We start from the raw sequence: 57,325 nt of genomic DNA, 5'->3' as shown, positions 1-57,325 counted from the left end.
AAGAACGCGGTCTGGCTGAAGGCGGTGCTGATCGTCTGCAAGAGCGCGGTCTGGCTGAAGGCGGTGCTGATCGTCTGCAAGAACGCGGTCTGGCTGAAGGCGGTGCTGATCGTCTAAAAAAAAACTGTCTGGCTGAAGGCGGTGCTGATCGTCTGCAAGAACGCGGTCTGGCTGAAGGCGGTGCTGATCGTCTGCAAGAGCGCGGTCTGGCTGAAGGCGGTGCTGATCGTCTGCAAGAACGCGGTCTGGCTGAAGGCGGTGCTGATCGTCTACAAGGCAACAACGCTTAACCTCCCGCTGCTTGCGGGAACCCCAAACCGGCCTGATCAGCCGGTTTTTTTTCGCCCGCTATTAATGCAACTCACGGTCCACCCACAACACCGACTTGCCGACCTGAATTGGCGAAAGCCTGGCGCATAAGGCCCTGGCGTTGGGGGTCAACGTTGTGGCGCTGCGCCAAAGCCAGGCGCCATTCAGCGCGGGAGTGGAAGCCGCCAAGGATATACACGACCTGTTCGCCCGCGCCGATCACTTGATGGTGGCTGCGCCGCTGACCGAGGCCAAGCGCCATATCATCAACCGTGATGTGCTGGGCAGTGCTCAACATTGCACGGGGTGGGCTGCTGGATCAGGAAGCGCTGTTGGAGGCACTGGATAACCGGCAGGTCGGGCTCGCGTCAATGGGTGTGACCGAGCCGGAGCCGTTACCGGGTAAGCATTCGTTGTATACGCATCCGAGGGTGAGGTTATCGCCGCAGACTTCGGTGATTTCGACAAACAGCAAGCAGGAGATTGCCGGTACATTCCTGGCAGATCTGGACCGGCTTATTTCCGGTAGCGAACTGGCGAATCCAGCTAACGCCTGACACGGTAAACATGTGGGCGCTGGCTTGCCTGCTCCCACATTGATTGAGGTGTCTCTGAGCAATCATTTGATGCGGTAGTGGAAGGTGTTGCGCACTGCCGGCACGGGCACGGGTTTTCCATCGACAATCCTTGGCTGATAGCGGAAGGTATTTGCCGCCGCCAATGACGGTCGCATGAACAGAGGGTGGCAGCCCTCCAACACCTTGGGGTTTTCCACACGGCCCTGAATGTTGACGGTGTATTCCACCGAGCAGTCGCCTTCGACGTTCTTGTCCAGGGCACGCTCGGGGTAGTCCGGCGCTTCCTTGCTCAAGGGCTGGTATTGGCGGCTGTCAAACGCAGGCGCGGGCGCCGGGGGTGCGGGGCGTGCACGTTCAGCGGCGAGGCGCTCCTGGGTCAGGCGTTGTTGTTCCAGCTCGCGGTTGCGCTGCTCGGTGGCTAAACGTTCCTGTTGCTGCGCGACCTTCTTTTCCTCGACCCGTTTGCGCGCCAAGGCGGCTTTCTCAAGTTTCTGCGCCTGGATCTGAGGGTCAACCGTAGGCTTCACCGGCACAGGCACGACAACGGGCTCCGGCGTTGGTGGAGCTGCAACGACCACTGGTTCAGGCAAGGGAGCCGGTGCCGGCGGCATCATCACCAATTGCGTATGCATCACCCTCGGCGCCTCCACCACCGGCTTCTCGGCCGACCAACCCAGCATCAGCGCCGCCACCACGCCAACATGCAGGGCCACCGCCAGGCCTGCCGCGAAGCTGTTTCTCCAGAACCCGGAAGCCTCCCGGGGTGCCACCGTCAATGTTGGACTGTGCATGATCATCGCCGTCATTGCGGGGCCTCGGTCACCAGCCCCAGGTTGCTGACACCACCCTTCTGCAACACCGCCATGGCCGATACCACACGTCCGTAGCCGGCGTTATCGTCAGCGCGGATGTACACCTGAGTGTCGCTGCGCGCCGCCACCACCTGCGAGATCTTGGTGCCCATTTCATCCAGGCTCACGGCACTGTCGGTCTGGTGTTGGGTGTCGAGTTCGCCCCCGAGGTTCCAGTAGTAGCTGCCATCGGCCTTGACGGACAGCGTGAGGATTTGCTGGCGCGTGTCGGTGGCCAGTGCCTCGGCGGCGACCTTGGGCAGTTCAATCTTTACGCCCTGGGTGAGCATCGGCGCGGTGACCATGAAGATGACTAGCAGCACCAGCATCACGTCGATATAGGGCACCACGTTCATCTCGGCCTTGGGCCCGTGCTTGCGTTGCGGCCTGGTTAACATCGGCTTGCTCCTTGTTCAGGCGGCCACGGCCAGGTTGATCGGCGTACCGCGCAAGGTGCGGTGCAGGCGCACTTGCAGTTCATTGCCGAAGGCGTAGTAGCGGGTGAGCAAGGTCTGGCCACGCGCCGCGAAGCGGTTGTAGGCGATCACCGCCGGGATGGCCGCAAACAGACCAATGGCCGTGGCAATCAGCGCCTCGGCGATACCCGGCGCCACCGTCGACAATGTGGCCTGCTGCACCTGGGACAAGCCGATAAAGGAGTTCATGATGCCCCACACGGTGCCGAACAAGCCGATGTAGGGGCTCACCGAGCCCACGGTCGCCAGGAATTGCAGGCCTTTTTCAAGCTCGATTTCCTGCTCGGTGATCGCCACCTGCAAGGCGCGTTCGACACCTTCCAGCACGGCCGGATCATGAGCGTGCAGATGCTGGTATTCCTGTACCCCAGCGATGAAAATCGGCGCAATACCACCCTCGCCCGCCTGCACAGTTTCGCGGTACAGCGGTTGCAGGTCAGGCGCAGCACGAAAGCGCGGCACAAAGCCTTTCAACTGGCGCTCCAGGCGCCGCAGCACACTGGCGCGCTGAATAATCAAGTACCAACTGAGTAAGGACGCCAGCAGCAAAGTGACCATCACCGCCTTGACCAGCAGGCTGGCGTCGCTGATCAAACCCCATATCGTCATATGTTCCATCGTCGCGTGCATTGGTGAACTCCTATTCGATTAAAAAGTGATGACGGGTGGATGACGCTTCACGGCAATTTCAGCGCGCGAGTGACATCGGCCCACGGCACAAACTTGAAGTTCTGGGTCTGCTCGGGCATGCGCTTGCGCCCGTCCTGCACCACCAGCATGCCTTTGCTCCACGGCCCGCCGAGGTTGATGGCGGTGACTTCCAGGCCATCGGTTTCCGAGGCGCCGTCGATCCCGGCAGCCGCATTCAGGCCGACGCGGAATGCACCGTGCATGGCAAACGGCGGTTCGGCATCCACCACCAGGTAGCTGTCATTGCCCTGACTGGAAATCACCAGGTAGTCACGCTCATTACTCTGGTACAGCGCCAGCCCCTCGACATCCGCATGCAGTTGCGGGCCGACCTTGATCACGCTGGTGAGCGTGGCGGGTTGGTCGCCGCGGGCATCCACCGCCCACACACCCACGTCTTCCTCTCCCAGGAAAAGACGCTGGCGCTGGTCGTCAGCCACGCAGCCTTCGGGTTGACTGTCGACTTTGAACTGGCGCACCAGCTTGCCCTGCACCCGACCGTCCGGCGCGCTCAGGCGGTATTGCAGGAAGGTGCCGTCCTTGCCGTTGGCGATCGCGTAGATCTCACCGCTGGCGGGCTGGAACAGGCAGATGCCGTAGATTTCCTTGAGCGGCGTGGGCACTTCACCGGCTTCGCGCAGCTCGCCGGTTGTGCGGTCGATGCTGAACAGGCTCAGGCTGTTGTGATCGCGGTTGCTCGCCACGGCGAGGTCGACCGTTTGAGCGCCGAGCTTGAAGTTGGGACGGACATCGACGTTGTTCAGCCGACCGACCGCCAGTTCCTGCAACAGCTTGCCGTCGAGGTCATAGGCCAGCAGGCCCTGCTTCTTGTTGGTGCCGAGCACGCGGCTTCTCTCGGGTTGCTCGGGGTGAATCCAGATTGCCGGGTCATCCGCCGCATCGCCCTGGCGGCCGACCGGGTCGGTTTGGCGCACAGCAGCGACTTCAGGTAGCACTGGCTCCACCGTCACCGGCTTGGCCTGCCAGTTGACTGTGCCTTGGTAAAGCTTGCCAGTGTCGTCATCACGCACCAGCACTTGCTGGCCATTGATGGTCAGTTGCTCCGGTTCTTTGAGGCCCGGCAGCGTCAGGCTGGCGTGTTCGATCCAACGCTCACCGTTGTGTTGGAACAGGTGCAGTTGGGCGGTCTTCGGATCAAGCGCGACCACTGCGCCCGACACCAACGCCATAGCGCCGGCTTCGCGCTTGGGATTGTCGAACAGCGCCACGGGCGTGCGTTTTACCTCAGCCTCAGGGTGCGCCGGGTAAGCCCACCAGCCGACGTTTTCTTCATTGACGACCAATTGTTGGGTGGCATCATCCACCTGGCAGAACTGCGCCGAGGGCGGCAGCGGCACACCGCGTACGCGTTGTGGCTCGCTCACCAGCGTCGAACCGTTACCCACCAGCCATTGCTCGCCCTTGCCCTCCTCGCCTACCAGGAACACATACAGGTTGGCCGCCGCGTCGCGGTACAGGCACAGGCCGTTCACCGCGTAGTCGCGGGTGGGCAGGTACAGCGGCTTACCAAAGCTTTTGCGCGAAGGATCAAGGCTGACCAGCAGCGCTTGCTGGCGGTCGTTGTCGAGGCTGGCCACCAACACCTGGGCGCCGGCGGCGCGGGTGTCAAGGCCGGTGAAATTGCCTTTGAAGCGAGCCAGTTCCACGCCTTTGCTATCGAGCAATTGCAGGCCGTCGCGGGGGCTGGCAGCGAGGCGTTCGGTGGCGTTGGGCAGGAAGGCAATCGCTTCGGCGTTGAGCCTTGGTGCCCAAGGGGCCAGGGCCAGATCGGCGGCGACTACGTGGCCACAGGAGGCCAGGGCCATCAGCAAATACAGCTTGGAAATTCTCATGAACAAACAAATCCTTCGAACACAGTGAAGATCAACGGTGGGAGCTGGCTTGCCTGCGATGCAGACACCTTGTTGTGTCAGGCAGACACCGTCGATGAAATCGCAGGCAAGCCAGCGCCCACATTTTGAAATGCAGTACTTATTAGAAATGGGTAAAGGTCAGGCCCACTTTGTAGGTGGGGCCGTACTCCTCGTACTGGCCGTTGTAGCTGCGGTGGCCGGTGTAGACGAAGTACGACTCATCGGTGAGGTTCTGGGCCTCGAAGCTGACTTGCAGGTTCTTGGTCAGCGAGTAGCGCGCGCTGAAGTCGACAAAGGTCTGCGCATCAACGTGCAGGTCATGGGCCTTGTCGTTGATCGAGGCCAGCTCGTAGAGGTAAGCCGATTTGTAGTTGGCCGACAGGCGCAGGCTGAGCGTGTCGTCCTCCCAGCCGAGCATCAGGTTGCCCACGGTGTCGGACTGGTTGGGCAGGCTGATGTCGCGTTTGCGGCTGGAACCGCTGGCGGCATCAAAGCCTTCGATATTCGCACTGGAGCGGCTGAAGGTGCTGTTGGCGCCGATCAGCAGGCCATTCCAGGGCGCGGCCAGCCAGTCGAACTTCTGTGAGTAGGCCAGTTCCAGGCCGTACAGCTTGGCGCTGTCGCCATTGGCGTAGGTGTGCGCCTCGGCGAAGTTGGTCCAGGCGCCGGTGCCCGCTACGTCGGTGTTATAGACGAAATTCTTGATGTCTTTGTAGAACACGAACGCCGAGACGGTGCCCGCGCGCCCCATGAAGTGCTCAATGCCCAGGTCCAGGTTGCTCGACTCCAGGGGCTTGAGGTCCGGGTTGCCAAAGGTGGCTTCGTCATCGTCGATCACAAAACCCGGAGCCAATTGGCCAAAGGTTGGGCGCACCACGGATTTGGTCCAGGCCGCACGTACTTGCGTGTTCTTGTCGATCCGGTAACGCGCATGCAGGCCCGGCAGCCAGTGGTGATAGCGCCGCTTGGTTTCGGTGGCAGTGAACGCGCCGTCGGTGGCACCGGTGCCCTTGGCTTCGAACTCGGTACCCTCGTAGCGCAGGCCGGCGATGAAGCGCCAGTCATCAATGTCGACGGTATTCATCAAGTAGCCGGCGTTGATGTCTTCGCTGATGGTGTAGTCGTTGACCCGCGATTCGGTCTCGTCATAGAAATCCGCAGCGTTGAGGCTGCCGATCAGTTGCTTGATGCCGCTGGCGCTGATGCCGGGGCCGTAGTTGCCGAGGCGGTAGTCGACGTTGCCCTTCTGGAACTGGGAGAGGTTGAGCGAGTCGGCCGTAAAGCCGAAGGTATCGAAGTCTTGGTAGACCCAGGCCTCCAGGTCGTTGTCCTTATTGCGGCGGCTGACCTTGCCGCCGAATTTGACCTGGGACGCATAGCCGCTCAGGTCGTAGTCGCGGGCCAGGTCCAGGCGCAGGTTTTTCTCGGTGTCCTTGGTGTTCTGTTTTTCCCAATCGACTTTGTCGAGGGTGAAGTTTCTGGCGTCGTAGAAGCCGCTGCCGATGATCGGGCGTGGCTTGTCCTTGTCGTAGAAGCCGCTGTTGGCAACGTCGCCGCCGTCGAACGTAGCGCCAGCGATGTGCGCCGGGCTGTCTTCGCTGGACTGGCTGTAGCCGGCCTGGCCGCTCAGGGTCCACAGGCCAAGCATGCGTTCGCCGCCGAACACGTAGGACTGGATTTCCTGGGTTTCTTCACGGTTTTTCAGCTTGCGCTTGGCCTCGGCATCGCCCAGCTCGCCGGGCGCTTGGGGGTCGGCAAATTCGAGGCTGGTGGAGTTGCGGGTCTCGGTGTCTTTGTAGCGGCTGTACAGGGTGCGCAGGTAGTAGCTGCTGAGGTCATCGGGTTTGTAGTCGAAGTTCAGGCCGCCGCCCGCGCGTTCGCGGCTGATGTCGTAGTCGCGTTGTTCGAATTCATTGAGCTTGGCGCCGTTGGTGAAGTCCCAGGCGCCGCCGGTTTCGACGTTGTCCGAGCCGAAGTCACGCTTCTGCCAGCTCAGCGCTGCGGCCACGCCGAAGTTGTCGATGCCGTCGCCAAGGCTGAAACGGTTGCTGGCGGCGCCGGAGAATTTCGGGCTGGTCTGGCTTGTATTCTTGTCGTAGCTGGCTTCGGTGCTGCCGGTGTAGAACAGGCCTTTGTGATCGAAGGCCGAGAGGCTTTGCACGTCAACGGTTCCGCCAAGGGAGTTGGCGTCCATGTCCGGGGTGAGTGTCTTGATCACCGACAGCGACTGCACCAACTCCGACGGCAACACATCCAGGGCCACGGCACGGCGGGCACTTTCCGGGGCGGGCACCAGGGTGCCGTTGATGGTGACGCTATTGAGGTCCGGGCCCAGGCCACGCACGCTGACGAAGCGCCCTTCGCCCTGGTCGCGCTCGACGCTGATACCGGGCAGACGCTGCGCCGCTTCGGCGACGTTTTCATCCGGCAACTGTGCCACGCCGTCAGCATGCACCACGCTCTTGATGCTGTCGGCACTGCGCTGTTCCTTGAGCGCCTGGTCAATGGCAGCAGCCTGGCCGATCACTTCGACGTGCTCGGTGTTGGTGGCCTCGGCTGCGTTCAGCCGCTCGCTGGCCATCGCCAGGGTCAAGGCAGTAAGCGTGAAGCTGACGAGCCCGGTGCGCTTGTACATGCAATCCTCCCCAAGAATCCGTTGGCGCCAGGCAAGAGGCCCGGCAACTGGGAGGGCACGCTAGGGGTGGGGGATGACGATTCTGTGACAGGTCTGACGTGTGAAGCCCTTAAACCGGGGTTTAGCGCGAGTTCGAGCATACAAATGAGCTGAAATGACCTCGGTCAAACTGTGCGGGCTTGCTCGCTCCCACATTTGAACGGTGTTTGCCTGTGGATTGTGTTTATGCCGTGAGCTGATTCGACCCCTCCCCACCGTCACGCAACCGTCACATCCATCTGCTGTGCTGGCGCCCACGACTGAATCATCAGAGGACTCGCGGCCATGTTTTCCGTGCTCAAACCCCACCGCTGGAAACTCTCGCTGCTGCTGATCGCCGCCAACCTCGGGCTGATCCTGCACCTGGCCTGCGGCGAGTTGAAAAGCTTCAGCGAGTGGGTGTGGCTGGACATCTTCGGCGAAGGCGGATCCGCGCTGTTGGCATTGGTCTGGCTGGGCCTGGTGCTGAAGAGCCGCCCGGCCGGGCGCGTCACCAACTACCTGGCGCTGGGCCTGTCGTGCATCTTCTTCTCGTGGTGGATCGACAGCCTCGACGAATTCATCCGCCTGCCTGACAGCATCACCTGGGACCACTGGCTCGAATCCGGGCCGATGCCGGTGGGCATGATCCTGCTGACCATCGGCATCTACCACTGGCATCGCGAACAACTGGCGATCAGCGCGCAGATGGAAAAGCGCGAGCGGCTGTTCCGCGAGCATCGGTTGTTCGACAAACTCACGCCGCTGGCCGGCGCCGACTATCTCAAGCGCCAGTTGGCCGACAGCCTGCAAGATAGCCTCGACCAGCAACAACCGCTGTCCTTGCTGGCTCTGGACCTGGACAACTTCGCCGCGATCAACCAGGCCTACGGGCATGCCGAGGGTGATGCAGTGTTGCAGGCCCTCAGCCATTTGCTGTTGCTCAACCTGCGTCGCCAGGACCTGCTGTGCCGCCTGGCCGGCGATCGTTTTGTGGTACTGCTGCCCAATACCGGCGAGCGCCAGGCCAAGGAGCTTGCGCTGGAGTTGCAGCAAGCAGTGCGCGGCCTGGCGCACAAGACCCGGCAACAAGGCGAACGCCTGCAACTGGCGGCGACCACCGCGGTGGTGATGGCACTGAACGAGCCGCCCCACGATTTGCTCAAGCGCCTTAACCTGGCGCTGGCCCATGCCAAGCAGCCCCTGGCGAAAAGTGCCTGAGATGGCCGTTAAGACCAACTGGTATGAAGCCGACAGCCGCTTCATACCCGGGCACTATCAACCCGCCACGCTGATCGACCTGGCGTTGTCCCGGGACATCGACAGCCATCGCCTGCTGCGCGGCACCGGGCTGTTCCACGAGGATATCCTGGCCGGCAACGCGCGACTGAGCCCACAACAGTTTCTCGGTTTGATCGGCAACAGCCGCAAGTTGCTGGACGCCGACGACAGCAGCTTCCTGTTCGGCCAACGCTTGCTGCCCGGCTATTACGGCGCGGCCAGCCATGCCCTGGGCCATGCGCAGAACTTGCATCAGGCCCTGGAAATCCTGATCCAGCAACAGGTGCTGCTCAGCCCGTTGGTCACGCTGCAACTGGAACTGGATGAGCACCATGCCTACCTGTACTGGCTGGACAGTTGCGGCGCCGGCGAGCACTGGCGCTTTTTGCTCGAAGCCAGCACGACCTCGCTGGTTGCCATGAGCCAATGGCTGAGCGGCGAGCGTCTGCCGTGGGCGTGCAGTTTCAGCCATGCCGAGCCGCGTTATGTTGAGCAGTATTGGGTGCATCTGGGCGAAGAAACGCGCTTCGAACGGCCGCTGGACATGATGAGCATCCCCCGCGAATACCTCACCCGCACGTGGCCCGGCGCCTCGGCCACGGCCGGCCAGGTGGCCCGCCGACAAGCCCGCGAGCAGATCGAACAGTTGGGCTTTGCCGGCAGTTTTCTCGACTGCCTCAACGACTACCTGCGCGAGCAGGTGCGCCAGCCTCCCAGCCTGGAACAGGCCGCGCACGCCTTCGCCATGAGCCCGGCGACCCTCAAGCGCAAGCTGCACAAACACGACACCGGCTTTCAGCAGCAGGTGGACCGCGTGCGCAAGCAGGTGGCGCTGCACCTGTACCAGGTCAAGGGTTACAGCAATGATGAAGTGGCGGCGTACCTGAACTTCAACGATGCGGCGAACTTCCGCCGCTCATTCAAGCGCTGGACCGGCAGTACGCCAAACTTGATCCGGCAGTTGTTCAACAGCCGCTAGCCAGGCATTCACGCAGGAACTCCACCAGCGCCTGCACCGGTCGCGAGCTCTGCCGGTGTTGCGGGTAAACGGCCGAAAGCGTCAGGGCTTCGGGGGCGAAGTCATCCAATACGCTGACCAGGCGGCCGTCCTTTAACGCATCGCCGACGATAAACGTCGGCAGGTACGTCACGCCCAGCCCGGCGATGGCGGTATCGCGCAGCAGGTCGCCGTTATTGACGCGCATGCGCCCGCTGACATTCAGCGCCTGCACCTTGCCTTTGAAGCGCCATTGCACCTGGCGGCCATGGCCATAAGGCAGGCAATCGTGCTGGGCCAGGTCCTCGGGCTGCAACGGCGTACCGCGCAGGGCCAGGTACCCGGGGCTGGCGCAGTACACCCGTGGGATGCTGGCAATACGGCGGGCGATCAGGGTGGAATCTTCCAGGGTGCCAATGCGCAGCACCAGATCGTAGCCCTCGCCGATCAGGTCCACGGGGCGATCGCTTAAGTCGACTTCCACCGACACCTGCGGATGGCGCTGCAAAAACTGCGGCAACAGGCAGCCCAAATGGGCCATGGCAAACGACAACGGCGCGCTGAGGCGAAGGGTGCCGCGTGGCTCGCTGTTCTGCCCGGCAATGCCCTGCTCCACTTGCTCGACGTCACTGAGCAGGCGCAACGCGGATTCGTAATAAGTCTGGCCGAGTGGCGTGACATCCAGGCGGCGTGTGGAACGGTTGAGCAGGCGCACGCCCAGGCGATCTTCCAGCTGGATCAGGCGGCGGCTGACGAACTGCTTGGACAGGCCCAACTGTTCGGCGGCGGCGGTAAAACTGCCGGACTCCATGACCTGGCAGAACAGGCGCATGTCTTCGAAGGGGTTCATTGTCGCTTCTCGGTGGACATTTGTGGTTTTTATAACGGGTATGTCGCCACACCACAAATCAAGTGTGGGAGCTGGCTTGCCTGCGATAGCGGTGTGTCAGCCAACATTGCTGTCAGCTGACACACCGCCATCGCGGGCAAGCCCGGCTCCCACAGGGTTCAGCGGTGTTCTGTGGCGCAGCTTACTTGGCCGTAAACGCCGAGTAGCTGTTCATCAGGTTGCGGTAGTTAGGGATGCGCGGCGACAGCAGGTTGGCCAGGCCTTCCATGTCGTTGCGCCAGTCAACTTGCAGCTCGCAAGCCACGGAGAACCAGTTCACCAGTTGGGCACCGGCGGCGGTCATGCGCGCCCAGGCCGCTTGTTGCACGGTTTCGTTGAAGGTGCCCGAAGCGTCGGTGACCACGAACACGTCGAAGCCTTCATCCAGGGCGCACAGGGTTGGGAACGCCACGCAGACGTCAGTCACTACGCCGGCGATGATGATCTGCTTGCGGCCGGTCGCCTTGACGGCCTTGACGAAATCTTCGTTGTCCCAGGCGTTGATCTGGCCAGGGCGCGGGATGTAAGGCGCGTCCGGGAACAGGGCTTTGAGCTCTGGGACCAGTGGACCGTTAGGGCCGCTTTCAAAACTGGTGGTGAGGATGGTCGGCAGATTGAAGAACTTAGCGACGTCGGCCAGGGCCAGTACGTTGTTCTTGAATTCGTTCGGAGAGAAGTCCTGTACCAGCGAGATCAGGCCGGTCTGGTGATCGACCAACAGGACAACGGCGTCATCTTTGTTCAAGCGCTTGTAAGTCATGGGGTAACTCCTGTGGGATGTAGGGGATTCAGAAAGCAAAGCACGAGCAGCCAAACGCACCCCAGAAACCCTGGAAGTCGCTGACCGGCACGCTGGAAAGACGCGCCTTTTCATGGCTGTGGGCATGCACGCCGCACGGGCCGCTGCATTGGTGAACTTGAGCTTGCAAAGGCGAACTTGGACGCCAGTGACCCGGCACCTTGACCACCGGCGACCAGTCCGGCAGCACCGGAACCCGTGGCGGTGCGTAATCTTCGAAATCGCCGGCGCCGTAGACCACCTTGCCGCCGACCACGGTCAGTACCGATTCGATCCACTTGATGGCTTCTTCATCGACACTGAAAAAGTCCGCCGACAGTGCCGCCACATCCGCCAATTGCCCAACCTTGATCTGGCCCTTCTTGCCCTGTTCAGACGAGAACCAGGCGCTGCCATGGGTGAACAGTTCCAGCGCGGTGAGGCGCGGCAGGCCTTCGGCGTGTAGCTCCAGGCCGCCGACGGTGCGGCCGCTGACCATCCAGTACAACGAGGTCCATGGGTTGTAGCTCGACACCCGCGTGGCGTCAGTGCCGGCCCCTACCGGTACGCCTTCGGCCAACATGCGCTTTATCGGCGGCGTGGCTTCGGCAGCTTTGGCCCCGTAACGCTCGACGAAGTACTCGCCCTGGAACGCCATGCGGTCCTGGATCGCAATCCCGCCGCCGAGGGCACGCACGCGCTCGATGTTTTTCGGGGTGATGGTTTCGGCGTGATCGAAGAACCACGGCAAACCGTTGAACGGGATATCGCGGTTGACCTTCTCGAACACGTCGAGCATGCGCGAGATGGATTCGTCATAAGTTGCGTGCAGACGGAACGGCCAGCGCTGCTCCACCAGATGGCGCACCACCGGCTCCAGCTCCTGTTCCATGGTCAGCGGCAAGTCGGGGCGCGGCTCAAGGAAGTCTTCGAAGTCCGCCGCCGAAAACACCAGCATCTCGCCCGCGCCGTTGTGGCGCAGGTAGTCATCGCCCTGGTGCAGGGTGACGCTGCCAGTCCAGTTTTTGAAGTCGCTGAGTTCTTCCTTGGGCTTTTGGGTGAACAGGTTGTAGGCGATGCGCACCGTCAACTGTTCGTCCTTGGCCAGTTGCTCGATCACCGCGTAGTCATCGGGGTAGTTCTGGAAACCACCGCCGGCATCAATGGCGCTGGTGAGCCCCAGGCGATTGAGCTCGCGCATGAACTGGCGGGTCGAGTTGACCTGGTATTCCAGCGGCAGTTTCGGGCCCTTGGCCAGGGTCGAATACAGGATCATCGCGTTAGGCCGCGCTACCAGCATGCCGGTGGGATTGCCGTTGCTGTCACGCACGATCTCGCCACCCGGCGGGTTTGGCGTGTCCTTGGTGTAGCCGGCCACACGCAGCGCGGCACGGTTGAGCAAGGCGCGGTCGTAGAGGTGCAGCACGAACACCGGAGTATCCGGCGCGGCCTGGTTGAGTTCTTCCAGGGTTGGCATGCGCTTTTCAGCGAACTGGAATTCGTTCCAGCCACCGACCACACGCACCCATTGCGGCGTAGGGGTTCGATCAGCCTGGTCTTTGAGCATGCGCAAGGCATCGGCCAGGGACGGCACACCTTCCCAGCGCAGTTCAAGGTTGTAGTTCAGGCCCCCACGGATAAGGTGCAGGTGCGAGTCATTGAGGCCAGGGATGACGGTGCGGCCCTTGAGGTCGATGACCTTCGTGCCGCTGCCACGTAGCGCCATGGCTTCACCGTCGGCGCCTACGGCAACAAATCGCCCCTGGCTGATGGCGACAGCGGTTGCACGTGGGTTCTCACGGTCCACGGTGTGGAACTGGCCATTGAACAGAATCAGATCGGCGTTCATAGGGTTTCCTTAACAGAGGTTTCAAGCCAGGGAGCGAACAGGCGGGTAGCCGCCGGCATCAGCAGGTACACCACAAGCACAACGATCGTCACGGTGACCAGGAAGGTGGCGACTACATAATTGGAGAGGAACGGGTGCAGGCGCAGTACCGGTCCCCAGATGATCGGCACCAGCAGGGTCAGCGGCAGGATTACAAACAGCGTGACCACTGCCTGCTTCCAGCGGGGCGGCTTGGGGGTGTTTTCAGTTTCGGGGTTGAACCAAAATTCGTTGACCGTGCCGATTTCGGTGTTGTCGCCGTCGGCGAGCATCGGGGCGGCTTCGGCAATCAGGGTTTTGCGCTCGGACGAGTGGAGCCAGGTTTCCAGGTCGTCGGTGGAGCGGTAGCGCAATATGCAGGTGAACATCGCCAGCTTGCCTTGCTTGCCGCGGACCACATCGACGCCCAGATGGCCAGGACGGTCGCCGGCGATGCGCACGATGCGGCGTAGCCAGGCTTCGTAATCGGCTTCACGGCCTTGTTTGATCAGGTGTTTGACCACCAGGGTGACGACTTCATCGGAGCCTGGTTTTGGTGCTGGGTCCATGGGGTGCCCCTCTGCCTTGATGTTTCAGCGGTGAGGCTAGTTTGCAGGGGTGTGGGGTGGGGAAAATTGGATGTACGTGCTGTTTGGGGGGGGTTGGGTTGGGTTGGGTTGGGTTGGGTTGGGTTGGGTACACATATCCGTTATTTAGGTCACGGCCACCTATGGTTCCGCTCTTACAGCGGGTCACTTTCGAAAAGCGCGAAAGTAACCAAAGCGCTCTTGCCCCAACACTCGGCACCTCGCTTAGGCTCGGTGTGCCCGTAATCCATGTCGAATTCCGGCCAGCGTGTTTGACGGGGCGCCTAAGATCAAGATCACAAGCCAGATCAAGAGCAGATCAAGAGAAGGTTGATATCTGCCTGATGAATGGAGATCCAAATTGTGTGAGCTGGCTTGCCTGCGATGCAGGCAACTCGGCAGGACGCCGGGTTACCCACGGATTCAAGCCTTCGTTCGGGCACACCGAGCCTAGGCGAGGTGCCGAGTGTCGGGGCAAAGCGTTTTTGGTTACTTTTTGCGCTCTTCAAAAAGTGACCCGCTGTAAGAGCGGAACCGTAGGTGGCCGTGACCTAAATAACGGATATGTTTACAAAAAACAGCGCTTCACCCCGGCAACGGAATCACCCGCAACGCCCGCACCGACTTATAAGAAAAACTGGAGTAAATCTCCTTAACACAAGGCAACGTCTGCAACACCTCCCGCGCAAACTCGCCAAACGACTCTAGATCCTTCGCCACCACTTCAAGCAAAAAATCATACCGCCCCGACACGTTGTGACACGCCACAATCTCCGGAATCTCCAACAACCTTTGCTCAAACGCCCGGGCAATTTCCTGGGTATGACTCTCCATCATGATGCTGACAAATGCCGTCACCCCATACCCCAGCGCCTTGGGCGAAAGAATCGCCTGATACCCGCTGATCACCCCGCTCTCTTCCAGGTTTCGCACCCGCCGCCAGCACGGCGAGGTGGTCAGGGATACGCGGTCGGCCAATTCGGCCACTGTGAGCCGGGCGTTGCCTTGCAACGCGTTTAAAAGAGCCTTGTCGGTACGATCCAGACTGACGGGCATAACGTGCCTCTGTTCGTTATTTTTATAGGACTTTCATCCAAAAATGCAGGAATTAGCAGCAAATAATGCAACGTTCATCTCTGGTTATGAGCATAGCATTGTAGGAAATAGGGAGCGCCCGACATGAACAATAAACACAATGCACTCGGCTTTTCTACCCGCGCCATCCACCATGGCTATGACCCCAAGGACCACCACGGCGCGCTCGTGCCACCGATTTACCTGTCAGCCACCTTCGCTTTCCCTACCGCCGAATATGGCGCCGCCTGTTTTGCCGGTGAAGCCAGTGGCCACTTCTACACACGCATTTCCAACCCGACCCTGGCGTTGTTGGAATCGCGCATGGCGACCCTGGAAAACGGTGAGGCGGCGGTGGCATTCAGCTCCGGCATGGGCGCGATTGCGGCGACGTTCTGGACCCTGCTGCGGCCCGGCGATGAAGTGATCGTCAGCCAGACCCTCTACGGCTGCACCTTCGCCCTGCTGCACCATGGCATCGGCGAATTCGGGATCAAGGTGCGGCACGTCGACCTGACTGACCTGGCCGCCCTGCAAGCCGCACTCTGCCCCGCCACCCGCATGATCTACTGCGAAACCCCGGCCAACCCCAACCTGCAACTGGTGGATATCGCCGCCGTGGCGGCTCTCGCCCACCAGCAGCCCAACGTGACCGTAGTGGTCGACAACACCTACTGCACGCCCTACCTGCAGCGCCCCCTCGACCTGGGTGCCGATGTAGTGGTGCATTCGGCGACCAAATACCTCAGCGGCCACGGCGATATCACCGCGGGCATTGCGGTGAGCAACCAGACCCTGGCTCAGCGTATTCGCCTGCAAGGTCTCAAGGATCTGACCGGCGCAGTGATGTCGCCCCAGGACGCCTCGCTGTTGATGCGCGGCCTCAAGACCCTGGCCCTGCGCATGGAGCGCCATTGCAGCAACGCTCAGGCGGTGGCCGAAGCCCTGCAGGCGCACCCGGCCGTGGAGCGGGTGACGTATCCAGGGCTGCGCGCCTTCCCACAATACGAACTGGCGACGCGCCAGATGAAAATGCCCGGGGGCATGATTGCCTTTGAACTCAAGGGCGGCCTCGAGACGGGACGTCGTTTCATGAATGCACTCAAGCTGTTTACCCGCGCGGTCAGCCTGGGCGACGCAGAGTCACTCGCGCAGCACCCGGCGAGCATGACCCATTCCACCTACACTCCGGAGGAACGCGCCCGGCACGGGATCAGCGAAGGGCTGGTGCGTCTGTCGGTGGGGCTTGAGGACGTTGCGGACTTGCTGGCGGATGTGCAGCAGGCACTGGCCAAGTGCGCGCGCGCCGCGCCGCGTCGTACTCAATTTGTGAGTGTTTGAGCCGATCTTTTCAGATTGGATCCCCTTCCCGCCGCCACGCTGTACTAGCATAGGTCCCGGCGGGAAGGACTATCACGGCAGGTTGTTCGCATTGGCTAGCCTCTCAATCCCCGCCGCTATAAAGCCGAGTACCTGCACGCCTCATGGACGAATTGATGAACGCACACTTGTTCCCTCATATTGGCAAGGTCATCGCCAGCACCGGCAGTCGCCATTTCCCACGCATGCTGCATGACCTCATCCTCACCCAACTGGCAGTGGACGCCACCCATATCACCCAATTGCAGGTCAGCACCGACGGGCACCCCCGCCGCAAGATCAGCCCGGTCTATACCGACTCGGTGGCAACCCTGAACGGGGAACGGCACGCCGCGCAATTGCACCTCACCCGCCACAAGGACGACGTACGCTACGTGCTGTCGGTGTATCGCTCACACCCGTCAGACAATTTCTCGCCGCAGGAACGCAGCCTGCTGCAGGACTTCTCCACACTGCTGTTGCCCTTGGTGGAAAAGCACATCGCGGCAATCCACCCGTGCCGTCAAGACCGCGACCCGGTGATGCCGCAAAACCAGGCTATCGAAACCCTGCGCCGGCGCATTGAAGAGCGGTTGGTACAGTCGGGGTTAACGTTGTCCAACCGTGAGCTTGAGGTGTGCCTGGGGCTGCTGGCCGGGCGCACGGCGCCGGAGCTGGCAGAGCAGTTGGCATTGAAAGTCAATACCATTGAGAGTTACTTGAAACGCGCAGCGATCAAGCTGGGGATCAGTGGGCGGCATTCGTTGTTGCGGTGGCTGTATTCGACGGAGGATGACGCGGCTGCACATCCATGAAGCACCGCTGCCCCTAGGGCGCTGGCTTGTCGGGGCGCAGCCGGGCACTCAAACCTCGCGCGGCTTCAGCTTCAGATGCCGCGCATACCAGGGCCGCTTTGGCACTCGCTTGAATAGCCCCTGCAACATGCCGTCGTCTTCGCCAAAGGTGATCCGCAGCGCCAGCTTCATGGTCTCCGGGTCCATTTCCATCGACCGCCCCCTCTGCAACCCCGGCGTCGTACTGCAGCCATGCGTGTCCGGACCCAGCCACGGGTCTCCCACCTCGACCCAGCGGCCCGGCGCGAACCAGGCCACGCCGTTGACTTGCATGCGGCGGACTTCACCCGGATTGAAGCGCTCATGGGCGCGAAACCAGTCTTCGATACGGTCGTCGATCCAGCCGTGAAAGTGCCAGAACACCGGGTTCACGTGGGAGGAAAATGGGTCGCCGAGAAAGTCGTTCTGCGCCGTGTACCAGCGTGGGGCGAAGTCGGACGGGGCACGGGCGAACGGCACCGGCGCACCGTTGGAGGGGTCACGCGGCACCGAGGCCCAGCGCATGTGCAGCCAGTCGTGCAGGCCCAGTTCCATCTCTGAACCCAACTGCCCGAGTGTCAGTTTGGACAAATAGCGGGGGTCGCGGTACTGCGACTCCCACACCTGAAAGTTGCTGTGATAGGTCTCAGCGGCCTTGATGTCGCTGACCCACTGGGTGTAGGCGCTGTCATCCGGCGCCGACCACGTGGGCGGCAGCGCGAAGCCGTCGTGGTTGTCGAAGTAACGCAGGAAGCCCAGTCGATCACGCTCCAGCGCCGGCTGCGGTTCGGGGAATTGCGGCCACGAGGGCAAATCCTGCAGGGCGCGCGCGGTGCCGAGCATGTGCCGGTGCATGAAGAAGAAGTCGATGCCCGAGCCGTTGCGGTCTTTGCGCGTGCCCCGGGCGTCGCGCTCCTGGCCCCGCGGGCCGGGTTGCCAGCCGATGCCGCGCAGAGCGTCGCGTTTTTCTTCGGAGAGTTTGTGCCATTGGTCGCGGGTGGCGTGCCACAGTTGGTGGAACAAGCGGTGCTCGGGAGCAATCAGCCAGGCCAACAAGGCCGGGTTGAGGCCGATGCGTTCGCGCGCTTCAGGAAACGCTTGCTTGTGGGCGATAAAACGATTGTCGCGCTCAACCAGCGCGAGCGGCCGGTCCAGCTCAAGAATCTGCCCGCTGAGGGTGCCGCTGCCGGCATTGGCGAAGTGGGCCCAGACCTCATCAAGGGTCATCTTGAATTCGTAGGCGGGTATGCCATCGGCCGAGTCGCGGTCGATCAACCGCCAATACAGCACGGCACCCTCACCCGTCAGCAGGTCCCCGAGCACCCGGTAACGAGGCTCACCCTCAGCGCGCAGGTTGGCGGCAGTGTCCAGGTAGCCGCGCAGGCCGCGCCCCCGGGGGGCAATGTCGAGCAGCAACATCAGGCCTTGCAACGGTAAGCGCTTGAGGCCCGCGTCGCGACCTTCCAGTCGTAGGTTCCAGACCCCTCGCAGGGTGTTCGCCAGGTGCTGGCCGGCGGTGTCGGCCAGGTCCACCGTGGCTTCGCCGGGGGTGATGGGGAATTCTTCTTCGCGCGTCAGCTCGCGATGGGCATAGAAGGCTGCTGGCACCGCAGCGCCTGTCAGCGCCAGGCCTGCGATGAACCCACGTCGAGAGATGGTCATTGTCTACCTTAGGAAACGGCTTTATCAGAGCTAGAACGTTTGCACGCCGGGGAAATTTACCGGCGCGCCCTCGCCGCCTAAATTTCCCCGCCCATCACTCGTTCTTCCCTGATAGCAAAGGCCTCAACTGACTGAGATGGCAATGACAAAACCACGTTCGAAAAAGGCGTTGTATATCGGCTTGCCGCTGGCACTCGCCATTGGCGCCGGGGCCGGCTTCCTGGCCTGGGATCACTGGTTCAGGGGCAATGCCGGCTACCCGCTGGAGGTGATCAAGCAGGCCAATGAAATGCAGGATCGCCTGTTGTCATTCGACAGCCATATCACCGTGCCCCTGGATTTCGGCGGCATCGACAACGAGGCAGACAAAGATGGCAACGGCCAGTTCGACCTGGCCAAGGCGGCGCGCGGGCGCTTGTCCGGCGCGGCCCTGACGATTTTTGGCTGGCCGGAAATCTGGAACGGCCCCAACGCCCCGCACAAGCCCACCGACGGTTTTGTCGAAGAGGCACGCCATGAGCAAGAGGTGCGCTTCAAGATCATCTCCGGCATGGTCCGCGACTTTCCCAACCAAGTGGGCATTGCCTACACCCCGGACGACTTCCGGCGCCTGCATGGCGAGGGCAAGTTCGCGATCTTTATCAGCATGCTCAATGCCTACCCCTTGGGCAACGACTTGAACCAGCTGGACCTGTGGGCCGCACGCGGCATGCGCATGTTCGGGTTCAGCTATATCGGCAATAACACCTGGTCCGATTCTTCGCGCCCACTGCCGTTTTTCAATGACTCCGCCGACGCACTCGAAGGTTTGTCGCCGATTGGCCAACAAGCCGTGCACCGCCTCAACGACCTGGGCGTGATCATCGATGTGTCGCAGATGTCGACCAAGGCCCTCGAGCAAGTGGCGCAGCTGAGCCGCACGCCGATGGTGGCCTCCCATTCAGCGCCACGCGCGTCGGTGGATATCCCGCGCAACCTCAGTGACAAGGAACTGCAACTGATCAAGAACAGCGGCGGCGTGGTTCAGGTCGTGGGGTTCCCGGCGTATCTACGCCCCTTGAGCCAGCCGACCCAAGACAAACTCAATGCCCTGCGCGCACGTTTCGACCTGCCTCCCCTGCCCAACCTGGCCATGGCCTTGATGCCGGGCGACGCGATCATTGCCGCCTGGCCCGAGCAGAAGTTCGGCCAATATGCCCAAGGCCTGTACGGCATTCTTGAAGAGGAGCCCAAGGCCACGCTCAAGGATTGGGGCGACGCCGTCGACTACACGGTGCGCAAGATCGGGATTGATCATGTCGGCATCGCCTCGGACTTCAACGACGGCGGCGGCATCCAGGGCTGGGACAACGTCGGCGAGATACGCAACGTGACCGCCGAACTGATCCAGCGCGGCTACTCCGAAGCCGATATCGCCAAACTGTGGGGAGGCAACTTCCTGCGCGTGTGGGACCAGGTACAAAAAGCCGCCAAGCCATTGGCCAACCGCTAATCACTTAGAAGCACGTCCATGACCGACCGCCGTACGTTCCTCAAGCAGGCGGGTGTATTTGCCGCCAGCCTGCCACTGGGCGCCGCGCTGCTCCCGCAAGCAATCGCCGCCAACACCACAGATGCCCCATGGACGGGCCTCAAGCAGCTGTTCAACCAAGACCCGGATTACCTGCACTTCTCCAACTTCCTGGTGGCTTCGCACCCCAAGCCAGTACGCGAGGCCATCGAGCGTTACCGGGTGCAGATCGACCGCAACCCAGGGCTGGCGATGGACTGGGACCTGCAGGAAACCTGGAAGCGCGAAGGCCAGGTGCGTGAGTGGGCCGGCCGCTATTTGCAGGCCACCCCCGCACAGATCGCCCTCACCGGCAGCACTTCGGAAGGGTTGGCGATGATCTACGGCGGGATCAAGGTACGGCCCGACCAGGAAATCCTTACGACCGTCCACGAGCACTACGCCACCCAACATGTGCTGGACTATCGCGTACTCAAAGAAGGCACCCAGGTGCGCCGGATCACGTTATTCGAGAGCGCCCACCGCGTGTCCGCTGACGAGGTGCTGGGCAATATCCAGCGCAGTATCCGCCCCAACACCCGCGTGCTCGGCATGACCTGGGTGCAGTCCGGCAGCGGCGTAAAACTGCCCATCGGCGAGATCGGCACGCTGGTGGATGAACACAACCGCAACCGCGACGACCAGGACCGCATCCTCTATGTGGTGGATGGCGTGCATGGTTTCGGCGTGGAAAACCTCGACTTTCCGGACATGCATTGCGACTTTTTCATCGCCGGCACCCACAAGTGGATGTTCGGCCCGCGCGGCACCGGGCTGGTCTGCGCCCGCGACCCCGAAAACAAATACGTGACACCGATGGTGCCGACCTTCTCCGAAGAGAAGGACTTCGCCACCATCATGACCCCGGGCGGCTACCACGCCTTCGAGCATCGCTGGGCGGCGGATGAGGCGTTCAAGCTGCACTTGCAACTGGGCAAGGCGCAGGTGCAGGCACGCATTCGTGGGTTGAATACCGAACTCAAGGAGCAGCTGTTGGCACAGCCGCAGATCGAACTGGTCACGCCGTGCAGCCCCGAACTGTCGGCCAGCTTCACCTTCTTCCGCGTCAAGGGAAGGGACTGTGATGCCGTCGCGGCCAACATGATGAAACACCGTGTGGTGATCGACGCGGTGAACCGTGATGTCGGCCCGGTAATCCGCACCGCCCCTGGCCTGCTCAATTCCTCCGATGAAATCCAGCGTTTCATGACCTTGCTTCGCCAGCAGGTGTGACGCTCACCCTTTTTTCTTTGAACGAGATGCCCATATGAATCCATCCCGACTCAAACCCCTCACGGCACTGGCACTGACCGCCCTGTGCGGCGCACTCCTGCCCAACCTGGCCCAAGCCGCCGCGCCGCAACCCGGCAAAGTGTTCAAGGACTGCAAGGACTGCCCGGAGATGGTGGTACTCCCCGCCGGCACCTTCACCATGGGCACCTCCGAGGGCGAAGTCGGCCGCGAGCCGGACGAAGGCCCGTTGCATGAAGTGACCTTCGCCAAGCCGTTCGCCATGAGCCGCTTTCATATCACCGCCGGTGAGTGGGACAGCTACATCCGCCAGACCGGCGTGAACATCGCCGATGGCGACACCCGCCCCGGTCGCGAATGCATCGCCAGCAAGCCGCGTTACCCCCAGGGCCCACGCCAACCGGCGGTGTGCATGGACATGGATGACATCAAAGGCTATGTGGCCTGGCTGTCGAAAAAGACCGGGCAGCAGTACCACATGGTCAGCGAATCGCAGCGTGAATATGCCGCGCGCGCGGGCTCGACCGGGCCGCTCCCCTTCCCGTTCGATGAGGGCAAGGGCTACAGCATCGCCAAGCATGCGAACACCTATGGCCCGGCCGATGGCTACAGCTATTCCTCACCCGTGGGTAGCTACCCGCCGAATGCCTTCGGCATGTACGACATGCATGGCAACGTCTATGAGCGAGTGGCTGACTGCGAACATCCCAACTACATCGGCGCGCCTACCGATGGCAGTGCGTGGGTGGAGCCGAACTGCGAGGGCTACATGATTCGCGGCAATGACTGGGGCGAGGCGCCGGTGTTTTCGCGCTCGGGCAACCGCAACACCATCTACCCGCAGACGCGGGGGGATTGGATTGGGTTTCGGGTAGTGCGCGACCTGTAACACGGACACCCTTCAATGTGGGAGCTGGCTTGCCTGCGATGGCGGCAGGTCAGCTAACATCAATGTGTCTGACCCACCGCAATCGCAGGCAAGCCAGCTCCCACATTTGGACCGCATGCCTCAGGAAAATTGCGGTCAGCCCTTCTGCGCCAACAGCGCCAACCCTTCATGCAACGCCGGGAACAGGCTGTTGTTGAAGTTGTTCCAGCGCAGCTCGAGGATGGTGTCGTCCGGCGCGACCTCGGTCTTGAGCACGTCGTGGAACACTTCGCCCGAGTCAATACCGTTGTCCACGTAGTGGAACGAGGCACCGGTGAGGTACAGCGGCTCGGAGGGCGTGGTGGTTTTGGTCGCCCAATCCGTGACCGTCAGCCCCCGCGCACCGTACAGGGCGTTCCAGGTGGCATAGGCGCCACGGCGCTCGTACGGCGATTCGATGCGGGTAATGCCGGGGTGGATGTTCATGATGCGACGGGCAAACGGCGCGCCCGGACGCACCAGTTCATCGAGAATCACCAGCAGGCCGTCGAGCACCACGATGTCCGCTTTCAATTCCACCAGCGTGTCGTGCAGGCGGCGCTCGAAGTCCTGCTTGCCGGCGATGTGTTCTGCGCTGCCCCGTGGCAAGCGCCGGTAGGTGGACGGCACGCTCAGCAGCAAGTCATTGACCAGCCGGCCCTGCACGCGCAGGTCGGCCGGGTACAGCCATTGGCGGCCCGGCTGGTAGGCAAAGCCGTAATCGTGGACCAACTGCTGGTCCCGTGGGTTTTGCTCGTCGTCGTCATACACCACGCCCACCAGGTTATAGGCCTCGCCCAGCGGTGTGTCGTTCAGCGCCCCCACCAGGGATTCCAGCACCGACATCATGTAGCGCTCGCGGTCCTTGTAGGCCACCGGCTGCCCGGCCTTGTCAGCCGCGGCATTGCGCAGGGACCACACGTACACCAGATTCTTTTTGGTCATTGTTTCACTCTCGCTGGATAGATCAGGCACGCGCCAATGCGCGTGCGCCTACACCACAAGAACGAACCAGCCCCCACGCAATTTATCCGCCACCGCCACCACCGAGCGCACCGAGCTAAATAGTCGCGCCAATCCTTCGTTTGTCATGGGTAAGGGTCTGTGTGCCCAGCCCCCTCTTGTTCACTTTCCGGGAAGTATTTATGACCGACCCCAAGCGCGGCGCCTTCAACGGTTTGCTCGCATTGCTCAGGCCCTTTCGCGCCATCGTGACCGTCTCCGTCGCCCTGGGCATGGCCGGCGGCCTGGCCATCACGCTGTTGCTGGCGACCATCAATAATGCCCTGCACTCGTCCACCGGGATGACGCAGGGGGTGATTCTGACGTTTGCGGCGTTGTGTGTGCTGGCGCTCACCAGTTCGATCGTCTCCGATATCGGTACCAACTATGTGGGCCAGCGGATCATCGCCGCCCTGCGCAAGGACCTGGGTGAAAAGGTGCTGTCGGCGCCCATCGAGCAGATCGAACAGTATCGCTCCCACCGTCTGATCCCGGTGCTGACCCACGATGTCGACACCATCAGCGACTTCTCCTTCGCGTTCACGCCCTTGGCCATTGCCGCCACGGTGACGCTGGGCTGCCTGGGCTACCTGGCGTACCTGTCGGTGCCGATGTTCCTGATGATGGTCGTCGCCATCGTGATTGGCAGCGCCGTGCAGTTCATCGCCGGCGGCAAAGGTATCCAAGGCTTCGACCTTGCACGCAGCCATGAAGACGAATTGCAGCGTTATTACAACGCCATCGCGTCCGGCGCCAAGGAACTGCGCATGCATCGGCCACGGCGCTTTCGCATGAACACCCACCGTATCCAGGAAACGGCGGATCGCATCAGCGATATCCAGGTGCGTTCGGTCAACATCTACATCCTCGCCAAGACCTTCGGCTCGATGCTGTTCTTCGTGGTCATCGGCCTGGCCCTGGCGATGCAGGCCTATAACCCGAACCCGGACCCGGCCGTGATCACCGGCTTCGTGCTGGTGCTGTTGTACATGAAAGGCCCGCTGGAACACCTGCTGGGTTACCTGCCCGTGGTGGGCAAGGCGAAGATTGCCTTCGGGCGTATCAGCGAGTTGTCGGAGCGCTTCTCCTCTCCTGAACCGCACCTGCTGATGGATGACAGCGAGGCGCCGACACCGATCGTCAACAGCCTTGAACTGCGAAACGTGAGCTACAGCCCTCCGGCCGTGGAAGGCAGCGAACCGTTTCACCTGGGGCCGATCAACCTGAGCATTGCCCAAGGCGACATCGTATTTATCGTCGGCGAAAACGGCAGTGGCAAGACCACGCTGATCAAATTGCTGCTGGGGCTCTACCCGCCGCAGTCCGGTGAAATCCTGCTCAACGGCAAGGCCGTGACCGACCCCGAGCGCGATGACTATCGCCAATTGTTCACCACGGTATTCGCCGACTACTACCTGTTCGACGACCTGGTCCAGGGCAGCGCCACCCAGTCACTGGACAGCGCCACTAAATACCTGGAACGCCTGGAGATCGCGCACAAGGTCAGCGTCAAGGACGGTGTGTTCAGCACCACAGACCTGTCCACCGGCCAGCGCAAGCGTCTGGCACTGGTCAACGCCTGGCTGGAAGAACGCCCAGTGCTGGTGTTCGACGAATGGGCCGCCGACCAGGACCCGGCCTTCCGCCGGATTTTCTATACCGAGCTGCTGCCGGACCTCAAGCGCCTGGGCAAAACCATCATTGTGATCAGCCATGACGACCGCTACTTCGACATCGCCGATCAGCTGGTACGGCTGCGCGCCGGCCAGGTAGTGCATGAAATGGAGCCTGCATGAAATTTTCTTTTCCGGTTTTCCGAAGTAGGAACGTCTCACTAGTGGTAATGAGAACTAACCTCAATAAACATTAAAATCTGCCCACTTAAAATATAGAAGAGAAACCATCCATGTCAGCACGACTCGGTCTCAGCCCACTGAGCAAAGCGCTAACCAGGGCCCTGAACATCAACCTCCTGCCGAGCGCGCTTGCCCTAGCGGTATCGCTGCCGGTTGCCGGCTATGTGCAGGCACAGGAGATCGAGTTGGATATTCCAGCACAGGCACTGGGGAGTGCACTGCAGGAATTCGGCCGCCAGGCCAACCTGCAGGTGCTGTACAGCCCGACCGACGTGGCGGGAAAAAACAGCACGGCGATCAAAGGCAAATTGGATCCGCAGCAGGCGATCAACACCATGCTGGCAGGCACTTCGACCACCCATAGCCTCAGTGGCAACGCGCTGACCGTTACCGCCGCCGGCGCGTCCGCCGGGCTGGAATTGAGTCCGACCCAAGTGACCGGCAACGTGCTGGGCAACATCACCGAGGGCTCCGGCTCCTACACGCCGGGCACCATTGCCACGGCCACGCGGCTGACCCTGACCCCGCGGGAAACCCCGCAGTCGATCACGGTGATTACCCGCCAACATATCGAGGACTTCGGTCTCAACAACGTCGATGACGTCATGCGCCACACGCCTGGCATCACCGTATCGGCCTATGACACCGACCGTACCAACTATTACTCGCGTGGGTTCCCGGTCAACAGTTTCCAGTACGACGGTATTCCGTCCACCGTGCGCAACGTCGGCTACTCGGCGGGGAACACCCTCAGCGACATGGCGATCTACGACCGCGTCGAAGTGCTCAAGGGTGCCACCGGCCTGCTCAACGGCGCCGGCTCCCTGGGCGCGACCATCAACTTGATCCGCAAGAAGCCGACGTCGGAATTCAAGGGCCATGTGCAATTGGGCGCCGGCTCCTGGGACAACTATCGCAGCGAAGTGGATGTGAGCGGTCCGTTGACCGATAGCGGCAATGTCCGGGGCCGTGCAGTGGCGGCGTACCAGGACAAAAAGTCCTTCATGGACCATTACTCGCGCAAGACCGAAACCTACTACGGCATTACCGAGTTTGACCTGTCCCCCGACACCATGTTGACCGTCGGATTCGACTATCAGGACAACATTCCGAAAGGCTCCAGCTGGTCCGGTTCGTTCCCGTTGGTCAACTCCAACGGCAGCATCAACAAGATGCCACGCTCCTACAACAACGGCGCCACCTGGAGCTCCTGGGAACAGAACACCCGCACCGCCTTTGCCATGCTTGAGCATGATATGGGTGACGGCTGGGTCACCAAATTCCAGCTCGACCACAAGATCAACAGCTACCATGCTGACCTTGGTTCGATCCAGTTTGTCCAGCCGGCAGCCGATGGCACCGCCGAGGTCAACGGTCAGAAATACACCGGCGAAACCAAAAGCACCTCCGCCGACCTCTACGCCACCGGGCCTTTCAGCCTGTTTGGCCGCGAACATGAACTGGTGGTGGGCGGCTCGATCGGCACGTCGCGCTGGCAAGGCAAGGGGTACTGGTCGCCGGATTGGCCAGGCGGCAACAAAGTCGATTTCTACAACTGGAATGGCCATATCGCCAAGCCGATCTACGGCCCTGTCCAGCAATACATTGACGATACCATCCGGCAGACCGGCTACTACATGACCACACGCTTGAACGTGATGGATGACCTGCACGTGATTCTCGGTGGTCGCGTCGCCAACTACCACGTCACCGGTATCAACCCTTCCTACAAGGAAACCGGCCGGTTCGTGCCGTATGCCGGCGTGATCTACGACCTGAACGACAATTTCTCGGTGTACACCAGCTACACCGATATCTTCCAACCCCAGGAAAGCACGTACAAAGACCGCAACCAGACGTTGCTGGAACCGGACGAAGGCCAAAACTACGAGCTGGGCCTGAAGGGCGAGTTTCTCGACGGTCGCTTGAACACCAGCATTGCCTACTTCGAAGTGCATGAAGACAACCGTGCCATCCCGGACGATGCCTATAACAACCAGACTCCTTCCCCGCAAAACTATGCGTTCAAGAGCTCCAAGGCCGTCACCAAGGGTTACGAAGCAGAAATCTCAGGTGAGCTGGCGCCCGGCTGGCAAGTACAAGGCGGTTACACCCACAAGATCGTGCGGGATGCAGACGACAAGAAAATCTCCACCTTCGAACCTGAGCACCAGGTCAACCTGAACACCACTTACAAACTCAAGGGCGATCTCGACAAGTTCACCATCGGTGGCGGCCTGCGCTGGCAGAGCAAGGGTTGGAATGAAATCTACAACTCGCAGCTCAACACCAACCAGGACATCACCCAGGAGTCCTATTGGCTGGTGGACTTGATGACCCGCTACCAGGTCACCAAGAACCTCTCGGCGACTGTCAACTTCAACAACATCTTCGACAAGTCCTACTACACCAACGTGGGCTTCTATAACTCGGCCGCTTACGGCGAGCCGCGCAACGTGATGTTCAGCACCCGCTGGGACTTCTGATGTGATGCCTTGATTGCCCTGGCGGCGATCAACCAAAAGCCCGATGGAAGCGCTGCTTTCATCGGGCTTTTTTGTATCCCTCCCTCCCCTGTGGCGAGTGAGCTAGCCCCTCGCCACAGGTTCAGTGTTCATCACTTGAGGTGTTATTCCATGGCGGCCACCAGGCTACGGATGAACTCGGCACTGTCGATGATCCCATCGTGATCAGTCTCGATCACCACTGAACGCTCGACCCGCCCCTGAACAAGGGTGCTTGCCATGTGCTGCTCGATCAGTTCCTTGAACTGCCCGGCGCGGCTCATGGACGCCCACCAGCAACTGACCGGGGCCTTGATCGGCTTGAAGTCCGCCGCCGACAGACGCTCACTGAGCGCGCGGTCGACCTCCCAGGAAATCTGCGCCTCATTGCCACGCAGCAACTCGTCCTTGATACCGGTAAAGGCCTCGCCCAGGGTCTGCTCGGCCCAGGCGATAAACCCTTGCCATTGCCCCGCTTCGTCTTGGGCATCGCGCTGACATTGCTGCCAGGCCGCCTGAATCCGCTCGGCAAACGCCGGGAACATCACGCCTAACAAGGCCGCACGCCGCTCGTTCGCCGAGACTTCACGGTCATCCTCGGTGACGACCGCCTGCCAATAAGGCGTGAGCCACTGCGGCGGCGCGGAGTCGATCCAGCCGACAAACTCGACGTCGCGTCCCGCTTGCTCCAGCACGTAGGCGACTTCCATCGCTAGGTTGCCACCCAGCGACCAGCCTGCCAGGCGGAAGGCGCCTTGGGGCTGGGCCAACAGGAGTTGCTCGGCATAATCCTCGACCATGGCTTGCCATTCGGGTACTGCTGCACCGTCTTCGGCCAATGCACGGCAAATCACCCCGAACACCGGACGCTGCTCCCGGAGCGCGAGGGCAATCGCGGTGTAGCAATGCACCGAACCGAAGCTTGGGTGGAACATGAACAACGGTGTGCCTTCTGTCTGGCTGTTGAGCTTGACGATCAACGAGCTGCGCGCGTCGCCCTGCAGGCAGTTGACCTGGCCGCGTACGGTCGGGTTAAGCATCAACTGGCTGACGGACAAGCCGACACCGCTGACTTTACGGATACGCTCCTTGAGCATCAGCACCAGCAAGGAGTGACCGCCCAACTCGAAGAAGTTGTCGTTCAGCCCTACGCGCTCGACACCGAGGACATCACGCCAGATCGCCGCGACTTGCTGCTCGATGGCGCTTTGCGGGGCCTGATAAGCGTCCGTGCCTTGCGCCTCCGGTTTAGGCAACGCCTTGCGATCCAGCTTGCCATTGGGGCTCAGCGGCATCTGTGTCAACACCACCCACTGCGCCGGCACCATGTAGTCCGGCAACTGCGCCGCCAGGTGCATCGCCACCTGTGCTTTCCAATCCTCGCTCGGCGCCTGCAGCACCAGGTAGCCCACCAGGTGCGTGCCGTCCACGGCGAGCACCGCCGCTTCACGCACACACGCATGCTCCAGCAGGCGGGCCTCGATTTCACCCAACTCGATGCGCAAGCCACGCAGCTTGACCTGGTGATCGATGCGCCCGGCGTACTCGATCACCCCATCGTCGCGATAACGCGCCAGGTCCCCGGTGCGATACAAACGGGTGCCACTGCCGAACGGATCGGTCACAAAGCGTTCGGCGGTCAGCCCCGGCCGACGGTGATAACCACGCGCCAGGCCGACGCCGCCGAGATAGAGTTCACCCAACGCGCCAACGGGTGCCGGTTCCAGGTTGCCGTCCAACACGTAGCAGCCCAGGTTGGCAATCGGCCGACCAATCGGCACGGCGTCACCCCCTTCGTCGACGCAGGTCCAGCGGGTCACGTCGATTGCCGCTTCGGTCGGCCCATACAGGTTGTACAAACCGGCACGTGGCAGCTTGGCGAACACCTGTTGCTGGGCATCCACCGGCAACGCTTCACCGCTGCACACAATGCGCTGCAGGCTTTGACACGCGCCGACGCCAGCATCCTGCAAGAAGGCCTGGAGCATGGACGGCACAAAGTGCAACGTAGTGACTTGCTCGGCGTTGATCAGACTCACCAGCCTGGCCGGATCACGATGGTCGCCCGGCGCTGCCACTACCAGGCGCGCACCGGTCATCAGCGGCCAGAAGAACTCCCACACCGACACGTCGAAACTGAACGGCGTCTTCTGCAAGACCGTATCACTGCCGTCCAGGCCATACGCCTGCTGCATCCAGCACAGCCGGTTGGTCAGCGCCGAATGGCGGTTACCCGCACCTTTGGGTTGGCCGGTGGAGCCCGAGGTGTAGATCACATAGGCGAGGTTTTCGCCATCGACGACGACCTGCGGATTCCGCTCGGCGTAGGCCTGCAACCCCTCATCGCCCTGCTTCAGCACCAGGCTGTGCAAGCCCGTTGGAATCGGCAGTTGCTCCAGCAAATGCGCCTGGGTCAACAACAGCTTCACGTCGCTGTCTTGCAGCATGTAGGCCAATCGATCGCGGGGGTATTCCGGGTCCAGCGGCACATAAGCGCCACCTGCCTTAAGTACAGCCAGCAGGCCAACGACCATTTCAATCGAACGCTCAACCGCCAGCCCCACGAGGACATCCGGCCCCACGCCGGCCGCCATCAGGCGATGCGCCAGGCGGTTTGCCCGGCGGTTAAGCGCGGAGTAACTCAACACCTGCCCGGCAAATACCAGCGCCGGTGCGTCCGGCGTGCGCACCACCTGGGCTTCGATCAACTGATGCACCGCGAGGTGCAGCGGGTAGTCCGTGGCCGTGTCGTTCCAGGCATACAGGACCGTTTCGCGCTCGGAACTGGCCAGCGAAGGCAACGTTGCCAGACGCTGGTCGCCGTCCACTGCCAATGCCTGCAACACCTGCTGGAAGTGCTCGGCCAACCGTTGGATATGCGCCGCGCTGAATGCCTGGCGGTCGTAATTGAACTCCAGGCCAAGGGTTTCACCGATGCCCAGCAGGACGGTCAACGGGTAATGAGTTTGCTCCAGGCTGTGGACGGCGCCAAACGTGAGCCCCGAAGGTGCGCCCTGCTCCAGCGCTTCGGACACTGGGTAGTTCTCAAACACCAGAATGCTGTCGAACAGCGCCTCGCCACCCAGCCCGGCCCAACGCTGGATCTCGAACAGCGGCGTATGCTCCTGCTCACGCAAGCGCACGTTCTGAGCCTGGATCTGCTGCAGCCACTGGCTGACCGTCATCTGTGCATCCGGCGTGGCCACCACGGGCAAGGTGTTGATGAACAGACCGACCTGTTGTTCGATACCGCGCAATTGCGCCGGACGGCCTGCCACAGTGGCGCCGAACGCCACGGTGGACTGCCCGGTGTGATGCTGCAAAAGCAGCAGCCAGGCGCTTTGCACCAACGTATTGAGGGTGACTTTACTGCGCTGGGCGAAGGCCTTGAGCTGAGCGGTCTGGCTGGCGTCCAGGTTCAGACGATGCTCGCCGTTGACCGCCAGCGCCTCGCTTTGCGCAGCTTGTAGGCCACGGGCCAGGCGGGTTGGCTCTTGCAGGTTGAGCAGTTGCTCTTTCCAGAATGCCTCGCTGACCGACTTGTCCTGTGCCTGCAGCCAGGCAATGTAATCGCGGTAACGCCCGATGGGCACACGCAGCGGTTCACCGGCATAATGTTGCAACACCTCGCCAAACAACTGCGAACCACTCCAGCCGTCCATCAAGATGTGGTGGTTGGTGTAGATCAAGTGATAACGGGACGCCCCCGTACGGACCACCGTCAGGCTCAGCAACGGCGCCTGTTCCAGCACAAACCCCTGGGCCCGCGCCGACTCGGCCAGGCTATCGAGTGCCACACTGCTGTCAGGACGACCTTGCCAGTCCTGCTCGGCGAACGGCATGTGCATCTGCTTGTAGACCACCTGCAAAGGCTGCTCAAGCTCGGTCTGCCAGAGAAAACCGCTGCGCAGGATCTCATGGCGGTCGACCGCCGCCTGCCAGGCCTGGCGGAAGCGCGGTACATCCAGGCCCTCGACATCGATGCGCATCTGGTTGATGTAGTCACCCGAGCCTTCGCCGTAAAGCGATTGGAACAACATGCCTTGCTGCATCGGCGACAGCGGGTAGACGTCTTCGATATCAGCCACCGTCACCGGCAAGCTGTCCAGTTGCGCCTGGGACAAGCGCGCCAACGGGAAGTCCGAGGGCGTGACACCCCGGTTGACACCACAGTGCTCGATCAACGCCTTGAGTTCCGCCGCGTAGTCATCCGCCAGGCGCTGTACGGTCGCTTCATCGAACATCTGCTGGCTGAAGCTCCAGTTCAACTTCAATTCGCCGGCGTAGACCTGGCCGTTGATTTCCAACCAGTTACCCAGCGGTGCCCCGGCACTCTGCTCGGAACCACTGCCATCACCGGAGGGGACGAACAAGCCTTCTTGTTCGCCGCCGTCAAAACTGCCGTCGAATTGCCCCAGGTAGTTGAAGGTGATGCGTGGGCACGGCAGTTCACTCAGGGCCTGTTGAGCCTCGGCATTCCCCAGGTAACGCAGGGCACCAAAGCCCAGGCCCTTGTCGGGAATCGCGCGCAGTTGCTCCTTGATCTGCTTGAGGGAGCCGGCCAACGAATCGGTCGGCATCAGCTTCACCGGGTAGAGGCTGGTGAACCAGCCGACGGTACGGGTCAGGTCGATCTCGTCGAACAGGTCTTCACGGCCATGGCCTTCCAGGCGAATCAACATCGACGCGTCACCGGTCCAGCGCACAACGACGCGCGCCAGCGCGGTCAGCAACAGGTCATTGATCTGGGTGCGGTAAGCACTGGGGGCGTCCTGCAACAGACGCCGCGTGAAGGCCTGATCCAGATGGGTGGTCACACTCAGCGCATACCGGTTGCTCAAGCTGGCCTTTGGATCGGCCCCCGGCAGGCCGGTGGGGCTGCCTTGCAACTGCGTCTGCCACCAGGCCAGTTCCTGCGCCAGTGCGGCGCTGCGTGCATAGGTTTGCAGACGCTCGGCCCAGGCACGGGTCGCGCTGGTCTTGGCGGGCAACACGACCGTGGCACCTTGGGCAAGCTGACGGTAAGCCGTTTGCAGGTCTTCCAGCAGGATGCGCCAGGACACACCGTCCACCACCAAGTGATGAATCACCAGCAGCAAGCGCTGGGAGCCGTCGGCCAGGTCGACGAGCACTGCACGCAGCAGCGGCCCTTCGCTCAGGTCGAGGCTGCGCTGGGCTTCCTCACCCAGGGCCTCCAACTCTTCGACCGCATTCAAGGTGGTCTGCCACAGGACCTGCTCGGCCTGATGCTGCTGCGGCCCGCGATACGCCGCGCTCCAGCCTGCCGCGCCCTGGACGAATCCGATGCGCAGGGCGTCGTGATGCACGATCAAGGCCTGCAGCGCCGTCACCAGCAGCGGCGCCTGCAACGCCTGGTGTGGCTTTAGCACCACCGACTGGTTCCAGTGGTGACGCTGGGGGATGTCATCGCCAAAAAACGCCTGCTGGACGGGTAGCAACAACAACTCGCCGGTCAATGCCGACTGATCCATCACCACCGCGCCCTCGCCTTCCCGGGCCACGGCCGCCAGGCTCTGGACCGTCTGGTGCTGGAACAGATCCTTGGGCGTGAAGCGCACACCGGCCTGGCGGGCACGGCTGACCACCTGGATCGAGATGATCGAGTCACCACCCAATTCGAAAAAGTTATCGTGCAAACCGACACGTGGCAGACGCAGCACGTCGGACCAGATCGCCGCGATCTTCTGCTCCAGCTCACTCTGTGGCGCCACGTACACCTGCTGCATCTGGCTGACATCCGGGCGCGGCAGCCCCTTGCGGTCGAGCTTGCCATTCGGCGTCAGCGGCATGCGCTCAAGGAACATCAGGTGCGAGGGCGCCATATAGTCCGGCAAACGGGTTTTCAGGGCGCGACGCAAGGCTTCGCGGCAGGTCGACTGCGCCACTGCGTCGTTGACGAGCAAGGGGTCCAGCGGCACCACATAGGCGACCAGTTGCTTGCCGCTCGGCCCTTCCTGGGCCACCACCACGGTTTCGCCGACACTGTCCTGCTCGCGCAGGCGCGCTTCGATCTCGCCCAGTTCAATACGGAAGCCACGGATTTTCACCTGATGGTCGACGCGGCCGAGGTAATCCACCACGCCATCCGGGCGGCCACGGGTCAGGTCGCCGCTGCGATACACACGGCTGCCGGGCTTGCCGAACGGGTCCGGTACGAAGCGCTCGGCGGTCAGGGCCGGACGCTCCAGATAACCCCGCGCTACGCCCTCGCCGCCCAGGTACAACTCACCGGCCACGCCGATAGGTTGCAGGTTGAGTTGTACGTCCAGCACATAGCCGCTGCGATTGCCCAGCAATGTACCGATCGGTGCGTAGACGGCACCGCAGGGATCGCCCTGGCGCGCTTTCCACAGCAAGGGCGTGACCACGGTTTCCGTCGGGCCGTAGCCGTTGAACAGGTAAGTGGGTTTGAGCGCGCGCCAGGCCAGGTCGTAGCTGGCCTGGGCCACGGCATCACCGCCAAAGCAGTACACGCGCACCTTCGGTGGGTTGCCGTCACGCTCGGCATGCTCGGCCAACTGTTGCAGGTACACCGGCGGGAACACCGCCATGGTCACGTTGTGACGGTGCATTTGCTGGTAGGTGTATTCCGGCAGCCACAGGCTGTCATCGCGGATCAACACACTGGCGCCGTTGATCAGCGGGTGCATCCAGCCTTCGTGGGAGCCGTCGAAGGCGAACGACATGAAGTGCAGTTCGCAATCGGCGGGCGAGGTTTCATAACGCTCGCCGGTGGCAATGATATGGGCTACCAGTGGACCGTGGGACACCGCCACGCCTTTGGGCATACCGGTGGAGCCGGAGGTGTAGATCACGTAGGCCAGGTTGTCGCCATCCAGCGCCACCTCGGGTGCGGTGTCGTCGTCAGTGGACCAGGCTTGCGTCTGGTCCACGGCAAGGGCTTCCAGGCCGTCTGGAATCGGTAAGCGCTGTTGCACTGCCGAATGGGTCAACAGCAATCGGGCGCGACTGTCCTGCATCATGTACAGCAGGCGGTCACGCGGGTATTCGATGTCCAGTGGCACGTAGACACCACCGGCTTTCATCACCGCGAGGAACGCCACCATGATCTCGGCGCTGCGCGGCATGGCAATCGCCACGCGCACTTCGGGACCGACACCACGGGCGATCAAGGCATGGGCCAGGCGGTTGGCCTGGCGGTCCAGCTCGCCGTAAGTCAGCTGTTGCTCGCCAAATTTCACCGCCACCGCCTCAGGGGTTTCCCCGGCACGGTCGGCCACCAACTCGTGGACCAGGCGCTTGGCCGAGAAGCCGGCGTCGCTCTGGTTCCACAGTTGAAGAATCTGTTGCCGTTCGGCGTTGTCCAGCAGGTTTAATTGGCTGATATTCTGCCGTGGGTCGGCAACCATGCCTTGCAACAGGTTCTGCCAGTGTCGCGCCATGCGTTGCACGGTACTGGCCTCAAACAGGTCCTGGGCATAGCCGAGCGTCGCCCAGATACCTTCGGTGGATTCCTGGATATCCAGGTCCAAGTCGAAATGCGCCGTCTTGCTTTCCCATTCCAGCCCTTCTACCGAAAGATTCGGCAGTTGCTGCTGAACCTGAGCCTGGCCCACGTCGGTCTGGTGGTTGAACATCACTTGGAACAACGGGTTGTGGCTCAGGCTGCGCTCGGGTTGCAGCGCTTCCACCAGTTGCTCGAAGGGCAGGTCCTGGTGGGCCTGGGCGTCCAGTGCCCGTTGCCGGGCCTGTTGCAACAGTTGCTCGACGCTCATCTGGCCGTGGAGATCGGCCTTGAGCACCTGGGTGTTGACGAAGAAGCCGATCAGACGCTCGGTCTCGCTGCGATTACGGTTGGCGATCGGCACCCCGACACGGATCTCTTCCTGGCCACTGTAGCGATGCAGCAACGTCTGGAACGAGGCCAATAGCAGCATGAACAAGGTCACGTCCTGCTGCTTGGCCAGGGCCTTGAGGCTTTGGGTCAACGCGCCGGGCAGTTCGAATGCCAGGCGCGCGCCACGATGGCTTTGCACAGCCGGACGTGGGTGGTCGAACGGCAACGCCAACACGCTCTGCTCACCGCCTAGCATGTCGCGCCAATACGCCAGTTGACGGGCCTTCTCGCCCGCCTCCATCCAGTTGCGCTGCCATACGGCGTAGTCGGCGTACTGAATCGGCAGCGCCGGCCATTGCAACACCTGTCCCTGGCTGTAGGCCGCATACAGTTGCACCAGCTCTTCAACCATCAGTTGCATCGACCAGCCATCGGACACGATGTGATGCTGCACCAATACCAATACATGTTCATCAGCGGCGATGCGCAGCAACGAAACCCGCAGCAAAGGCCCTTGTTCCAGATTGAAGGGTTGGGCTATTTCGGCCTCGACCCGCGCCTTGAGCTGTGCTTCCTGCACCTCGGCGTGCGCTATCTGCAACGACAGCTGCGGTGAAATGATTTGAACCGCGCGGTCGCGCTCCTGGCGCAAATGAGTGCGCAGGCTTTCATGCCGGGCCAGCAAGGTATCGAAACTGCGTTGCAGTGCACCCAGGTCAAGCTGCCCTTTCAAACGCAAGGCGCTGGGGATGTGGTACGCGGCGCTTTGCGGCTCCAGTTGCCATAAAAACCACTGGCGCTCCTGAGCGTAGGACAGCGGTAACGGCTGGTCCCGCCCTACCGGCAACAGCGCGGGCGCGGTCGGCGCGCCTGGGGCCTGGGTGGTCAGTGCGGCGACAAACCCCTCCAGGCGCGGCTGCTCGAACAGCAATTTGAGCGGCACTTCGCGCTGCAATGCCTGGCGAACGCGCGAGACCACCTGCATGGCCAGCAGCGAATGCCCGCCGAGCTCGAAGAAGTGGTGGGTCAGGCCCACACGCTCGACGCCAAGAATATCGGCCCAGATCGCCGCAACCTGCTGTTGCAGTGGCGTAATCGGTGCCTGCCAGGCCTGTTGCACCGCACTGCCATCGGGTTTGGGCAGCGCCTGGCGGTCAAGCTTGCCGTTGGGGTTCAACGGCATGCGGTCGAGGAAGATCAGGTGCGCAGGCACCATGTAATCGGGCAGTTGCTCACGCAAGGTGGCCTTGAGCGTTTCGCCCGCCGCCGCATGCTCGGCGGCGGACAACGGCTGGGCTGGCACAAGGTAAGCCACCAACTGGTTGTCGGCCGCCAGCAGGAAGGCTTCGCGCACGGCCTTCTGGGCCAACAGCAGCGCTTCGATCTCACCCAACTCGATTCGGAAACCGCGGATTTTGACCTGATGGTCGACGCGACCGACGTATTCGATCACCCCGTCGGCGCGATAACGCGCCAGGTCACCGGTGCGGTAAAGACGCTCGCCCAGGGTGCTGAACGGGTCGGCGACAAAACGCTCAGCGGTCAGGCTCGGGCGTTGCAGGTAATCACGGGCCAAGCCACTGGCACTGGCAATGTACAGCTCACCCACGGCGCCAACCGGCAACAGGTTAAGGTCACGGTCCAACACATACAGGCCACGCCCCGGCAACGCGCGGCCAATCGGGCTGGCAGTGGCGCCAATCACGGCGTTGTCATCGCTGCAATCGAGCACGCTGGACACCACCGTGGCCTCGGTCGGCCCGTACGTATTGAGCAGCCGTACATGCCCCAGCCCCGCGCGCCGCCACAGCACCGGGCCATCCAGCGGCATCGCTTCGCCGCCGATATGCACCTGGCGCAATGCGCCATAGGGCCGTGGCCCCGCTGCCAGGCAATCCTGCAGGAACAGTTTCCAATAGGCGGTGGGCAAGTCGGCCAGGGTGATGCCTTGGTCGATAATCTGCCGGTACAGGTCAGCGCCGTCCCACAACTGCGGCCCGCGCAACACGACCGTCGCGCCCAGGGTCAGGGCCGGGTACAGCTGCTCGACAAAACCATCGAAGTTCAGGGTCGCGAACTGCAGTACGCGGTCGTCCGCGACCAGGCGCGAATACTCGGCCGCGATACCGGCGAATTCGCTCAATGCCGCATGGCTGATGGCAACGCCTTTTGGCTTGCCGGTGGAGCCGGAGGTGTAGATGACATACGCCAGGCTGCGGGGCTCGAACACAGCAGGCGGGTTGTGCTCGGCACACTGCGCCAACTGCGCGTCGGCCACGTCGATGTCCAGCGCCGTCAGATCGGGCAGCAATGGCAAGCGGTCGCGCAGGTGGGATTGGGTCAACACCAGTCGCACACCACTGTCATTGAGCATATGCACCAGGCGTTCACGCGGGTATTCAGGGTCAAGCGGCACGTAGGCACCACCCGCCTTGAGCACGGCCAACAGGCTGACCACCATGGCAAAGGAGCGCTCGACCGCGATCCCCACCAGAACTTCCGGGCCTACGCCCTGGGCGATCAGGTAGTGCGCCAGGCGATTGGCCTGGCGGTTCAGTTCACCGTAGCTGAGCGTTTGCTCATCCAAGGCCAGTGCCTGGCGCGCCGGATGTTCGCGGGCCTGCGCCTCGAACAACTGGTGCACGGCATGCGGTGCGGCGACGGTGGCGGGGGCATTCCAGTCCTTGAGCATCCGCTGTTGTTCGGGTGCATCGAGCATCGACAGCGCGCAAAGACGGCTGCGTGGTGCACTCACTGCCGCCTGGAGCAGGTTCTGCCAATGCTGCGCCAAGCGTTCGATGGTTGCGCTTTCGAACAGGTCGGTGGCGTAGGTCAACGCCGCCCAGAGGCCTTCGGCGGACTCATGGGTGTCCAGGCTCAGGTCGAAATGCGTGGTCTGGCTCTCCCAATCCAGTTCCGCCACCCGCAGGCCAGGCAATTGCTGGCCATCGCGCCCGCCCTGGGCGTCGGTCTGGTGGTTGAACATCACTTGGAACAGCGGGTTATGGCTCAGGCTGCGTTCAGGTTGCAGCGCCACCACCAATTGTTCAAACGGCAAGTCCTGGTGCGCCTGGGCTTCCAGGGCGCGGCGCTTGGCCTGTTGCAGCAGTTCGGCGAAGCTCATCTGCCCGTCAAGGTCGGCCTTGAGCACTTGGGTGTTGACGAAAAAGCCGATCAGCCGCTCGGTTTCCACGCGGTTGCGGTTGGCATTCGGCACGCCGATGCGGATGTCCGACTGGCCGCTGTAGCGAAACAGCAGGGTCTGGAACGAGGCCAGCAACAGCATGAACGGGGTCACGCCTTCTTGCTGGGCCAGGCGCTTGATACCGGACACCAGGTCCGCCGGCAGATGCACCTGCAAGCTGGCGCCGCGATGGCTTTGCTGCGCCGGGCGCGGATGGTCGAGGGGTAATTCCAGCACCGGTTGCTCACCGCCCAGCAGGTCCTGCCAGTAGGCCAATTGACGGGCCTTCTCCCCGGCTTCCATCCAGCTGCGCTGCCACAGCGCGTAGTCGGCGTAGTGGATCGGCAAGCCCGGCAATTGCACATCCTGGCCTTGGCTGTGCGCGGCGTAGAACTGCACCAGCTCCTCGACCATGACCTGCATCGACCAGCCATCGGAAATAATGTGGTGCTGCACCATCACCAGCACATGCTCGTCTTCGGCCAGTTGCAGCAAGGTCACGCGCAACAACGGCCCCGCCTGCAAATCGAAAGGCCGGGCTATCTCGGCTTCGATGCGCGCCATCAATTGGTGTTCGTCGGCAACGTCCTGCTGTATCTCGATGCGCGCCTCGGGCACTACGTTTTGCAGCAGGCGCTCGCCGTCCTGTACCAGGCGTGTGCGCAGGCTTTCATGGCGGGCCAGCAGGCTGTCGAACGCGCGGTGCAGGGCCGCCAGGTCCAGTCGGCCCTGCAGACGTAGTGCGCCGGGAATATGATAAGTAGCGCTGTCCGGGTCCAGTTGCCAGAGAAACCACTGGCGTTCCTGGGCGTAGGACAGCGGCAGGTGTTGGCCGTCCTCGCGGATCGAGGCAATCGGCAGTTGGGCGAAGCTCATGCCGCGGCTTTGCAGGCGCTGGTAAAACTGCTGGCGCTGTTCCAGAGGCAGGCGAAGAAAGCGCGAAACCAGATCGATGTTAGGGTTGGAAAGCATGGGTCAAATCGCCTCTAGTTCGCTCAAAAAGTCACGAAGATCATCAAAGTCTTCCGCGCTGCCGGCACGGAAGGTGGCAGCGGCCTGCACGTAGGCACGCAGGGTTTCGGTCTGGAACACTTCTACCAGGGGCACTTCCAGGCCCAGTTCGGCCTGGACCCGCGAGGTGATCTGAATCGCCAGCAGGGAATGGCCGCCCACCTCGAAGAAGTTGTCGTTCAGGCCCACTTGCGGCAGGCGCAGGACATCGGCCCAGATCGCGGCGATCTGTTGTTCCAGCTCGGTTTCGGGGGCCACATAGGCCTGTTGCAACAGGCTCGCATCCGGCTCGGGCAGGCCCTTGCGGTCGAGCTTGCCGTTGGGGGTCAACGGCATTTGCGCCAGGAACATGAAATGCGTCGGCACCATGTAGTCCGGCAGACGGGTTTTCAGGGCGCGGCGCAGGACGTCGCGCAACTCGGTTTCGTTGGCCAGGTTGCCGTCTGCCGGCACCACATAAGCCACCAGGTGTTTGCCGGTCGGGCCGTCCTGGGCGACCACTACGGTTTCACCGACATTGTCCTGCTCACGCAGGCGCGCTTCGATTTCGCCCAGTTCAATACGGAAGCCACGGATTTTCACCTGATGGTCGACGCGGCCGAGGTAGTCCACCACGCCATCCGGACGCCCACGGGTCAGGTCACCGCTGCGGTACACACGGCTGCCCGGCTTGCCGAATGGGTCCGGCACGAAGCGCTCAGCCGTTAACGCCGGTCGCTCCAGATAACCCCGCGCTACGCCCTCGCCGCCCAGGTACAGCTCGCCGGCCACGCCGATAGGTTGCAGGTTGAGGTGTGCGTCCAGCACATAGCCGCTGCGGTTACCCAGCAATGTACCGATCGGTGCGTAGACGGCACCGCATGGGTCATCACGGCGGGCTTTCCACAGCAACGGCGTGACCACGGTTTCCGTCGGGCCGTAGCCGTTGAACAGGTAAGTGGGTTTGAGCGCGCGCCAGGCCAGGTCGTAGCTGGCTTGGGCAACGGCATCACCCCCGAAGCAGTACACGCGCACCTTCGGTGGGTTGCCGTCACGCTCGGCATGCTCGGCCAACTGTTGCAGGTACACCGGCGGGAACACCGCCATGGTCACGTTGTGACGGTGCATTTGCTGGTAGGTGTATTCCGGCAGCCACAGGCTGTCATCGCGGATCAACACACTGGCGCCGTTGATCAGCGGGTGCATCCAGCCTTCGTGGGAGCCGTCGAAGGCGAACGACATGAAGTGCAGTTCGCAATCGGCGGGCGAGGTTTCATAACGCTCGCCGGTGGCAATGATATGGGCTACCAGTGGACCGTGGGACACCGCCACGCCCTTGGGCATGCCGGTGGAGCCGGAGGTGTAGATCACATAGGCCAGGTTGTCGCCATCCAGCTTCACTTGAGGGTCAGTGTCGCTGAACCCCGCCCACTCCTCGGTGCGATCAATCGCCAGGCTGTCAAGCCCCTCGGGAATCGGCAGTTGCTGCAAGGCGCTGGTTTGGGTCAGCAGCAACCGGGCACGGCTGTCCTGCATCATGTACAGCAGGCGGTCACGCGGGTATTCGATATCCAGTGGCACGTACACGCCACCGGCTTTCATCACCGCGAGGAACGCCACCATGATCTCGGCACTGCGCGGCATGGCAATTGCCACGCGCACTTCCGGGCCGACACCACGGGCGATCAGCGCATGGGCCAGGCGGTTGGCCTGGCGGTCCAATTCACCGTAGCTCAGGGTTTGCGTGTCGAACGTCACCGCGACTGCATCCGGGGTTTCCCGGGCGCGGTCGGCTACCAATTCGTGCACCAGCCGCTCGGCCGAGAAGCCGGCGTCAGTCTGGTTCCACAACCGAAGGATGTGTTGTTGCTCATCCTCGCCCAGCAGGTTGAGTTGGCTGATGGGTTGCTGTTGATCGGCAACCATTGCCTGCAAGAGGTTCTGCCAGTGGCCGGCCATGCGTTCAATCGTGGCAGCGGCAAACAGGTCTGTGGCGTAGCTCAGGGAGGCACGCAGCGTCGCCTGGCTTTCCTCCACATCCAGCGCCAGGTCGAATTGCGCCACGCCTTCATCCCAGCTCAGCACCTCGACATCCAGTTCGGTGAGGCGCTGCAGGTGGTTATTGGCTGACGTCACACGATGGTTGAACAGCACCTGGAACAGCGGGCTCAGGCTCATGCTGCGCTCAGGCTGCAAAGCTTCCACCAATTGCTCGAACGGCAAGTCCTGATGGGCCTGGGCCTCCAGGGAACGCTGGCGCACTTGCTGCAACAGTTGCACAACGCTCATCTGCCCATGGATATCGGCCTTGAGCACCTGGGTGTTGACGAAAAAGCCGATCAGCCCTTCGGTTTCCAGGCGATTGCGGTTGGCTATCGGCACGCCGACGCGCACGTCTTCCTGGCCGCTGTAGCGGTGCAACAACGCCTGGTAGGATGCCAGCAATACCATCGGCAAGGTGATCTCGGCGTTCTGCGCCAACTGACGCAGGCCGCTCAGAAGCTCAGGGTGCAGCTCGATGCCCAGGCGTGCGCCACGCTGGCTCTGTACCGCCGGACGCAAGTAGTCGAAAGGCAGCTCCAGCACCGGCTGTACGCCACCCAGTTGGGCCTGCCAGTACGCCAGTTGACGAGCCTTCTCACCGGCCTCCATCCAGTTGCGCTGCCACAGGGCGTAATCGACGTATTGGATCGGCAAGGCGGGCAAGTCGGGCATCCGCCCCTGGTTGAAGGTAGCGTACAAATGGACCAGTTCCTCGACCATCAATTGCATCGACCAGCCATCGGAGACGATATGGTGCTGCACCAGCACCAGTACGTGGTCATCAACAGCCAGACGCAGCAACTTGGCCCGCAGCAGTGGCCCGCGCAGCAGGTCGAATGGCTGCGCAACCACTTCTGCGACCCGCGCCTTGAGGCCATCTTCCTCGGTGTCGAGCAGGCTGATCTCAATCAGGCCCGAGTCTTCAATCACCTGCACCGCGCCGCCAGCGTCCTGGCGCACATGGGTGCGCAGACTTTCATGGCGTGCCAGCAAGGTGTCAAAACTGCATTGCAGAGCAGGCAGGTCGAGCAGCCCTTTCAAACGTAATGCGCTGGGGATGTGATACGCCGTGCTTTGCGGGTCCAGTTGCCAGAGGAACCATTGGCGCTCCTGGGCATAGGACAACGGCAGCGGTTGACTGCGGTCAGCCTTGAGCAACGCAGGAGCAACCACGCCCTCCTCGCCCAGCGCCCGAACGAAGTCCTCCAACCGCGGATGTTCGAACAGGGTCTTGAGCGCCACTTCCAGCGCCAGCACCTGGCGAACCCGCGAGACAACACGGGTGGCCAGCAGCGAATGCCCGCCGAGCTCGAAGAAGTGATCGTCAAGGCCGACCTGCGGCAGCTCCAGCACCTCGGCCCAGATCGCCGCGACTTGCTGTTCACGCAGTGTGACTGGCGCCACATGGCCTTTGCTCAAACGCGCAGCGTCCACTGCCGGCAAAGCCTTACGGTCGAGCTTGCCGTTGGGGGTCAGGGGCAGGCTGTCGAGGAACACCAGGTGCGCCGGCAGCATGTAGTCCGGCAGGCGCTCGCGCAGGGCCGCCTTGTAGGCCTCTACCGTGTCGGGTACCGAGCTGACCAGGTAAGCGATCAAGCGGTCGTTATCGGCCAGAACCACGGCTTCGCGCACGCCGGCATGCTCGCGCAGGCAGGCTTCGATTTCGCCGAGTTCAATGCGGAACCCGCGCACCTTGACCTGATGGTCGACGCGGCCAATGTATTCCACCGCGCCATCTGCACGGTAGCGGGCCAGGTCGCCAGTACGGTAGAGGCGCTCCCCTGGCGCACCATACGGGTTGGGCACAAAGCGCTCGGCCGTCAGCGCGGGGCGCTCGTGGTAACCACGGGCCAGGCCGACACCGCCGATCAGCAGTTCACCAGCAGCGCCCACCGGGCTTGGTGTCAACCCGGCAGTGAGGATAAAGAACGTGGTGTTGGCGATAGGTCGCCCGACAAAAGGCTGTGCGTCGTGCAGACGATGGGCCGCCGACCAGATGGTGGTCTCGGTGGGACCATAAAGGTTCCACAGCGGACCTTGCAGGTCGAGCATGCGCTGGGCCAGGTCCGCCGGCAGCGCTTCACCGCCGCACAGGCTCTTGATACCGTGCAGCAAACGGGCACGCGGGCTTTCCATCAGCATGCGCCAGGTCGAAGGCGTCGCTTGCAGCACGTTGGCGGACTGGCTGTGCACCAGGTCGATGATTGCTTCCGGGTCGAGGGCAAGTTCCTGGCCGCTCAGCAGTACCGTGGCACCCACCGTCAGGGGCACGTACAGTTCCAAGGCGAAGATATCGAACGAGAAGGTGGTCAGTGACAACATTCGTGCGTCAATGCCGAAGTCCAGAGTATCGGCCATGCCGCAGGTAAAGCTGCACAGCGCCCAGTGGCGTACCATCACACCCTTGGGCTTGCCGGTGGAACCGGAGGTGTAGATCACATAGGCCAGGTGTTCCGGTGTGACCTCGACCTGCGGGTTGTGCTCGGCAGCGTCGGCGGCGTCGACCATCAATACCTGCACACCGTGCCGGTGCGCAAGGTGACCGATCAAGTGTGGCTGGGTCAGCAGGACCTGTGCGCGGCTGTCTTCGAGCATGAAAGCCAGGCGATCCGTCGGGAATTGCGGATCAAGCGGCACATAGGCGCCACCTGCCTTGAGCGTCGCCAGCAGGCCGACCACCATGTCCAGAGACCGCTCGACATGCACCGCCACCAATACGTCCGGACCCACACCCGCCGCGATCAAGCGATGGGCCAGGCGGTTGGCGCGACGGTTGAGTTCATCGTAGCTCAGGGCTTGACCATTGAATTGCAGCGCCAGGGCGTGTGGTTGTGCCAGGGCCCGGGCTTCGAACAACTGATGCACACAACGCTCGCGGGGGTAGTCGACGGCGGTGTCGTTCCAGGTTTCGAGCATCTGCTGCCACTGCGGCGCACTGAGCATCATCAGCTCATCAACGGCCTGGGACGCATCGCGCACCACGGCGCACAATAGGTTTTGCCAATGTTCGGCCAGGCGCTCGACAGTTGCTGCGTCAAACAGGTCGGTGGCGTAGGTCAGAGATGCCCACAAGCCTTCGGCGGATTCTTCGGTCTCCAGGCTCAGGTCGAACTGGGTGCTGTGCCCCGACCAATCCACCGGTTGCAACGCCAGGCCAGGCAATTGCACCGGGGCTGCCCGCAAGCTGTCCTGATGGTTGAACATCACCTGAAACAACGGATTGTGACCGAGGCTGCGCTGCGGTTGCAGGGCTTCCACCAACTGTTCGAACGGCAGTTCCTGATGGGCATGAGCCTCCAGGGCACGCTGCCTGGCCTGGACGAGTAATTGATCAAACGCCATCTGCCCGTGCATGTCAGCCTGCAACACCTGGGTGTTAACGAAGAAGCCGAGCAGACGCTCGGTTTCCAAGCGATTGCGGTTGGCGATCGGTACGCCCACGCGGATCTGCGACTGGCCGCTGTAGCGATGCAGCAACACTTGGAAAGACGCCAGCAGCAGCACGAACAACGTCACACCCTGGCGCAGGGCCAAGGCCTTGAGGTCGGCCACCAGCGCATTGTCCAAATGCACTTGCCTGCGTGCGCCACGGTGGCTTTGCACCGCCGGGCGCGGGTGATCCAGCGGCAGTTCAAGCACCGGATGCTCCATCCCCAGGCGCATGCGCCAGTAATCGAGTTGACGCTGTTTTTCACCGGCGGCCATCCAGTCGCGTTGCCACTGCGCGTAGTCGGCATACTGGATCGGCAACCCAGGCAACCGGGGTTGCCCCGCATAGAGCGCCACCAACTCGTCGACCATTACTTGCATCGACCAACCATCGGAAATGATGTGGTGCTGGGTAATCACCAGCACATGGTGCTCCGGCTCAACTCGGAGCAATTTGACGCGCATCAGCGGGCCAGCGACCAGGTCAAAGGGACGCTGGATTTCCTGCGCCACCGCGTGCTCGATGGCCGAAGCGGCGACCCGTTGTTGTTCGATCGGCATCGGCAGGCTTGGGTGAATCACCTGCCAGGTGTGCTCACCGTCCTCCTCAAAGGTAGTGCGCAACGGTTCGTGGCGCTGCACCAGGGCCTGGAGCGCCTGCTCCAGTGCCGCGACGTCCAAGCGCCCACGCAGGTGCAGCGCGCTCGGCACGTGGTAGGCGGCGCTGGTCGGGTCCAGTTGCCAAAGGAACCATTGACGTTCCTGTGCGAACGACAGTGCCAGCGGCTGATCACGCGTCACCGCCACCAGCGGCAGCGCAGTTGTCGCCTGCAACTCTGCGCAAACGCCTGCGAAGGCCTCCAATGTCGGTTGTTCGAACAAGGCCCGCAGCGGTACTTCCAGTTGCAGGTCATGGCGCACCCGGGAAATGACCTGGGTCGCCAGCAACGAGTGGCCGCCATGCTCGAAGAAGTGGTCGTTGAGCCCTACCTGCTCCACCTGCAACACGGCCTGCCAGATGGCGGCCAATTGGATTTGCAGGGGATTTTGCGGCACCACGTAGGCCTGGCGTGCCTGATTCAGGTCCGGTGTCGGCAGCGCAAGACGGTCCAGCTTACCGTTGTTGTTCAACGGCAACGCATCGAGGATGACCCAATGCCCCGGCACCATGTAGTCCGGCAACGACTGGCGCAAATTGTTCGCCAATGCGGACGCTTCCAACGCTTGCCCTTTAACGGGTACCACGTAGGCCACCAATTGCGTGCCTGTCGCGCTCGACTGCGCGATGACGGCGGCTTCACGCAGCTGCGGCAAGGCTTGCAGGCTGGCTTCGATCTCGCCCATTTCAACCCGGAAACCGCGGACCTTCACTTGATGATCGATGCGTCCGACGTACTCAAGCGCACCCGCCTCGGTGTAACGGGCCAGGTCGCCGCTGCGGTAGAGACGCGCACCAGGCACGGCGGAGAACGGGTCTGGCAGGAAGCGCTCAGCAGTCAGCGCCGGGCGGTCGAAGTAGCATTGGGCCAAACCGTATTGGGCGCCGATGCACAACTCGCCCACACCCTCGGTGGCCAGCAATTCAAAACCACTGTCCAGCACATACAAGGAGCGACCTTCGATGGCCCGGCCAATCGGCACACCAAACGCATCGCTGGCGTCCGCCAACTGGCAGTCATGCACACTGGACACCACGGTCGCTTCGGTGGGCCCGTAGGTGTTGACCAGGCGCACGTCGCCCAGACCGGCCGCGTACCAGGCGCGCAGCCCTTCCACTGACATCGCCTCGCCGCCCACGTGCACTTGGCGCAGGTTGCCCAGGGGGCGCGGGTCGAGGGAGCACTCCTTGGCGAGCAAATACCAGTAGGCGGCCGGCAGGTCCGCGAGGGTTACGCCCTGCTGCACGATCTCTCGAGCCAACTGCCCAGCGTCCCACAGCTCATCACCACGCATGATCAACGCCGCGCCCACGCACAGCGGCGGGTAACATTGCTCGACAAAGCCGTCGAAGCTGAACGTGGCGAATTGCAGCACGCGGTCTGCCGCGCTCAAGCTGCTGTAGACCTCGGCGCTGTCGCAGAACTGGCCAAGGGCAGCATGGTCGATGGCCACGCCCTTGGGCAGCCCGGTGGAGCCCGAGGTGTAGATCACATACGCCAGGTCGGCGGCTGCGGCGTGGTTGGCGGGATTGGTGGACGGGTAGCGTGCCAGTTCTTCGCCGGACGCGGTGAACTCCTCGCGCACCAGCCCTTGGGGCAACGGTAGGCCGGCCAGCAGCCCGGTCTCGCTGAGCAGCAGGTCGAGCCGGCTGTCAGTCAGCATGTAGGCAAGGCGTTCGCCAGGATAGTTCGGGTCCAGCGGCACGTAGGCGGCGCCGCTCTTGAGCACCGCCAGCAGGCTGACGATCAACTGTGGACCACGTCGTGCGGCCAGGCCGACGCGCCGGCCTGGGCCAACGCCCAGTTCCAGCAGGCGATGGGCAAGACGGTTGGCGCGATCATTGAGTTGGGCGTAGCTCAGGCGTGTATCGCTCGCCTGCACTGCCAGCGCGTCGGGTGTGACGTCGGCCTGGGCAGCAATGCGTTCGTGCACGCGCAGATGACGCTGGGCCGCGCTAGGCGACTGGCTCAGGGCAAGGATGTCGCGCCGTGCAGCTGGGTCGAGCAGACGCAGGCTGCCGACGGGCGCCTGAGCATCAGCCAGCATCTGCACCAGCAGGTGACGCAGGTTGCGGCTTAATTGAGCGACCTGCCGAGCGCTGAAGCGCGCCTGGTCATAGCCGAACTCCAGGCGCAGGCAACTGCCCAGCTCAATGCCCAAAGTCAGCGGATAATGGGTCTGCTCATGGTTATGCAGACGACCGAACGTCAGACCGGCAGGCGCGCCCTGCTTCAAGACGTCCGCCACCGGGAAGTTCTCGAACACCAACAAGCTGTCGAACAGCGCCCCCTGCTGGCCCGCCCAACCCTGGATGTCATAGAGCGGCACATGTTCGTGGTCGCGCAGGCTCAGGTTGAGGGCTTGCAGCTCGCTCAGCCAGTCGGCCACCGCCTGGGTCGGCGCGGCGGCGCTGACAATGGGCAGCGTATTGATGAACAGGCCCAGTTGCTGTTCGAGCCCCGGCAACGGCGCCGAGCGGCCGGCGACGGTAGCACCGAACGCCACGCACGCCTGGCCGGTGTAGCGTTGCAGCAACAGGCTCCAGGCCCCTTGCAGCAGCGTGTTGAGGGTGACTTTCTGATGGCGGGCAAACTCGCCGAGGGCGCGGGTAAAGTCGCTGTCCAGCACCACATGATGGTCTGACATGCCCTTGCCGTCGGCCGGCACACGCAGGGCTTGCGCCAGCAAAGTCGGTGCCTGCAACGGCGCCAGACTGGCTTTCCAGAATGCCTCGCCCGACGCTTGCTGTTGCAACCAGCCCAGGTAATCGCGGAACTGCCCTTGCGGTGCCGGCACGTTATGCCCGGCGTAATGGGCGATCACTTCGCCGAGCAACTGGGCGTTACTCCAACCGTCCATGAGGATGTGGTGGCTGGTGAAGATCAGGTGCCAGGCACGGCCGGCACCGCGCACCAGCATCAAGCGAAACAACGGCGCCGCATTCAGCGCAAAACCCTTCTCGCGCTCTGCGACAGCAAGCGCGTCAACGTCGGCGGCGACGTCTTCGATCACGTGCAACTGCACATCCACCTGGCGCTGGATCACTTGATGGGCACTGTCCAGGCCAAGCCAGTGGAAGCTGCTGCGCAGGATGTCATGACGGTCCAGCGCGGCTTGCCAGGCACGGCCGAACGCCAGCAGGTCGAGGCCTTCGATATCCAGGCGCAACTGGTTGATATAAGCCTCTGCCTCGGGCTCGTACAAGGTGTGGAACAACATGCCCTGCTGCATGGGCGACAACGGGTAGACATCGGCAATGGCTGGTTCCGCGATAGGCAAGCCGTCGAGTTGCAATTGGGTCAGGCGCGCCAGCGGGAAGTCCGAGGGTGTGACCTGCCCCGTGGGCGTGGTGCAGCAGTGTTCGATCAGGGCCTGGAGTTCAGCCGCGTAATCATCCGCCAGGCGCTGAACAGTCGCCACCTCGAACATCTCACGACTAAACCCCCACCGCAGGGCCAATTCACCGCCGTACACCTGCCCTTCCACCGTCAACCAGTTGGCCAGCGGTGCCTCAGGGTCCTGGGCCTGACCGCTGCCCTGGTCAGCCGGAACGAACAGCGCCGCCTCGTTGAACTGGCGGTCGAACTGACCCAGGTAGTTGAAGGTGATGCGCGGCGCCGCCTGATTCGACAAAGCGTCACGCGCCGCGGGTGCGCCGAGGTAGCGCAGCAGGCCATAGCCGATACCTTTGTGCGGCACGGCCCGCAGTTGCTCCTTCACCGACTTGATCGCCGCCGACAACTCACCCTCGGCCTGCAGGCGCACCGGGAACAGGCTGGTGAACCAACCCACGGTGCGGCTCAGGTCGAGCGTGTCGAACAGGTCTTCACGACCATGGCCTTCCAACTGGATCAGCGCGGCAGGCTGCTCGCTCCAGCGGCTGATGACGCGTGCCAGGGCGGTCAGCAGCAGGTCGTTGACCTGGGTGCGATAGGCCGCCGGGGCGTCTTGCAGGAGTTGGCGGGTGTGTTCGGCGCTGAGGCGGATTTCGAGTGTGGTGCCCAGGCGGTTTTGCAGGCCGCCCTGAGGGTTGTCGCAGAGCAGATCGGCGCTCGCGGTCTGTGCCTGCCAGTACGGCAGTTGCTCGTCCAGTGTCTGCGCATGGGCCTGCAACTGCTGCGCCCACTGCTGGTAGGCGCTGGTCTTGGCCGGCAGCGCGGCGTTGCGATAGGCCTGCTGCAGGTCTTCGAGCAGGATGCGCCACGACACGCCGTCCACTGCCAGGTGATGCACCACCAGCAGCAGACGCTGGGTGCCGTCGGTCATCGTTGCCAGGACGGCGCGCAACAGCGGGCCCTGTCCAAGATCGAGACTGCGTTGAGCTTCATCGCACAGTGCGGCCAACTGCGCCTCGTCAGAGACCTGTGACTGCCACAGTGACGCGCTCGTAACCGGCTCGGCATGAGCTTGCCGCCAACCGTCTGCCTGCTGCACAAACCGCAGGCGCAGGGCGTCGTGGTGATTGATCAGGCGGGTCAAGGCGGCGTCAAGGCGCACGGGGTCCAGCACTTCTCGCGAGGTCAGCAGCAACGACTGGTTCCAGTGCTGGCGTGCCGGGATCGCCTGCTCGAAAAAGCTGTGTTGCACGGGTGTGAGGAGTACCTCGCCGGTGACCGGCCCCTGGTCGATGACCGGCGCCTGCTCAAAGGTGGCCACCCGCGCCAGGCTGCGCACGCTCTGGTACTGGAACAGGTCTCGCGGGCTGAGGCGAATACCCGCCTGGCGCGCACGGCTGACTACCTGGATGGAGATGATCGAATCGCCGCCCAGCTCGAAGAAGTTGTCTTCCAGGCCGATCTGCGGCGTGCCGAGCACATCACTCCAGATCGCCGCCAAGGCTTTTTGCAGCTCATTTTCCGGCGCGACATAGGCCTGCTGTGGGGTGGCGTCCGGCAATGGCAAAGCTTTGCGGTCAAGCTTGCCGTTGGCAGTCACCGGCAACTTGTCCAGGGGCACCATGTGGGTGGGCACCATGTATTCCGGCAGGCTGCTGAGCAACCAGGCCTTGAGGTCGCGCGGCGCTGCGCCTTCCAACACCAGATAGGCCACCAACTGCTTGGCGCCCTGCACCAGCACCACGGCTTCACGCACCGATGGGTGCTGCATAAGGCGCGCCTCGATTTCACCCAGCTCGATCCGCAGGCCGCGCAACTTGACCTGGTGATCGAGGCGGCCAAGGTATTCGATTACCCCGTCGGCCCGCTGGCGCACGCGGTCGCCGGTGCGGTAAAGGCGTGCGCCTTCACCGAAGGGGCTCGGCACAAAACGCTCGGCGGTGAGCGCCGGCCGTCGATGGTAACTGCGCGCCAGGCCAGTGCCGCCCAAGTACAGCTCGCCGCTGACGCCAGTGGGAACAGGGTTGAGCTGGGCGTCGAGCACATAGGTGCCGAGGTTGGCGATGGGCCGGCCGATAGGCACGCTGTCGGCGCCTTCGTCGATGCAGGTCCAGTGGGTAACGTCGATGGCCGCTTCGGTCGGGCCGTAGAGATTGAACAACCCGGCCTGGGGCAATTTGGCGAACACTTGCAACTGCGCATCCAGCGGCAAGGCTTCACCGCTGCACACGATGCGTCGCAGGCTGTTGCAGGCTTGCACCCCCGGCTCATGGATAAACGCCTGGAGCATCGATGGCACGAAGTGCAAGGTGGTGATGCGGTGCTGCGCGATGGTCTCGATCAGGCGCGCTGGCTCACGGTGTTCACCGGGCGCGGCGACGACCAGCCGCGCGCCGGTCATCAACGGCCAGAAGAACTCCCACACCGACACGTCGAAACTGAACGGGGTTTTCTGCAGCACCGCATCGCTGGCGTCCAAGCCATAGGCCTGCTGCATCCAGCACAGCCTGTTGACCAGTGCTCGATGGCTGTTGCCGGCGCCCTTGGGCTTGCCGGTGGAGCCGGAGGTGTAGATCACGTAGGCCAGGTTCAGCGCATGCAGAGCGACGCTTGGCGACTGGCGACTGTAACCGTCGAGCCAGTCGGCAGGCTGGTCCAGCGCAATCACCTGGATGCCCTCGATTGGCAGCAACGGCAACAGGTCGCGCTGACTGAGCAGCAACTGGATGCCGCTGTCCTCGATCATGTAGGCCAGGCGTTCCCGGGGGTATTCCGGGTCCAGCGGGACGTAGGCGCCGCCGGCCTTGAGAATGGCGAGCAGGCCGACCACCATTTCGATCGAGCGCTCGACGCAGATCCCCACCAGCGCATCAGGGCCTACCCCCTTCTCGTGCAAGGCGTGAGCCCATTGGTTGGCGCGGGTATCGAGCTGGGCGTAGGTCAGCGTGGTCGCACCGAACACCAGCGCGGGTGCATCGGGTGTGGCGTGCGCCTGGTCTTCGATCAGTTGATGAATGCCGCGCTCGGTCGGGTATGCCTCGGCGGTCTGGTTCCACACGTTGACCCGCACGTGCCGTTCATCCGAAGCCAGCATCGGCAACTCACCGATGCGCTGCTCACCGTCGGCCACCATGGCTTGCAACAGACTGATCCAGTGCCCGGCCATGCGTTCGATGGTCGGCGCGTCGAACAGGTCGGTGGCGTAGGTCATTGCGGCGTGCAGGGTGCCGGATTTCTCATAGGTGTCGAGGGTCAGGTCGAACTGGGTGGTGCGGCCTTGCCACTCCACCACTGCCAGCTCCAGACCCGAAGCGGTGCTGACGCTGGCAATATCGGCCACCACCGGCTGGTGGTTGTACATCACCTGGAACAGCGGCGTATGGCTCAGGCTGCGCTCGACCTTGAGGGCTTCCACCAGGCGCTCGAACGGCAACTCCTGATGGGCCTGGGCGTCCAGGGCATGCTCCTTGATGCTTTGCAGCAGCTCGGCAATACGGGTTTGCCCGGTCAGTTCGGTGCGCAGCACCTGGGTGTTGACGAAAAAGCCGATCAACCCTTCGACTTCAGTGCGGTTGCGGTTGGCAATGGGCACGCCAACGCGGATATCGCCCTGCCCGGTGTAGCGATGCAGCAGTACGTTAAAAGCGCCGAGCAACAGCATGAACAGGGTGACATTGTGTTTTTGCGCGCAAGTGCGCAGTTGTGTGGCCAACTGCGGGTCGATTGCGAAGTTATAGCGCGTGCCTTGGTAGCTCGGCATGGCCGGGCGTGGGCGGTCCGCGGGCAGTTCCAGCACAGGATGCTCATCGCCCAGGCGCGCCTGCCAGTAGTCCAGTTGGCGAGCCTGTTCGCCGGCCTCCAGCCAGCGGCGTTGCCACAGGGCGTAGTCGCTGTACTGGATCGGCAAGGCCGGCAATTGCGGGGTTTCATTACGCTCATGGGCGTCGTAGCAGCGGATGAATTCATCGATCAGCACGTTCATCGACCAGCCGTCAGAAACGATGTGGTGCAGGGTCAACAGCAATACGTGTTCCTGCGCATCGAGCTTGAGCAATTGCACGCGCAGCAACGGGCCGTTTTCCAGGTCGAACGGCAGCAGCGATTGACGGGTCGCCGCTTCGTTGACGGCCTGTTCGCGCTCGGCGGGGGCCAGGTTGCTCAGATCGAGCTGCTCGACGCTTAACGACGTTTGCGCCGCCACCTGCAACAGGCGCTCATCGGCCTGGCGCTGGAACACCGTGCGCAATGTTTCGTGGCGCGCGACCAGGCTGGCGAATGCCTGCTCCAGTGCGCCCAGGCTCAACGCACCCGTCAGACGCACCGCACCAGGCAGGTTGTAGGCGCCACCGGCAGGATCCAATTGCCACAGAAACCACATGCGCTGCTGCGCGTAGGACAGCGCCTCGCGATCCTCCACTTCCACCCCTGCCGGAATCGGAAACCGGGAAAAATCCACGCCTTCTTTCTGCAAGGCCTGCAGGAACAATTGGCGCTTTTCCAGGGGCAACCCGATAAACCGGCGAGCAAGTTTCAAGGAGTCTTCAGCATTCATTTCTTGGAGTCCGGAGCAATAGGCAGGAAGCACAAAGGCACGTCGTCCCTATAAAACGAACCGGAGAGGGAAAAATTAGCGGGGGATGGAAGGCGTGGCGCGAGGTGTCATCAGGGGTTACATCAATCTCAGGAAGACCACACAAACCCGAGCTAGCATTGACGGACACCACTTTTTGCAACTACATTTAGTTACACGCAGGGAACGCCGTGTCCAAAAATGAAAAGCTGCTGGCCAAACTGCTCAACGAGCACCTGGCATTTACCTGGCCCGAACGCGTCACGCTGCTGCGTCGGCTCGGCTACACACAGATTGAAGGGGCTGGAAGCCGCGTCAAATTCGACATCGGTGACCCCAGTGCAATGATCACCTTGCACAAGCCTCACCCTGGCAACGACTGAAACACTACATTCGGCGCCAGATCATCGAGCAATTGAAATCAGGAGAACTGATTCAGTGAACAACCAACTGAAACACAAAGGCTACATCGGCTCTATTGAAGCCAGCCTCGAAGATAACTGCCTGTTCGGCAAGATTCTGTTCATCAAGGCGTTGGTGAGCTACGAAGGCAAGACCGTCGCCGAGTTGGACGCCGCATTTCGTGAGGCGGTGGACGACTATCTCACCACCTGCCAGACCCTTGGGCATACACCGGAGAAGCCTTGCAAAGGCTCCTTTAATGTCCGGGTCGGCCATGACCTGCACTTGGCGGCGGCCCTAGCGGCGACTCGCAAGAAAGTGACGCTCAATGACCTGACACGCCAGGCACTGAATGAATTTTTGCAGCACCACAGTGCAGATGATTGCCCGGCGATTGGCTAATTACCCCAATCGCCGACACCCCAACACCGCGCAACCCAGTACCACCGCCCCCGCCACCCATGCGACCCAGAACCCGCTGGTGGCGCCAAAGTGGTCGATCATCCAACCGGAACTGGCGGCGCCGATGGCCACGCCAATGCTGAGGCCGGTGATCAGCCAGGTCATGCCTTCGGTCAGGCGACTGACGGGCACGATCTGCTCTACCAGAGCCATGGCCACGATCAGGGTCGGCGCGAAGAACAGCCCGGAAATAAAGATCGCCACCGCAAGCCCAGGAATGTTGGTCACCAGCAACAATGGCAAGGTGGTCAACGCCGTAGCCACGCCACAGAACAGGAACTGCCGGGGCAACGGCGCCTTGAGTTTAAGGGTGCCAAACGCCAGCCCTGCCAGGCACGAGCCAATGGCGTACACCGACAGCACAATGCTCGCCGCCGCCGGCTGGCCCTGATGCTGGGCAAAGGCGACGCTGACCACATCCACCACGCCAACGATCACGCCCATGGCCAGCAGCAGGATCATCAGGATCAACACGGAGGGAGAAGCGATCAGCCAACGGCCGTGATGGTCCTGATGCTCATGCACAGGGGGTTCTGTCTCGCGTTGCAACACAAAGGTCGTGACGCCCACCGCCAGTAACAGCGCCGCCACCAACGGACCTGCTTCCGGGAACAGCACCACGCTCAGGCCCACCGAAATCGGCGGGCCGACGATGAAGCACACCTCATCCAGCACCGACTCCAGGGCGAACGCGGTTTGCAGCTTGGGCTGGCCGCGGTACAACTCGGTCCACCGCGCCCGCACCATGGCCGACATGTTTGGCATGCACCCGGCCAAGGCGGCAAACAGGAACAGCATCCAGTTCGGCGCCTGCAAGCGGGTGCACAGCAGCAACAACAGCAGCGCCCCGCCGCCGATCAGCGCGGCAATCGGCAGTACTCGCCCTTGGCTATGGCGGTCCACCAGCCTCGACACCTGCGGCGCGCAAAATGCCGTGGCCAAGGCAAATACCGCCGCCACCGAGCCCGCCAGACCATATCCGCCGTGTACCTGAGAGAGCATGGTGATCAAGCCAATGCCTGTCATCGATATCGGCATGCGCGCCAGCATACCCGCCAGCACAAAAGCTCGGGCGCCAGGGACCTGGAACAACTCGGCGTAAGGGTTTGCCATCCTGCTTGACCTCTTCCTGATTGCCCTGGAACTTGCTATCTGCAAGGCTCAAGGCAAAATACATACGGTGCGTATGTGTCAAATCATGCGTAACATACGCAGCGTATGTCAATCTTTCACTTGCCCATTGTGAGTCCTACCATGAGCCGAGCCCGTGCTGAAATGATCGAAGACACCCGCGCCCGGCTGATCGCCAGCGCGCGCCAGGCCTTCGCCTTACAAGGTTATGCCAACACATCGATGGATGATTTCACCGCCCGTGCTGGCCTGACCCGCGGTGCGTTGTACCACCACTTTGGTGACAAAAAAGGGCTATTGGCTGCTGTGGTTGCCCAACTCGACAGCGAGATGGACGCCAGCTTGCAGCGCATTTCGGATGAGGCCGCAGATCCATGGAGTGGTTTTTGCGAACGCTGCCGCGCCTACTTGCGCATGGCTCAGGAGGATGAAATACAGCGCATTGTGTTGCAGGATGCGCCAGCCGTATTGGGTGATACCGGCTCTCAGCAACAGTGTGTTGAATCATTGCGCCAACGGCTGGAGACCCTGATGCAGGCCGGTCTCATCCACCAGGCCCCGAGCGCCGCGCTGGCGCAATTGATCAATGGCAGCCTGGTCAACACCGCCCTATGGATCGCCCGCGATGAACACCCCGGCGAGCGACTGGAGCAGGGCTTGCAGGGCCTGGAGTTGTTGCTGCGCGGCCTGTACCTCACACCAGCCGCTTGATCTGCTTATGCCGCCAGACCAACCGGTAATACGCGGCCTGCAATGCCAGCATTGCCAGGTAAGTCACCGGAAACGCCATCCACACCCCTTCCAGGCCGAAGTGGGCATTGAACAGGTAAGCGATCGGCAACTCGACGCAGAGCACGCAGAAGATCGAGATCGCGACCGGCATCAGCACCACGCCACTGGCGCGCATGATCCCGCCGATCACAGCCTGGAAGCCGAACACCAGGATGCTCCACAACATGATGTGCAGCAGGTGTTCGGCGTTGATCCGTGCCGCGTCGTCGGTGATGAACAGGCCGAGTAACCAGTGGGACAGCACATAACCCAGCACAATCAGGCCGCCGGTGAGGCAGGTGTTGATCAACAAGCCCGTGCGCAGGATCGGCCCGATGCGTTCCAGGCGCCCGGCGCCAATGGCCTGCGCACCGAGGATCGACGCGGTGATGGCAATCGACAGTGCCGGAAACTGCACATAGTTGACGATTTGTGTCACCGCGCCATACGCCGCCGTGGCCTGGGAGCCATGGCCGTTAACCAGGGCGAGAATGACCAATTCTGACAGCGACAGCACCACCATCTGTAAGCCGGTAGGCAGGCCTATGCGCAGGACCTTTCCTAAAATCACGCGGTCCAGGCGCAAGGCCGCGAGCAGTTCGCGATCCGGCGCCATCACATGGTTTTTATGGCGCAGGCGCAAGATCAAAAACAGCATTGCCAGGGCGTTGCCTACCAGTCCGGCATACACCGCGCTCTGGA

28 protein-coding genes and 2 pseudogenes (1 of these 30 running past the window's edge) are annotated in these 57,325 nt (G+C 62.3%); 14 read left to right on the top strand and 16 right to left on the bottom strand.

Annotated features, from left to right (window positions below):
• The first annotated feature begins 141 nt into the window (after positions 1-141).
• Positions 142-420 carry a hypothetical protein gene (locus tag AACY36_RS28455; RefSeq protein ID WP_445262855.1) on the top strand — a complete coding sequence of 93 codons (279 nt, stop codon included), beginning with the start codon at positions 142-144 and terminating at the stop codon, positions 418-420.
• A pseudogene (locus AACY36_RS24945) lies at positions 398-866 on the top strand (NAD(P)-dependent oxidoreductase); the annotation flags it as partial. The gene AACY36_RS28455 and the pseudogene AACY36_RS24945, both read left to right, overlap by 23 nt.
• Positions 867-928: 62 nt before the next feature.
• On the opposite strand, the gene AACY36_RS24940 reads toward AACY36_RS24945, so the two are convergent.
• The 5 genes from AACY36_RS24940 to AACY36_RS24920 all read right to left on the bottom strand — a co-directional run bounded on the left by AACY36_RS24940 (position 929) and on the right by AACY36_RS24920 (position 7,413).
• Positions 929-1,693: an energy transducer TonB gene (locus AACY36_RS24940; protein ID WP_339428481.1), complete on the bottom strand. Its 765-nt coding sequence runs from the start codon at positions 1,691-1,693 to the stop codon at positions 929-931.
• Positions 1,690-2,136 (bottom strand): protein TolR, encoded by a 447-nt coding sequence (gene tolR, locus AACY36_RS24935; protein WP_339428482.1) that lies wholly within the window; start codon positions 2,134-2,136, stop codon positions 1,690-1,692. Before tolR ends, AACY36_RS24940 begins: the two co-directional genes overlap by 4 nt.
• Positions 2,137-2,151: 15 nt before the next feature.
• Positions 2,152-2,844 (bottom strand): protein TolQ, encoded by a 693-nt coding sequence (gene tolQ / locus AACY36_RS24930; protein ID WP_339428483.1) that lies wholly within the window; start codon positions 2,842-2,844, stop codon positions 2,152-2,154.
• Between the two features lie 47 nt (positions 2,845-2,891).
• Complete coding sequence (locus AACY36_RS24925; protein ID WP_339420411.1) at positions 2,892-4,757, bottom strand: phytase; 1,866 nt, start codon at positions 4,755-4,757, stop codon at positions 2,892-2,894.
• A 142-nt stretch (positions 4,758-4,899) separates the two neighbouring features.
• Entirely contained in the window at positions 4,900-7,413 is a 2,514-nt protein-coding gene (locus AACY36_RS24920; RefSeq protein WP_339428484.1) for a TonB-dependent receptor, read from the bottom strand.
• A 324-nt stretch (positions 7,414-7,737) separates the two neighbouring features.
• Between AACY36_RS24920 and AACY36_RS24915 the strand changes: the two genes are divergently transcribed.
• Complete coding sequence (locus AACY36_RS24915; protein WP_339420409.1) at positions 7,738-8,652, top strand: GGDEF domain-containing protein; 915 nt, start codon at positions 7,738-7,740, stop codon at positions 8,650-8,652.
• Between the two features lies 1 nt (position 8,653).
• A complete protein-coding gene (locus tag AACY36_RS24910; RefSeq protein WP_339428089.1) occupies positions 8,654-9,691 on the top strand; it encodes an AraC family transcriptional regulator in 1,038 nt (345 codons plus the stop codon).
• Here the strand turns inward: AACY36_RS24910 and AACY36_RS24905 are convergent.
• The 5 genes from AACY36_RS24905 to AACY36_RS24885 all read right to left on the bottom strand — a co-directional run bounded on the left by AACY36_RS24905 (position 9,678) and on the right by AACY36_RS24885 (position 14,886).
• On the bottom strand, positions 9,678-10,559 hold the full coding sequence (locus tag AACY36_RS24905; protein ID WP_339420407.1) for a LysR family transcriptional regulator: 882 nt from the start codon (positions 10,557-10,559) through the stop codon (positions 9,678-9,680). The genes AACY36_RS24910 and AACY36_RS24905 overlap by 14 nt on opposite strands.
• Positions 10,560-10,740: 181 nt before the next feature.
• Positions 10,741-11,358 carry an isochorismate family cysteine hydrolase YcaC gene (gene ycaC, locus AACY36_RS24900; protein WP_339420406.1) on the bottom strand — a complete coding sequence of 206 codons (618 nt, stop codon included), beginning with the start codon at positions 11,356-11,358 and terminating at the stop codon, positions 10,741-10,743.
• 28 nt (positions 11,359-11,386) lie between these two features.
• Complete coding sequence (locus tag AACY36_RS24895; protein WP_339428090.1) at positions 11,387-13,225, bottom strand: amidohydrolase; 1,839 nt, start codon at positions 13,223-13,225, stop codon at positions 11,387-11,389.
• Complete coding sequence (locus tag AACY36_RS24890) at positions 13,222-13,812, bottom strand: antibiotic biosynthesis monooxygenase (protein ID WP_339420404.1); 591 nt, start codon at positions 13,810-13,812, stop codon at positions 13,222-13,224. The genes AACY36_RS24895 and AACY36_RS24890 overlap by 4 nt, the downstream gene beginning before the upstream one ends.
• A gap of 603 nt (positions 13,813-14,415) precedes the next feature.
• Complete coding sequence (locus AACY36_RS24885) at positions 14,416-14,886, bottom strand: Lrp/AsnC family transcriptional regulator (RefSeq protein ID WP_016976082.1); 471 nt, start codon at positions 14,884-14,886, stop codon at positions 14,416-14,418.
• 123 nt (positions 14,887-15,009) lie between these two features.
• Here AACY36_RS24885 and AACY36_RS24880 point away from each other — a divergent pair, with 123 nt between their 5' ends.
• Both AACY36_RS24880 and AACY36_RS24875 read left to right on the top strand, forming a co-directional pair.
• Positions 15,010-16,245: a methionine gamma-lyase gene (locus tag AACY36_RS24880; RefSeq protein WP_339420403.1), complete on the top strand. Its 1,236-nt coding sequence runs from the start codon at positions 15,010-15,012 to the stop codon at positions 16,243-16,245.
• A 155-nt stretch (positions 16,246-16,400) separates the two neighbouring features.
• A complete protein-coding gene (locus AACY36_RS24875) occupies positions 16,401-17,078 on the top strand; it encodes a response regulator transcription factor (protein ID WP_339420402.1) in 678 nt (225 codons plus the stop codon).
• Between the two features lie 48 nt (positions 17,079-17,126).
• Here the strand turns inward: AACY36_RS24875 and pvdP are convergent, their stop codons facing one another.
• Complete coding sequence (gene pvdP / locus AACY36_RS24870; protein WP_339420401.1) at positions 17,127-18,758, bottom strand: pyoverdine maturation tyrosinase PvdP; 1,632 nt, start codon at positions 18,756-18,758, stop codon at positions 17,127-17,129.
• A gap of 142 nt (positions 18,759-18,900) precedes the next feature.
• Here pvdP and pvdM point away from each other — a divergent pair, with 142 nt between their 5' ends.
• Genes pvdM through pvdO form a run of 3 tightly spaced genes read left to right on the top strand, consistent with a single transcriptional unit; the run spans position 18,901 to position 22,447 of the window.
• Positions 18,901-20,250 carry a pyoverdine-tailoring dipeptidase-like protein PvdM gene (pvdM, locus tag AACY36_RS24865; RefSeq protein ID WP_339420400.1) on the top strand — a complete coding sequence of 450 codons (1,350 nt, stop codon included), beginning with the start codon at positions 18,901-18,903 and terminating at the stop codon, positions 20,248-20,250.
• 18 nt (positions 20,251-20,268) lie between these two features.
• Positions 20,269-21,540 carry a pyoverdine-tailoring periplasmic protein PvdN gene (gene pvdN / locus AACY36_RS24860; protein WP_339420399.1) on the top strand — a complete coding sequence of 424 codons (1,272 nt, stop codon included), beginning with the start codon at positions 20,269-20,271 and terminating at the stop codon, positions 21,538-21,540.
• A 34-nt stretch (positions 21,541-21,574) separates the two neighbouring features.
• Entirely contained in the window at positions 21,575-22,447 is an 873-nt protein-coding gene (pvdO, locus tag AACY36_RS24855) for a dihydropyoverdine dehydrogenase (protein WP_339420398.1), read from the top strand.
• A 135-nt stretch (positions 22,448-22,582) separates the two neighbouring features.
• Here pvdO and AACY36_RS24850 read toward each other — a convergent pair whose 3' ends face one another.
• The gene (locus AACY36_RS24850) at positions 22,583-23,410 is read right to left on the bottom strand and encodes a N(5)-hydroxyornithine transformylase PvdF (RefSeq protein ID WP_339420397.1); all 828 of its coding nucleotides are present in this window, start codon (positions 23,408-23,410) and stop codon (positions 22,583-22,585) included.
• Positions 23,411-23,610: 200 nt separating this feature from the next.
• On the opposite strand from AACY36_RS24850, the gene AACY36_RS24845 reads away from it, so the two are divergent.
• Entirely contained in the window at positions 23,611-25,263 is a 1,653-nt protein-coding gene (locus AACY36_RS24845; RefSeq protein WP_339420396.1) for a cyclic peptide export ABC transporter, read from the top strand.
• 110 nt (positions 25,264-25,373) lie between these two features.
• Positions 25,374-27,809, top strand: coding sequence for a TonB-dependent siderophore receptor (locus tag AACY36_RS24840; RefSeq protein WP_339420395.1), 2,436 nt, complete (start codon positions 25,374-25,376; stop codon positions 27,807-27,809).
• A gap of 143 nt (positions 27,810-27,952) precedes the next feature.
• Here the strand turns inward: AACY36_RS24840 and AACY36_RS24835 are convergent, their stop codons facing one another.
• The gene (locus tag AACY36_RS24835) at positions 27,953-39,802 is read right to left on the bottom strand and encodes a non-ribosomal peptide synthase/polyketide synthase (protein WP_339497685.1); all 11,850 of its coding nucleotides are present in this window, start codon (positions 39,800-39,802) and stop codon (positions 27,953-27,955) included.
• A gap of 3 nt (positions 39,803-39,805) precedes the next feature.
• Entirely contained in the window at positions 39,806-53,839 is a 14,034-nt protein-coding gene (locus AACY36_RS24830; protein WP_339497684.1) for a non-ribosomal peptide synthase/polyketide synthase, read from the bottom strand.
• A 209-nt stretch (positions 53,840-54,048) separates the two neighbouring features.
• Between AACY36_RS24830 and AACY36_RS24825 the strand changes: the two are divergent.
• Positions 54,049-54,299, top strand: a pseudogene (locus AACY36_RS24825) (type II toxin-antitoxin system HicA family toxin).
• Complete coding sequence (locus tag AACY36_RS24820; RefSeq protein WP_339419827.1) at positions 54,296-54,661, top strand: type II toxin-antitoxin system HicB family antitoxin; 366 nt, start codon at positions 54,296-54,298, stop codon at positions 54,659-54,661. Before AACY36_RS24825 ends, AACY36_RS24820 begins: the two are co-directional and overlap by 4 nt.
• Here AACY36_RS24820 and AACY36_RS24815 read toward each other — a convergent pair whose 3' ends face one another.
• A complete protein-coding gene (locus AACY36_RS24815) occupies positions 54,662-55,834 on the bottom strand; it encodes an MFS transporter (protein WP_339419825.1) in 1,173 nt (390 codons plus the stop codon).
• Between the two features lie 141 nt (positions 55,835-55,975).
• On the opposite strand from AACY36_RS24815, the gene AACY36_RS24810 reads away from it, so the two are divergent.
• Positions 55,976-56,563: a TetR/AcrR family transcriptional regulator gene (locus AACY36_RS24810; RefSeq protein WP_339419824.1), complete on the top strand. Its 588-nt coding sequence runs from the start codon at positions 55,976-55,978 to the stop codon at positions 56,561-56,563.
• On the opposite strand, the gene AACY36_RS24805 is transcribed toward AACY36_RS24810, so the two are convergent.
• Positions 56,547-57,325, bottom strand: the 3' portion of a protein-coding gene (locus AACY36_RS24805) for an MATE family efflux transporter (RefSeq protein ID WP_339419823.1). 577 nt of this gene lie beyond the right edge of the window; 779 of the gene's 1,356 nt are visible here — the last part of the coding sequence; its start codon lies off the right edge, out of view; its stop codon occupies positions 56,547-56,549. The genes AACY36_RS24810 and AACY36_RS24805 overlap by 17 nt on opposite strands.

Source organism: Pseudomonas sp. EA_15y_Pfl1_P101, from assembly GCF_963970835.1.
Classification (GTDB): Bacteria; Pseudomonadota; Gammaproteobacteria; order Pseudomonadales; family Pseudomonadaceae; genus Aquipseudomonas; species Aquipseudomonas tritici.
This window is presented reverse-complemented; position numbering and strand designations above follow the sequence as displayed.

Coding starts and splice junctions, on each gene's coding strand:
- AACY36_RS24940 (WP_339428481.1), bottom strand. CDS start 1,693: ATGACGGCGATGATCATGCACAGTCCAACATTGACGGTGGCACCCCGG.
- AACY36_RS24830 (WP_339497684.1), bottom strand. CDS start 53,839: ATGAATGCTGAAGACTCCTTGAAACTTGCTCGCCGGTTTATCGGGTTG.
- AACY36_RS24915 (WP_339420409.1), top strand. CDS start 7,738: ATGTTTTCCGTGCTCAAACCCCACCGCTGGAAACTCTCGCTGCTGCTG.
- AACY36_RS24885 (WP_016976082.1), bottom strand. CDS start 14,886: ATGCCCGTCAGTCTGGATCGTACCGACAAGGCTCTTTTAAACGCGTTG.
- AACY36_RS24840 (WP_339420395.1), top strand. CDS start 25,374: ATGTCAGCACGACTCGGTCTCAGCCCACTGAGCAAAGCGCTAACCAGG.
- pvdO (WP_339420398.1), top strand. CDS start 21,575: ATGAATCCATCCCGACTCAAACCCCTCACGGCACTGGCACTGACCGCC.
- AACY36_RS24810 (WP_339419824.1), top strand. CDS start 55,976: ATGAGCCGAGCCCGTGCTGAAATGATCGAAGACACCCGCGCCCGGCTG.
- AACY36_RS24920 (WP_339428484.1), bottom strand. CDS start 7,413: ATGTACAAGCGCACCGGGCTCGTCAGCTTCACGCTTACTGCCTTGACC.
- pvdM (WP_339420400.1), top strand. CDS start 18,901: ATGACAAAACCACGTTCGAAAAAGGCGTTGTATATCGGCTTGCCGCTG.
- AACY36_RS24850 (WP_339420397.1), bottom strand. CDS start 23,410: ATGACCAAAAAGAATCTGGTGTACGTGTGGTCCCTGCGCAATGCCGCG.
- ycaC (WP_339420406.1), bottom strand. CDS start 11,358: ATGACTTACAAGCGCTTGAACAAAGATGACGCCGTTGTCCTGTTGGTC.
- pvdP (WP_339420401.1), bottom strand. CDS start 18,758: ATGACCATCTCTCGACGTGGGTTCATCGCAGGCCTGGCGCTGACAGGC.
- tolR (WP_339428482.1), bottom strand. CDS start 2,136: ATGTTAACCAGGCCGCAACGCAAGCACGGGCCCAAGGCCGAGATGAAC.
- AACY36_RS24910 (WP_339428089.1), top strand. CDS start 8,654: ATGGCCGTTAAGACCAACTGGTATGAAGCCGACAGCCGCTTCATACCC.
- AACY36_RS24925 (WP_339420411.1), bottom strand. CDS start 4,757: ATGAGAATTTCCAAGCTGTATTTGCTGATGGCCCTGGCCTCCTGTGGC.
- AACY36_RS24905 (WP_339420407.1), bottom strand. CDS start 10,559: ATGAACCCCTTCGAAGACATGCGCCTGTTCTGCCAGGTCATGGAGTCC.
- AACY36_RS24880 (WP_339420403.1), top strand. CDS start 15,010: ATGAACAATAAACACAATGCACTCGGCTTTTCTACCCGCGCCATCCAC.
- AACY36_RS24845 (WP_339420396.1), top strand. CDS start 23,611: ATGACCGACCCCAAGCGCGGCGCCTTCAACGGTTTGCTCGCATTGCTC.
- AACY36_RS24815 (WP_339419825.1), bottom strand. CDS start 55,834: ATGGCAAACCCTTACGCCGAGTTGTTCCAGGTCCCTGGCGCCCGAGCT.
- AACY36_RS24875 (WP_339420402.1), top strand. CDS start 16,401: ATGAACGCACACTTGTTCCCTCATATTGGCAAGGTCATCGCCAGCACC.
- AACY36_RS24895 (WP_339428090.1), bottom strand. CDS start 13,225: ATGAACGCCGATCTGATTCTGTTCAATGGCCAGTTCCACACCGTGGAC.
- AACY36_RS24890 (WP_339420404.1), bottom strand. CDS start 13,812: ATGGACCCAGCACCAAAACCAGGCTCCGATGAAGTCGTCACCCTGGTG.
- tolQ (WP_339428483.1), bottom strand. CDS start 2,844: ATGCACGCGACGATGGAACATATGACGATATGGGGTTTGATCAGCGAC.
- pvdN (WP_339420399.1), top strand. CDS start 20,269: ATGACCGACCGCCGTACGTTCCTCAAGCAGGCGGGTGTATTTGCCGCC.
- AACY36_RS24835 (WP_339497685.1), bottom strand. CDS start 39,802: ATGCTTTCCAACCCTAACATCGATCTGGTTTCGCGCTTTCTTCGCCTG.